The 57,179-nt window shown below is 64.7% G+C and carries 49 protein-coding genes, 4 tRNA genes and 1 pseudogene; 25 read left to right on the forward strand and 29 right to left on the reverse strand.

The features are described 5' to 3' along the window. Positions 1-1,615, reverse strand: a 1,615-nt coding sequence (locus MHY23_RS03540; RefSeq protein ID WP_239306452.1) for a collagen binding domain-containing protein, incomplete at its 3' end; no start/stop codon positions are given. 371 nt (positions 1,616-1,986) lie between these two features. Between MHY23_RS03540 and MHY23_RS03545 the strand changes: the two are divergent. Further along, positions 1,987-2,166, forward strand: a pseudogene (locus MHY23_RS03545) (helix-turn-helix domain-containing protein); the annotation flags it as partial. Positions 2,167-2,313: 147 nt separating this feature from the next. Here MHY23_RS03545 and MHY23_RS03550 read toward each other — a convergent pair. Continuing rightward, positions 2,314-2,389 (reverse strand) — tRNA-Arg (locus MHY23_RS03550). Positions 2,390-2,487: 98 nt separating this feature from the next. Beyond that, positions 2,488-3,849, reverse strand: a complete 1,362-nt coding sequence (gene mgtE, locus MHY23_RS03555; RefSeq protein ID WP_370645803.1) for a magnesium transporter — start codon at positions 3,847-3,849, stop codon at positions 2,488-2,490. A gap of 136 nt (positions 3,850-3,985) precedes the next feature. Here mgtE and MHY23_RS03560 point away from each other — a divergent pair, with 136 nt between their 5' ends. Further along, on the forward strand, positions 3,986-6,460 hold the full coding sequence (locus MHY23_RS03560) for a hypothetical protein (RefSeq protein WP_239306453.1): 2,475 nt from the start codon (positions 3,986-3,988) through the stop codon (positions 6,458-6,460). Positions 6,461-6,660: 200 nt separating this feature from the next. On the opposite strand, the gene MHY23_RS03565 is transcribed toward MHY23_RS03560, so the two are convergent. Beyond that, positions 6,661-6,733 (reverse strand) — tRNA-Arg (locus MHY23_RS03565). Between the two features lie 2 nt (positions 6,734-6,735). Next, positions 6,736-6,826, reverse strand: a tRNA-Ser gene (locus MHY23_RS03570). Between the two features lie 85 nt (positions 6,827-6,911). Here MHY23_RS03570 and MHY23_RS03575 point away from each other — a divergent pair. After that, positions 6,912-7,406 carry a hypothetical protein gene (locus MHY23_RS03575; RefSeq protein WP_239306454.1) on the forward strand — a complete coding sequence of 165 codons (495 nt, stop codon included), beginning with the start codon at positions 6,912-6,914 and terminating at the stop codon, positions 7,404-7,406. Here the strand turns inward: MHY23_RS03575 and MHY23_RS03580 are convergent. The 6 genes from MHY23_RS03580 to MHY23_RS03605 all read right to left on the reverse strand — a co-directional run bounded on the left by MHY23_RS03580 (position 7,403) and on the right by MHY23_RS03605 (position 15,675). Next, entirely contained in the window at positions 7,403-8,041 is a 639-nt protein-coding gene (locus tag MHY23_RS03580; RefSeq protein WP_239306455.1) for a hypothetical protein, read from the reverse strand. The two genes, MHY23_RS03575 and MHY23_RS03580, sit on opposite strands and share 4 nt — an antisense overlap. A gap of 74 nt (positions 8,042-8,115) precedes the next feature. Then, positions 8,116-12,114: an SdrD B-like domain-containing protein gene (locus MHY23_RS03585; RefSeq protein ID WP_239306456.1), complete on the reverse strand. Its 3,999-nt coding sequence runs from the start codon at positions 12,112-12,114 to the stop codon at positions 8,116-8,118. A gap of 1,496 nt (positions 12,115-13,610) precedes the next feature. Further along, positions 13,611-14,603 carry an SdrD B-like domain-containing protein gene (locus MHY23_RS03590; RefSeq protein ID WP_239306457.1) on the reverse strand — a complete coding sequence of 331 codons (993 nt, stop codon included), beginning with the start codon at positions 14,601-14,603 and terminating at the stop codon, positions 13,611-13,613. 36 nt (positions 14,604-14,639) lie between these two features. Further along, on the reverse strand, positions 14,640-15,002 hold the full coding sequence (locus MHY23_RS03595; protein WP_239306458.1) for a CshA/CshB family fibrillar adhesin-related protein: 363 nt from the start codon (positions 15,000-15,002) through the stop codon (positions 14,640-14,642). Between the two features lie 9 nt (positions 15,003-15,011). Beyond that, complete coding sequence (locus MHY23_RS03600; RefSeq protein WP_239306459.1) at positions 15,012-15,413, reverse strand: hypothetical protein; 402 nt, start codon at positions 15,411-15,413, stop codon at positions 15,012-15,014. 177 nt (positions 15,414-15,590) lie between these two features. Further along, a tRNA-Ser gene (locus tag MHY23_RS03605) sits at positions 15,591-15,675 on the reverse strand. A gap of 60 nt (positions 15,676-15,735) precedes the next feature. On the opposite strand from MHY23_RS03605, the gene MHY23_RS03610 reads away from it, so the two are divergent. Beyond that, positions 15,736-16,686: an NAD(P)H-quinone oxidoreductase gene (locus MHY23_RS03610; protein ID WP_239306460.1), complete on the forward strand. Its 951-nt coding sequence runs from the start codon at positions 15,736-15,738 to the stop codon at positions 16,684-16,686. A 15-nt stretch (positions 16,687-16,701) separates the two neighbouring features. Here MHY23_RS03610 and MHY23_RS03615 read toward each other — a convergent pair whose 3' ends face one another. After that, positions 16,702-17,913, reverse strand: a complete 1,212-nt coding sequence (locus MHY23_RS03615) for an aminotransferase class V-fold PLP-dependent enzyme (protein ID WP_239306461.1) — start codon at positions 17,911-17,913, stop codon at positions 16,702-16,704. A 144-nt stretch (positions 17,914-18,057) separates the two neighbouring features. Between MHY23_RS03615 and MHY23_RS03620 the strand changes: the two genes are divergently transcribed. Further along, complete coding sequence (locus MHY23_RS03620) at positions 18,058-18,906, forward strand: ABC transporter permease (RefSeq protein WP_255713846.1); 849 nt, start codon at positions 18,058-18,060, stop codon at positions 18,904-18,906. 17 nt (positions 18,907-18,923) lie between these two features. Then, entirely contained in the window at positions 18,924-19,730 is an 807-nt protein-coding gene (locus MHY23_RS03625) for an ABC transporter ATP-binding protein (protein WP_194560009.1), read from the forward strand. Positions 19,731-19,836: 106 nt separating this feature from the next. Here MHY23_RS03625 and MHY23_RS03630 read toward each other — a convergent pair whose 3' ends face one another. Next, entirely contained in the window at positions 19,837-20,823 is a 987-nt protein-coding gene (locus MHY23_RS03630; protein ID WP_239306462.1) for an endonuclease domain-containing protein, read from the reverse strand. Between the two features lie 54 nt (positions 20,824-20,877). On the opposite strand from MHY23_RS03630, the gene MHY23_RS03635 reads away from it, so the two are divergent. After that, positions 20,878-21,780, forward strand: a complete 903-nt coding sequence (locus tag MHY23_RS03635; RefSeq protein WP_239306463.1) for a glycosyltransferase family 2 protein — start codon at positions 20,878-20,880, stop codon at positions 21,778-21,780. On the opposite strand, the gene MHY23_RS03640 is transcribed toward MHY23_RS03635, so the two are convergent. Both MHY23_RS03640 and MHY23_RS03645 read right to left on the reverse strand, forming a co-directional pair. Continuing rightward, the gene (locus tag MHY23_RS03640; RefSeq protein WP_239306464.1) at positions 21,767-22,195 is read right to left on the reverse strand and encodes a GtrA family protein; all 429 of its coding nucleotides are present in this window, start codon (positions 22,193-22,195) and stop codon (positions 21,767-21,769) included. The two genes, MHY23_RS03635 and MHY23_RS03640, sit on opposite strands and share 14 nt — an antisense overlap. An 11-nt stretch (positions 22,196-22,206) precedes the next feature. Then, positions 22,207-22,989: a hypothetical protein gene (locus MHY23_RS03645; RefSeq protein ID WP_239306465.1), complete on the reverse strand. Its 783-nt coding sequence runs from the start codon at positions 22,987-22,989 to the stop codon at positions 22,207-22,209. A 25-nt stretch (positions 22,990-23,014) separates the two neighbouring features. On the opposite strand from MHY23_RS03645, the gene MHY23_RS03650 reads away from it, so the two are divergent. From MHY23_RS03650 to MHY23_RS03660, 3 genes are read left to right on the forward strand one after another with little or no spacing between them, the layout of a single operon-like run. Beyond that, a complete protein-coding gene (locus MHY23_RS03650) occupies positions 23,015-23,251 on the forward strand; it encodes a hypothetical protein (protein WP_194560004.1) in 237 nt (78 codons plus the stop codon). 21 nt (positions 23,252-23,272) lie between these two features. Then, entirely contained in the window at positions 23,273-24,670 is a 1,398-nt protein-coding gene (locus tag MHY23_RS03655) for an FAD-binding protein (protein WP_370645805.1), read from the forward strand. Between the two features lie 12 nt (positions 24,671-24,682). Further along, complete coding sequence (locus tag MHY23_RS03660) at positions 24,683-25,447, forward strand: decaprenylphospho-beta-D-erythro-pentofuranosid-2-ulose 2-reductase (protein ID WP_239306467.1); 765 nt, start codon at positions 24,683-24,685, stop codon at positions 25,445-25,447. 117 nt (positions 25,448-25,564) lie between these two features. On the opposite strand, the gene MHY23_RS03665 is transcribed toward MHY23_RS03660, so the two are convergent. Next, positions 25,565-26,956 carry an FtsX-like permease family protein gene (locus tag MHY23_RS03665; protein ID WP_239306468.1) on the reverse strand — a complete coding sequence of 464 codons (1,392 nt, stop codon included), beginning with the start codon at positions 26,954-26,956 and terminating at the stop codon, positions 25,565-25,567. After that, positions 26,953-27,627 carry an ABC transporter ATP-binding protein gene (locus tag MHY23_RS03670; protein ID WP_181889501.1) on the reverse strand — a complete coding sequence of 225 codons (675 nt, stop codon included), beginning with the start codon at positions 27,625-27,627 and terminating at the stop codon, positions 26,953-26,955. Before MHY23_RS03670 ends, MHY23_RS03665 begins: the two co-directional genes overlap by 4 nt. Before the next feature lie 83 nt (positions 27,628-27,710). Between MHY23_RS03670 and MHY23_RS03675 the strand changes: the two genes are divergently transcribed. The 7 genes from MHY23_RS03675 to MHY23_RS03705 are packed head-to-tail and all read left to right on the forward strand — an operon-like array spanning position 27,711 to position 37,466. Beyond that, complete coding sequence (locus tag MHY23_RS03675; protein WP_239306469.1) at positions 27,711-28,388, forward strand: sensor histidine kinase; 678 nt, start codon at positions 27,711-27,713, stop codon at positions 28,386-28,388. Continuing rightward, the gene (locus tag MHY23_RS03680; protein WP_181889499.1) at positions 28,385-29,029 is read left to right on the forward strand and encodes a response regulator transcription factor; all 645 of its coding nucleotides are present in this window, start codon (positions 28,385-28,387) and stop codon (positions 29,027-29,029) included. The genes MHY23_RS03675 and MHY23_RS03680 overlap by 4 nt, the downstream gene beginning before the upstream one ends. 20 nt (positions 29,030-29,049) lie before the next feature. Continuing rightward, on the forward strand, positions 29,050-30,879 hold the full coding sequence (locus MHY23_RS03685) for an arabinofuranosyltransferase (RefSeq protein WP_239306470.1): 1,830 nt from the start codon (positions 29,050-29,052) through the stop codon (positions 30,877-30,879). A 10-nt stretch (positions 30,880-30,889) separates the two neighbouring features. Beyond that, positions 30,890-34,087, forward strand: coding sequence for an arabinosyltransferase domain-containing protein (locus MHY23_RS03690; protein ID WP_239306471.1), 3,198 nt, complete (start codon positions 30,890-30,892; stop codon positions 34,085-34,087). A gap of 4 nt (positions 34,088-34,091) precedes the next feature. Beyond that, positions 34,092-34,952, forward strand: a complete 861-nt coding sequence (locus MHY23_RS03695) for a cutinase family protein (RefSeq protein WP_181889496.1) — start codon at positions 34,092-34,094, stop codon at positions 34,950-34,952. After that, positions 34,945-36,825, forward strand: a complete 1,881-nt coding sequence (locus MHY23_RS03700) for a M13 family metallopeptidase (RefSeq protein ID WP_239306472.1) — start codon at positions 34,945-34,947, stop codon at positions 36,823-36,825. The genes MHY23_RS03695 and MHY23_RS03700 overlap by 8 nt, the downstream gene beginning before the upstream one ends. Then, the gene (locus tag MHY23_RS03705) at positions 36,819-37,466 is read left to right on the forward strand and encodes a hypothetical protein (RefSeq protein WP_239306473.1); all 648 of its coding nucleotides are present in this window, start codon (positions 36,819-36,821) and stop codon (positions 37,464-37,466) included. The genes MHY23_RS03700 and MHY23_RS03705 overlap by 7 nt, the downstream gene beginning before the upstream one ends. On the opposite strand, the gene MHY23_RS03710 is transcribed toward MHY23_RS03705, so the two are convergent. After that, positions 37,463-38,146 carry a VOC family protein gene (locus MHY23_RS03710; protein WP_239306474.1) on the reverse strand — a complete coding sequence of 228 codons (684 nt, stop codon included), beginning with the start codon at positions 38,144-38,146 and terminating at the stop codon, positions 37,463-37,465. The genes MHY23_RS03705 and MHY23_RS03710 overlap by 4 nt on opposite strands. Further along, positions 38,146-38,433, reverse strand: a complete 288-nt coding sequence (locus tag MHY23_RS03715) for an RNA-binding S4 domain-containing protein (RefSeq protein WP_070472457.1) — start codon at positions 38,431-38,433, stop codon at positions 38,146-38,148. Before MHY23_RS03715 ends, MHY23_RS03710 begins: the two co-directional genes overlap by 1 nt. 17 nt (positions 38,434-38,450) lie before the next feature. Between MHY23_RS03715 and MHY23_RS03720 the strand changes: the two genes are divergently transcribed. After that, on the forward strand, positions 38,451-39,443 hold the full coding sequence (locus MHY23_RS03720; RefSeq protein ID WP_239306475.1) for a CapA family protein: 993 nt from the start codon (positions 38,451-38,453) through the stop codon (positions 39,441-39,443). On the opposite strand, the gene MHY23_RS03725 is transcribed toward MHY23_RS03720, so the two are convergent. Genes MHY23_RS03725 through MHY23_RS03735 form a run of 3 tightly spaced genes read right to left on the reverse strand, consistent with a single transcriptional unit; the run spans position 39,440 to position 41,342 of the window. Continuing rightward, positions 39,440-40,150, reverse strand: a complete 711-nt coding sequence (locus MHY23_RS03725; RefSeq protein WP_239306476.1) for an SDR family oxidoreductase — start codon at positions 40,148-40,150, stop codon at positions 39,440-39,442. The two genes, MHY23_RS03720 and MHY23_RS03725, sit on opposite strands and share 4 nt — an antisense overlap. Then, positions 40,147-40,719 (reverse strand): LysE family translocator, encoded by a 573-nt coding sequence (locus MHY23_RS03730; RefSeq protein ID WP_239306477.1) that lies wholly within the window; start codon positions 40,717-40,719, stop codon positions 40,147-40,149. Before MHY23_RS03730 ends, MHY23_RS03725 begins: the two co-directional genes overlap by 4 nt. Next, entirely contained in the window at positions 40,716-41,342 is a 627-nt protein-coding gene (locus MHY23_RS03735; RefSeq protein WP_239306478.1) for an alpha-ketoglutarate-dependent dioxygenase AlkB, read from the reverse strand. The genes MHY23_RS03730 and MHY23_RS03735 overlap by 4 nt, the downstream gene beginning before the upstream one ends. Positions 41,343-41,574: 232 nt before the next feature. Here MHY23_RS03735 and MHY23_RS03740 point away from each other — a divergent pair, with 232 nt between their 5' ends. After that, positions 41,575-42,897: an HNH endonuclease signature motif containing protein gene (locus MHY23_RS03740; RefSeq protein ID WP_239306479.1), complete on the forward strand. Its 1,323-nt coding sequence runs from the start codon at positions 41,575-41,577 to the stop codon at positions 42,895-42,897. Here MHY23_RS03740 and thpR read toward each other — a convergent pair. Next, positions 42,894-43,436 carry an RNA 2',3'-cyclic phosphodiesterase gene (gene thpR / locus MHY23_RS03745; protein WP_239306480.1) on the reverse strand — a complete coding sequence of 181 codons (543 nt, stop codon included), beginning with the start codon at positions 43,434-43,436 and terminating at the stop codon, positions 42,894-42,896. The two genes, MHY23_RS03740 and thpR, sit on opposite strands and share 4 nt — an antisense overlap. Positions 43,437-43,461: 25 nt before the next feature. Here thpR and MHY23_RS03750 point away from each other — a divergent pair, with 25 nt between their 5' ends. Further along, complete coding sequence (locus MHY23_RS03750) at positions 43,462-45,564, forward strand: ATP-dependent RNA helicase (RefSeq protein ID WP_239306481.1); 2,103 nt, start codon at positions 43,462-43,464, stop codon at positions 45,562-45,564. On the opposite strand, the gene MHY23_RS03755 is transcribed toward MHY23_RS03750, so the two are convergent. Further along, positions 45,545-46,189 carry a Rib/alpha-like domain-containing protein gene (locus MHY23_RS03755; protein ID WP_239306482.1) on the reverse strand — a complete coding sequence of 215 codons (645 nt, stop codon included), beginning with the start codon at positions 46,187-46,189 and terminating at the stop codon, positions 45,545-45,547. The two genes, MHY23_RS03750 and MHY23_RS03755, sit on opposite strands and share 20 nt — an antisense overlap. 88 nt (positions 46,190-46,277) lie before the next feature. On the opposite strand from MHY23_RS03755, the gene MHY23_RS03760 reads away from it, so the two are divergent. After that, positions 46,278-47,729, forward strand: a complete 1,452-nt coding sequence (locus tag MHY23_RS03760; RefSeq protein WP_239306483.1) for an amino acid permease — start codon at positions 46,278-46,280, stop codon at positions 47,727-47,729. Here MHY23_RS03760 and MHY23_RS03765 read toward each other — a convergent pair. Further along, positions 47,715-48,461, reverse strand: coding sequence for a TSUP family transporter (locus MHY23_RS03765; RefSeq protein ID WP_239306484.1), 747 nt, complete (start codon positions 48,459-48,461; stop codon positions 47,715-47,717). The two genes, MHY23_RS03760 and MHY23_RS03765, sit on opposite strands and share 15 nt — an antisense overlap. Before the next feature lie 18 nt (positions 48,462-48,479). Here MHY23_RS03765 and MHY23_RS03770 point away from each other — a divergent pair, with 18 nt between their 5' ends. Continuing rightward, the gene (locus tag MHY23_RS03770) at positions 48,480-49,469 is read left to right on the forward strand and encodes an AbrB family transcriptional regulator (RefSeq protein ID WP_239306485.1); all 990 of its coding nucleotides are present in this window, start codon (positions 48,480-48,482) and stop codon (positions 49,467-49,469) included. On the opposite strand, the gene MHY23_RS03775 is transcribed toward MHY23_RS03770, so the two are convergent. Beyond that, positions 49,444-51,087, reverse strand: coding sequence for a DUF885 domain-containing protein (locus MHY23_RS03775; RefSeq protein ID WP_239306486.1), 1,644 nt, complete (start codon positions 51,085-51,087; stop codon positions 49,444-49,446). The genes MHY23_RS03770 and MHY23_RS03775 overlap by 26 nt on opposite strands. A 150-nt stretch (positions 51,088-51,237) precedes the next feature. Between MHY23_RS03775 and MHY23_RS03780 the strand changes: the two genes are divergently transcribed. Together MHY23_RS03780 and MHY23_RS03785 are read left to right on the forward strand one after the other, a co-directional pair. Further along, positions 51,238-52,209 carry an ROK family protein gene (locus MHY23_RS03780; RefSeq protein ID WP_239306487.1) on the forward strand — a complete coding sequence of 324 codons (972 nt, stop codon included), beginning with the start codon at positions 51,238-51,240 and terminating at the stop codon, positions 52,207-52,209. Next, positions 52,210-52,998, forward strand: a complete 789-nt coding sequence (locus MHY23_RS03785; RefSeq protein WP_239306488.1) for a hypothetical protein — start codon at positions 52,210-52,212, stop codon at positions 52,996-52,998. Here MHY23_RS03785 and MHY23_RS03790 read toward each other — a convergent pair. The 3 genes from MHY23_RS03790 to MHY23_RS03800 are packed head-to-tail and all read right to left on the reverse strand — an operon-like array spanning position 52,933 to position 55,764. Further along, on the reverse strand, positions 52,933-53,823 hold the full coding sequence (locus tag MHY23_RS03790; RefSeq protein ID WP_239306489.1) for a hypothetical protein: 891 nt from the start codon (positions 53,821-53,823) through the stop codon (positions 52,933-52,935). The two genes, MHY23_RS03785 and MHY23_RS03790, sit on opposite strands and share 66 nt — an antisense overlap. Beyond that, a complete protein-coding gene (locus MHY23_RS03795; RefSeq protein ID WP_239306490.1) occupies positions 53,750-54,835 on the reverse strand; it encodes a glycosyltransferase 87 family protein in 1,086 nt (361 codons plus the stop codon). Before MHY23_RS03795 ends, MHY23_RS03790 begins: the two co-directional genes overlap by 74 nt. Beyond that, on the reverse strand, positions 54,832-55,764 hold the full coding sequence (locus MHY23_RS03800; protein WP_239306491.1) for a Sir2 family NAD-dependent protein deacetylase: 933 nt from the start codon (positions 55,762-55,764) through the stop codon (positions 54,832-54,834). The genes MHY23_RS03795 and MHY23_RS03800 overlap by 4 nt, the downstream gene beginning before the upstream one ends. A 136-nt stretch (positions 55,765-55,900) precedes the next feature. On the opposite strand from MHY23_RS03800, the gene MHY23_RS03805 reads away from it, so the two are divergent. After that, positions 55,901-57,130 (forward strand): dicarboxylate/amino acid:cation symporter, encoded by a 1,230-nt coding sequence (locus MHY23_RS03805; protein WP_239306492.1) that lies wholly within the window; start codon positions 55,901-55,903, stop codon positions 57,128-57,130. Positions 57,131-57,179 lie beyond the last annotated feature (49 nt).

The raw sequence follows: 57,179 nt of genomic DNA on the forward strand, positions 1-57,179 counted from the left end.
TCAGGTTGCCGTCACCATCAACAGGCACCTCACGACGCTCACCAGTGGTGGAGTCAACCAACTCAACCTTGTCAACAATCTTCGGATCAACCGTGCCAGACACCGAACCCGTATCACGCGTGACCGTCACGTTGGCAATAGCTTCACCATCTTCAGGCACGTTAACCGAGGTGTTGCCCTCAACCGTGTAGCCGTCTGGGGCATTGACTTCCACCGTGTATTCGCCGATCGGGGCAGCACCCCACGTAAACGAATTATTCTGCGAGCCAAAGGAGTATGTCACCCCGTCGTGAACCGCGGTTATCTCAACCGGGGTATCCGTGCTGAGGTTCACCGTCAATTTGCCGCGCCCAGAAGAAATCTTGAAGTTCTTCGTCTCCGTGCCGTTATGTGTGACGGTCGCCGACTGACCACCGCTAACCGAGAACCCTTCGGGAACGGTTGTTGCGACTACTTCTACGACATAATCGCCGGTCGGCAGGTCCGAAATCGAGTAGGTGCCATCGACGACATCGACCACCTCGGAAATGCCTCGGGTCGCGTCATCGTTGCCGGTCGCTCGAACCTGGAGATTCGCCCCACTAGGAACGTTCGACACCGAACCGTTAATGGCGCCGGTCTCGCGCTGCGGCGTAAGATCACCAAGCCGGGTGTCGTCACCAGCCTTCACCGTCACCGTACGATCCGCAGGCTTCACATACCCATCAGCCGGATCAATCACCAAGGTGTAATCCCCCTCCGGCAACTCACCAAACTTCACCACACCAGTGGTGGCATCGATCGACGCTGTGTAGCGCTTACCCTGCGCATCAACCAGTTCAACCTTGTCAACAGCCTCCGGATCAACCGAGCCAGACACCGAGCCCTTGGAGTAGGAGATAACTCCCGCCTGACCAGCCGCATTATCAAGATCAGTCCAGTCAGGGTTCCCGTCACCATCGACTTTGACGGTTCCGTCTGCATTGAGCCTCACCGCGGAAATCAGGTTCGGATCCGCAGCAAACCGCACCGAGCCTTTAGACTTCATGTCTTCGATTGGCTCATCCAGCTTAAAAACGAAGCCGCGACCGTCGGCATCAGGCACACCGATTCCGGAAATGGATTGTTCGTATGTGCGGGATTTGCCTTCCCGGTCCGTATACCCGTAGCGATAAACGGCCTCAACAGGGAATGACTCGGTTACGGTGAACTTCTTGTTTTTGTACTCCTGAGGATCCAGCCTCACATGGAAGGTATCGATTTTACCCGGCACTTCCCCAAGGTCCGAGAATACAGAGTAAAATTTGTCACCCTTGTCGTAATTTACTGAAGCTGTCACTGCCATTCCTGTGGCAGCATTAGCCGTTTGCACCCCGGCAAGCCCGGATCCTGCACCCCCAACAACACTCGGCACAGTCAAACCACTCAGCGCCAACGACACCGCGGTCATGCTGGCTATTGCGGTGCGCTTGCCGGAGAAGCCGCGGCGTGCGGAAGAGGATGCGTTGTAGCGCGCAGGGTTCGAAGGGCCCTGGGCGGCAGCGTCCGAGTTGAACTCGAACGGGGAGGAAGCGTTCTTCAAGATGGCTCCAATGGTTGTTTTTGTAAATGGGAGAAATTCGAGGAAGAAGTACATAGAACACACTTCTCCCACGGAACTTCCGTAGAACCTACCAACTTGGACAGGCGCTTTCAAGCAAGAGCCAACCCTGAAAGTGCAGTTAATCAGGGCTTTTTCAGTTTTAAAAGGTTTTCTAAAGTTCCTAACAAAGAACACTCAGGCCCCACCTAATCCTGAGAAAGACACAAAACGCCCCGAGCGGGGTGCTCGGGGCGTTCAAACAGATGGTGCGCCCGGAGGTGCCTGAGGTCACGACATATTTGACGGGGTGTGCCTGCGGACTGCGTCGTGATCCTTGACAGGTGAGTCGCGTCATTGTTGACACTTAGGGTTACCTCAGCCGTGTCGGTGACGCTTGACTGGTGAGTCGGGACATGTTTGACGCTATGAACAGTCCCAACCGTAATCTCGCCATCGTCAGAGCCGTCAGAGACCAAGGCGGCACACCCACCAGCGTCGCCAAGCGCTTTGGCATCTCACGGCAACGCGTCCATCAGATCCTCAACGCCTACGACGCAGGCGGCGCCGAGGCAATCGCACCGAAATCGCGTGCCCCTCACACCCACGACTACCAACAGGCCTACTGGAAACACGGTGACCCACCACTTCGCCCCAAATGAACAAAACCGGCACCCCAGAATAAAAACAACTGGGATGCCGGTCCGTCCAGCATGTCGCGACTCATGCGTCAAGCATGACGCGACTCATGACAATGGTGCGCCCGGAGGGATTCGAACCCCCAACCTTCTGATCCGTAGTCAGATGCTCTATCCGTTGAGCTACGGGCGCGTATTCAGTTCGTTGCCGTGTGGACAACGAAGAAGAACATTACACCCAGGTGAACTCACCACCAAAACAGCAGGCCAAACCTACAAACACACCCCCGACTACAACCCAAGCACCGCCTTGGCAATGGCGAAGTAGATCACCAGACCGGTCGCGTCGCAGAAGGTTGAGATGAACGGGTTGGAAAACACGGCGGGGTCCGCGCCGACGGTCTTCGCGACGATCGGCATCATGCCGCCAACGGTCGCGGACATGGCGCAGACACAAAATAGTGTGCTTCCTATCACTATTCCGATGTCTTGGCCAAAAACGGCCCACGCGATGGCCAATCCGAGCACCCCGAGCACTGCTCCGAGAGTCGCGCCGACGCGCAGTTCGCGCCACATGACTTTGAGGATGTCGCCTTTGGTGACGTCGTGAAGCGCGAGCGCCCTTGTCACCGTGGTTGCCGCCTGATTGCCGGTGTTGCCGCCGGTGCCGGTGAGCAGCGGGATGAACAGCGACAGCACCGTCACCTGCGCGAGCGTGTCCTCGAAAACGCCCAGGACCTGCACGGTCAGGATCGCGGAGAGCGCCAGCACGAGCAGCCACACGATGCGCGAGCGCACCAGCTTGAGCACCGGGGTGGCTAGGTACGGCTGCTTCAGGGACTCGGAGCCGCCCTGGCGCGCGGTGTCCTCGCTGTCGGCGTGCTCGACAATGTCGGCGGCCTCGTCGTGGGTGAAAATACCCACCAGCCGGTTGCCGGCATCCACCACCGGAAACGCCAGCAGTCCGGAGGAGAGCAGGCGTCGCGCGGCGTCCTCGGCATCGTCGCTGACTTGCACCGCCGGGCGCTCCCGCATCACATCGCCGACTCGGGCGTCCGGCGCCGCCCTGAACAGGTCGCGAAGCCACACCACGCCGCACAGCGTGCGCTCCGGGTCCACCACGGCGATGGTGTAGACCGTCTCAAAGCGGTCCGCATTCGCCCTCAGCTTCTCGACGACCTCCCGCACCCCCTCCCCTGGCCCAACCGCCGCCACTTTGGGGCTCATCGCGCGGCCGACCGAGCCCTTCTCGTAGCCCAGAATCAGGTCGGTGTCCGCGCGGGCATCCTCGTCCAGATCCCCCAGGAACCGCTCCGCGATCTCCGCGGGCAGGTTGTCCAGCATGCGCACGCGGTCCTCGGCACCCAGCGCGCTGAACAGCCCGGCGACGTCCTCGCGCCCGAGCGCCTCCACAATTTCCGCCTGGTGGGCGGGATCCAGCGCATCAAACGCCGCGGCCGCGCGCTCCGGCGGCAGCAGGCGGATAAGCACAGCACCGCGTTTCGACGGCTGCCGCTCCACCACGTGCACCACATCGTGCAACGGGATTTCCGCCAGCTCCTCGTGGAGCCCATCCAAGTCGTCGGAGTCCAACCGGTGCCGGTTCAGTTGCTTTTCCAGGTGCGCGATCGCCGCCGCGTTGGCCGTAGTCACACGGCGAGGGTACCCACCCGGAAAATATTTGTCTCAGGCGCGTTGATTCTTGCCGGATGTATGCAAAAATCTACGCGTGATCTGCGATACGTGTCATACATCGCTGACAATCCGCTGAACCCTTAAAGGAGCCACCATGGCAAAGTCCGTTCGTTCCCGCCGCACCGTCATCGCGGCGGGCGCTCTGTCCCTAGCCCTCGTGGCACCGTTTGTCTCCCCTGTCCAGGCCCAGGAGACAACCACGCCGACGAGTGATGCTGAACCGGCGCCGGCGGAGCAGCCGTCGACAAGCGAAGGCACCTCTGCCGCCACCTTCGAGCCGCGCTTCGACACCGCAAACTTCTGGAACACCGATGAAGCTGTAGTCGAAGGGCTGCAGCTTCAGCCCGGCGACACCGTCGCACCGCGCACGAACACCATCTTCAACTGGGGCTTCAACAACAACGACGGCACGCTGACCCTGATCCGCCCGAAGTCCACCGCCGCCTTTGGCGCAGGTAAGAAGGACATCCCGGTGCGCGTGACCACCGCCGCCGGCGAGACCTTTGACACGACGCTGCGCGTCAACATCATCAACGAGCGCCCCGGCGCCGAATGGGAAAACCAGCTGACCTCCCGCTACCCGATGGACTTTGGAAAGTCCACGTCAGCGCAATCCGTCGAGGGAATCACCCTGCCGGAGGGCGTCAGCGTGTCTAAGAGCGGAGCCGCTCTGCCGACTGGCTGGTCCGTCTCCAACGACGGCACCACCATCCGCGTCACCCCACCAACCACGTTCAAGGAGGGCGACTTCGACCTTCCAGTTGAGGTGAACGACGGAACTGACAAGTTCGAGGCCACCCTGAGGATTGCAGCCAAGAACCCGTCAAAGACACCCGCAGAAACGGCAGGCACCGTCGCTAGCATCCTCGGGCCAATCCTGGGCAGCCTGATCGGTGCCGGTACCGGTGGCTCCCTGCTCGGCGGCCTGGGCGACATCATCGGTGGCCTCACTGGCGGCGGAAACGGCGGTAGCGAGGGCGGAACCGGCGGTAACGGGGGTGGAACCACCGGCGGTGAGGGCGGAACCAGCGGCGGCGAGGGCGGAACCAGCGGCGGCGGTGCCGGACGCTTGATCAACGTTGTGATCACCAACAACGCGAACCCGTCCAACATCGGCAACAACAACGGCAGCCCGAACGTGGTCATCACCGACAACGTCAACCCGCGGGACAACCTGTCCAACAACGGCAACCCGTCCGTGGTGATCACAAACAACGCCAACCCGACGGTTGAGATCAAGGACAACCTGTCCAACAACGCCAACCCGACGGTGGTCATCACCGGCAATGCCAACCCGGTGATCACTGGCAATGCCAACCCGTCCGTAGTCATCACGGGCAACGTGAACGACAACCTGCGCGAGAACGGTTCCAACAACTCCGTTGTGGTGACTGACAACGCGAACCCTGTTGTCACGGGTAACGCCAATCCGGTCATCACGGGCAACGCGAACCCGGTCATTACCGGCAACGCGAACCCTGTCGTCACCGGTAACGCGAACGACAACGGGTCTAACAACTCCGCCGTGGTGACCGGCAATGCGAACCCGGTCATCACTGGCAACGCGAACGACAACGGGTCCAACAACAGCGCCGTCGTCACCGGCAATGCGAACCCGGTCATCACTGGCAACGCGAACGACAACGGGTCCAACAACAGCGCCGTCGTCACCGACAACGCCAACCCGACTGTGGTCATCACTGGCAACGCGAACGACAACGGCTCCAACAACAGCGCCGTCGTCACCAACAACGCCAACCCGACCGTGGTCATCACTGACAATGCGAACCCGTCGAACATCGGCAACAACAACGGGTCGAACAACAGCGCCGTGGTGACCAACAACGCCAACCCGACGGTGGTTGTCACCGGCAACGCCAACGACAACGGCTCGAACAACAGCGCCGTCGTCACCAACAACGCCAACCCGACTGTGGTCGTCACCGGCAACGCCAACGACAACGGCTCCAACAACAGCGCCGTCGTCACCAACAACGCCAACCCGACTGTGGTCATCACTGACAATGCGAACCCGTCGAACATCGGCAACAACAACGGGTCGAACAACAGCGTGGTCGCAACCGGCAACGCAAATCCGGAGGTGCTCGTCACTGGCAACGCCAACGGCGGCTTGGTGGGCTTCGGCTCCTCTCGCAAGGGCCAGGACGAAAACGGCGATCACCTCATCGACGCGAACGTCGGCGTTGACGGCGGTTCCTCCGACCCGCGCTGCATCGCTTCCCTGGTGGGCCTTGGTCTCCCGCTGATCGCGATGATCCCGCTTGCGCTGGCAGGCCAGGTTAACGTCCCGGTCCTCAACGACACTGCCAAGCGGGCTGAGCGCGCATTCAACGACGCTGCCCGTCAGTTCAACGTCGAGCCCGCACAGCTCACCGCCGCTGGTGGCGCGGCCGTAGGCGTCGTCGCTGCCCTGCTTGTCACCGCAGCCGTCCGCACCTGCATCCCGCGCGTCAACGGCGTCGATGTCAGCGTCGGCGGCAGCAGCAACGGCAACGACAAGCCGGCCGAGACCGTCGCGGCCCCGGTGGTGGAAACCCGCCAGAGCTAGCACGGTCGCACCCCAACCCCGCCCTCGCCGGCGGGGCTTTCTGTTTACATTCCCCGACACATCGCGGCGGAATCTGTCAGAGCGCCCCCATCGTCCCAGGTCGACGCAAACGCCCGCCGTGATCTGTCAGGAACCGCCCCCCAAACCCCACCAACGCCGAAAACCCCCGCCAAGCAGGGTTTCCGCACGAAAAACACGCGTGCGCCCGGAGGGATTCGAACCCCCAACCTTCTGATCCGTAGTCAGATGCTCTATCCGTTGAGCTACGGGCGCGGTGGCGGAGATGACAGGATTTGAACCTGCGGCCCCCGTCAAGGGGGCAACTCCTTAGCAGGGAGCCCCATTCGGCCACTCTGGCACATCTCCAGACCTTGCTCCACATTACTCTGTCGGCCCCGCGCGTCCAAATACACCCCGGATCGCCCTGCGTGAAATCCGTATACTCGGCCGTATGAAAATCCACACTTGGCTCACCTCCGGCCTCGCCGCCCGCGACACTTCAAATGACCCGTCTGATTACTTAGTTTGGTTCCCTGCCAAGCTGGATTCGCTCACTGTTGGCCCGTTGGCCGGCGAGAGCGCGTCCGTGCCGTTCTATTTCACCCCGAAGACCTCCGCGCTGGCTAAGACCGCGGACGGCATTGTCCTTCTCGGCGTCCCCCTCGGCGATCTCGAGGGCTCGTGGCGCGCGGACAATCTGGGCAGCTCCACCGAGTCCGTCTCGGAGGTCGCCGGCCTGCTCGGCGAGAACTTCGCGTACCGCAACGACGGCGCCGCGGTTGTGCAGCTGCGCGGCGAGTTCCCTATCGAGAAGGTGCAGGTCGTCGCCGGCCAGAATCGCCCGGATACGAAACGAGCAAAGGATTTGCTTATCGACGTCCCTTCGGACTTCCCCGGCACCCGCCAATTCCACACCATGCCGGAGCTTTTCCCGGACGAGGCCTAGCGCCACTCCGTGTCAATGCGGGCGAGGAGTTGTTCCTCGTCCGCTTCTTTTTGGTGGATGGCCGTCAGGACTTCGTCGATACGCAGCTGCGGCACGACCGCCACACCGTCTCTGTCCGCGACGATGATGTCGCCGGGGTGCACGACCGCGGAGTCGCACGCGACGGGGAAGCCGACCTCCGCAGGCCCGAATTTGGACGGTCCCATCGCGGTCTTGCCGGTGGCGTAGATGTGCAGGCCGTATCCGTCGAGGTCGTCGAGGTCGCGCACCGGCCCGTCCACAATGGCGCCGAGCACGCCGACCTTCGCCATCATCTTGCCCAGCTGCCCGCCCAGGATGGCCGCGCCGTTGGCTCCGCGGGCGTTAATGACCAGGACGTCGCCCGCTTGAGCGTCGTCAAGCGCGCGCCACACGCCCAAGTTATCGCCGGGCTGCACGGAGATCGGGAACGCGCTGCCCACGAGCGTGCCCTCGCCCACCAGGCGGCGGATGCGCCCGGACATTGTGGTCAGGTGGTTCAGGGTGTCCCCCACCACCGCGGTTTCCGCGTTCTTGAAGCGCTCGAGCTCTTCTGCCTGACGACGTTGCCAAGGGCCATTCACCCGCACATTGGACAAGTCTGCATCGATGATCATGCGCGCCATCGTAGACGCGGAAAGGGCCAGCAGGCGGTGATTGCCTGCTGGCCCTCAAGCGGTTTCGCGCGGGGTTAGTTGCGCGTCTCCGTGGTGGTCACGGTCGGGGCGACCGTGGTCACCTTCTCCTGGCGGGAGGAACCGTCACCCTTGATGGAGGTCACGGCCTGGCCCTCTTCGCTGGAGCACCAGTCGTAGATCACGGCACCGGCCGCGATCAGGCCGATGATGCCCGCTGCGACAGTGCCGAAGCGCTGCACGTCCGGGTCAGCCGCCATCTGCTGCAACTGACGGTTCGCAGCATCGATCTGTCCACGCAGCTGCGCAAACGGATCCTCGCGGCGAGCACCCTGGCCGCCCTCGCCCCACTCCGGAGAGTTACGACGGATGGCTGCCTGGAACTCGGCGTTGATCTTGTTCACCTGCTCGTTGATCGCGCCCATGTACGGGCGGGCGAGCTCGCCGCCGAACGCGCCCAGCAGCGCCACCGGCACCAGGTACAGGAACGGGGAGCGCACAGCGTTAGCCACGCAGCGATCCAAGAACTCGCCGCCCTCACCCAGACCCGGGCTCCACGGCTTCGGAGTCGTCGACGGAGCAGGCTTCTCCACAGTCTGCGTCACCGTCACCGGCGGGGTCGACGGCGCAGGCTCACCCGGCTTCACACCAAGATCAAGATCCAGGTACTCCTTACCCGACTCGACAGTGACCTTGCGGATCACCTGCGACGGATCGGTCGGCTTCCAATCGCGCGGTCGGTACTCAACCTCGTAATCGCCCGGTGTGACGTCAACCTTCCAGTTGCCGTTCTCGTCGGTGACCGTGCGGGTGACCTCGTTGCCGTCCTTGTCGCGGACGATCACGGTCACGTCAGGCACACCGGTCTTCTCGCCCGGATCCTGCTTGCCGTCGCCGTTCTCGTCGACCCACACACGGTCACCAATGCGGCCCGGCTCCTCCGGCTCGCAATCACAATCCGGATCGATCTTCTTCAGGCCAAGGTCGTAGGTGTCGTTGTACTCGTTCGGCTTCACCGTCACCTTGGAGACGAGACCAGACTCGTCCGAACCCGGCACCTTACCGGTAACCTCCCAGCCCTCAGGCTTGATAAAGCGGATCTCGTACTCCGCGTTCGGGTTCAGACCTTCAATCTTCCAGTCACCGTTTTCATCGGTCACTGCGGAACGGGTCGGCTCACCCTCACGGGACACCAGGACCACTACGTTCTCGAGGCCCTTCTCGTTCTCGCCCTGCTCACCGTCGCCGTCCTCGTCGTTCCACACACGGTCACCAACAGTGCCCGTGCGCAGCACGCCGAGGTCGACGTCGTCCTTCTTCTCGCCCGGCTTGACAGTGGCGGTGCGCTCGAGCTGCTCCGGATCGCTTGGGACGCGGTCCGTCTCGTACTTGACGGTGTACTCACCCGGCTGGACAACGACGTGCCAGTTGCCGTCCTTGTCCGTGACGGTGCGCTGCTCCTCGCCGTCCTCACCCGTAACGATGACGGTGACGTTTGGAACGCCCTCGTTCTCGTTCGGGTCCTGCTTGCCGTCCGAATTGTCGTCGATGTAGACCTTGTCGCCGATGATGGCGGTGTTCTCATCGGTGACCACGACCTTGTTGGTTGTCGTCTGAACGACGGTGGTGGGGACCTCCTTGGTCACCTCAACTTCAGTGGTCCTGATCAGCGTCGTTGGCACCGTCGTCGGAACCTGCGTGGTCACAGTCGTCGGGGTGCAGGTCTTGCAGTTTCCTGCGGTGGTGACCGTGGTCGGGACCTGCGTGGTCACGGTGGTCGGAACCTGCTTCTCCGTGGTGACCTTGGTGGTCACGGTGGTCGGAACCTGCGTGGTCACGGTGGTCGTCGGGGTGGTGGTCGGCGCAGCGGTTGTGGTCGACACCGTCGTTGTCGGAGCCGGCTTGTACAGGCCGAGGTCGTAGGAGGTGTTGTTCTCACCCGACTCGAGCGCGGCGATGGTGTCGGAAAGGCCGTTGGAGTCCTTTTCGCCGTCTTTGCCCTGCTTCGACGGGGACACGGAGTAACCGGCCGGCGCGTCGAACTCAACGCGGTAATTCACACCAGGCGTGAGGCCATCGATCTTCCACTCGCCATTGTCGTTGGTCTTGGTCTCGCGCACAGCTTCGCCCTGGCGGGAGACTCGGACAACGACGCCCGCAACGCCGGTCGTTTCGTCCGCGTCCTGGATGCCGTTGGCCTTGTTGGCGTCCTTACCTTCATCGAGCCACACGCGGTCGCCGACGGAAGCGGAAACCACGCCGAGGTCGTAGGTGTCGTTGTACTCGCCCGGTTCCAGGGTGACGGTGCTTTCAAGGCCGTTGGAGTCCTTCTCCGGGTTGTTCTTGACCGTCTTGGTCACGGTCGTGCCGTCGGGAAGCTTGAAGGTCACGGTGTATTCGAGACCCGGGGTGAGACCGTCGATGCGCCAGTTGCCGTTGTCATCGGTCGTAGTCGTACGCGGCTCCTCGGAGTTGCCTTCAGGGGGCGTGACAGTGACCGTGACGCCAGAAACACCGTTCTTTTCGTCATCGTCCTGGATGCCGTTGGCATTCTCGTCGACCCACACGCGGTCGCCGACGGAGGCGGTCGCAGGATCCAGCTTTTTGACAAGACCGAGGTCGTAGGTTTTGTTGTACTCGCCCGGCTTGAGGGTGACGGTGCTTGTGGCCTCGTTCGAGTCGGTGCCGCGATCGTCACCCTGGTTAGTCTTCGTGACCTCGTAACCGGCTGGCGGAGTGAAGGTGACGGTGTACTTAACACCTGGGGTGAGACCGTCGATGCGCCAATTGCCGTTGGGGTCGGTGACCGTGGAGCGGTCATCCTCTCCTTCTGCGGAAACCGTCACCTTCACACCCGGGACGTTGGGTTCGCCATCGTCCTGGATGCCGTTGCCCCGGTTGGAGCCCTCGCCCTCATCAAGCCAAACACGGTCGCCCACAGACGCTGTCTTGACCAAGCCGAGGTCAAGCGTCAGATCGCCCTCCGCGGGAACCTCGCCAGTCTTGAACGTCAGGCCGTTGGAATCGACCGCGCGATCCTCACCCTGCGCTGTCTTTGTCGGTGCATAACCGGTCGGCGGAGTGAAAGTGACGGTGTAGTCGGTGCCGGGCACGAGGTCGTCGACAAGCCACTTGCCCTCGTTGTTCGTCGAGGTGTAGAAGGTTTCACCGTTCGGGCCCTCGACCTTGACTACGACGCCTGTGATAGGTGGTTCGTTTCCTTGCTGGATGCCGTCGTTGTTCAAGTCCTCCCAGACGTAATCACCGATAAAGGCGGTCTGGTACACGCCGAGGTCGTAGGTCTGGTTGAACTCACCGGGGTTCAGGGTGACCGTGGACTTGAGACCGTTGGAGTCCTTGCCTTGGTCATCGCCAACGCGCGCTTGCGTAGCCTTGTACCCGTCAGGCAGGGTGAACTCTACGGTGTACTCCACACCCGGAGTCAGACCCTCGACCTTCCACTTACCGTTGGTGTCGGTGGTAACGGTGCGGGTCTGCTCGGTCGAGCCCTGCGGCGGGGTGACGGTGACGGTGACACCCGTGAGACCATTCTCACCCTGATTTTGCAATCCATTGCGATTCGCATCGACCCAGACCCGGTCACCGACAGAGGCCTTGCCGGGTTCCTTGATACCGAGGTCATAGGTCAAGTCACCCGCCGCGGGAATGTTCCCCGTAGTGAACTCGAGACCGTTGGAGTCATTCGCAGGCGTGCTGTTTTCCGCCCCCGTAGTGGTGGCAACGTAATCCTTGTAGTCACCATCGGTAGGCAGGATGAAGCGGACGTTGTACTGAGCATCCGCGGTGAGCCCCTCGACCAACCACTTACCATCCGAGTCCGTGGTTACGGCTCGATCAGGTTCGCCGTCGCGTGACACAATCACACGAACTCCTGGCACGCCAGTGGTTTCCCCATCATCCTGAATGCCGTTGCCGTTCGTATCCACCCAGACGCGGTCGCCGATGAAAGGCGAGCCGAAGGTGATTTCATCCTCGTCTCTGGCCGACTGCCCTGGCCGTCCGTCAACAATGTGGGATGCAACGTCACCCGGCACATCAGGAATTCGAGTCCCATCGGGCCCGTCAATCAGCTTGCCGAAACGTGCGTCAGGGTCGTATACAAGTTGGTGGATTTCGATGGTTGTACCGGAGGGGAGCCACAATTCGTCGTCGGTGATTTCACCGTCGGGCTTCGGTTGCCCCTCGAACCAGTTCCACCCAGAGATAAATTTGGGGGGATTACTTGGATCCTTTGGCGTGTGCGGTTCGAGCATCTGAAACGGTGGCTGTGCTGGCCTCATGCGCTTCATGACCTCATCCGAGATGAATTTCCCGTCTGGGTCGGTCACACGGACCGCGAGCCCATCACCTACCCAAAAGCCCAAACCCTGAATTCTCTGCGTGTCGTCTCCGCCAGTTTCCGGATTTCTGGGTGTACCACCAACGAACTTCAAATCAGCGCCACCAGGTTTGCTTTGGAGACCAAGGAAAAACTGGAAAAGTTGGCTCCCGTACCCTCCTCCCTGAAGTTGGTAGGTATTCCAAAGTTCGGCGTAGTGCGGATCGCGTCGACGATACCCAGGACTACTCGGATCCTTGGATGAGTTATAGAAGATCAGCCCCTCGTCGGTAGGCTCCCATTGCAAATTCTCGCGCAGACCAACCCACCCGATGGGAGGTCTAATTTCCGACTCAGCAACTGCTTTCGCGTGGAACGGTCGTTGCGCACCCTCCTTCACCCTTGCCGGAATCCGAGCTTCGACCAGGTAGTCGCCTCCTGCGACTTCCTTGTAAGACTCGTTTGTCTTCGGATCGACTTTTTCGTCCCCGAATTCGAATCTCCACTCACCGTTGTCAAGCTTCTGGGCGGTGTAAGGACGTGAATTGCCGCTTGCCCACACGAATTCAGGTTGAGCGCTCTCATCAATCTCTGTCTTAGCGTCGTCTGGGTGCAACCAGAGAACGAAATTGCGAAGATTCGATTCCCCTGGAGTATCGGGGCGCGGGGTTGGACGGGGTGGACGGGATTCAGCTTTAACTATGTACTTGAAATCGCCGGTTGGGTTAGCGTTGTCGACCGTGAGCTGAACATCCATTTTCAGCACTTTGCCGTCAGCTTCACGGGCATCGATATCGATGATCGGGCCACTCTCAAGAGCCCGTGCGGTCGGAGCCACTTGCGGCACCGCCACGGTACCGCACGCCAGCGCCACCGCACTCACCAGGGCTGTGACGTTTCGGCGGACCCGGTTCTGCCGGGATTTCATGTTTTCGCTCATGAAGAACCTCCAGATAAGTGCAGAGCGATGGACAGAAAGGTCCCGTGGCCAAACCGCAACCGCGGGGATGTACGCCGAGGGTAGTCCGATTTCACAGGTAACCGGGCCGCGATCCGGATCGGCGGCTCAGCGGCTAAGCAGGGCTTTCACAGGTGGATCGCAACACCCAAGGTCACGACCGTAAAAACCGAACAACTGACAAAAAGGTCATATCAGCTGCGCAAATCCTAGTTCACCCCCGCTGGATACCCCCGCGGGTTGGGTGCCGTCGATTAGCGGTTGCTCGAGCCGAGGGACGTTTTGGCCTGGCCGTAGTCGTTGGCGCACCAGTCGTAGGTGATGGCGATGGCGGCGGCGAGGTACAGCACGCCGAAGGCGGCGCCGCCGATGCGCTGGACGTCGGGGTCGCTGAGCGTGCGCTCGAGATCCGCAAGCTGGGCGCGCAAGGCGTCGTTGCCGCCGGTCTCCGCCAGCTGCCGATTGATCTCGGGCAGAAGGATGGGCAACCCGAAGATCGCCCCAACGACCACGGGGAACAGGTACAACAGCGGCGACTCCACGGCGTTCGCGGCGCAGCGGTTAATTACATCACCAACGCTGCGGGAGGGCTCCGCCGGCTTCGCCGTCGCAGTATGCGTGACGACGGTCGGTGCCACCCGCGTCACCGTCACCTTTTCCGTCACTCGTTCGGTGACGACCTGGTAGCGGGGCTCCTCCGCGAGCGCGACGCCGCGGTTCAGGTCGACGGGTTGGTCGGGGTTGATGTGGACGATGATCTGCACGCGGCCGTCCTTGTCCACCGTGAAGTCGTCGGGCAGGTCGGCCGGATCGACGCCGGGAACGACGTACTCGATGGTGTAGTCCTGGTTCGGTGTCAGCCCCTTGACCTCCCAGAACCCGTCCGCGTCGGTGGAGGTGGCGCGCACTTGCTCATCAACCCCCGCCGGCGGCATTACGCGCACGACGATGTCCTTGAACCCGCGCTCGCCCTGGTCCTTCACCCCGTTGTTGTTGGCGTCCTTCCAGATGTAGCCGCCGACGGTGCCCGGGTGCTGCACGGGGGTCGGGGTGACGGTTTCTGTCGCCGTTTCGGTCACGGTTGTTGTCGCGGTTTCGGTCAGGGTTGTTGTCGCGGTGGGCGTCGGCGCGGGGGTCGGCGCCGTGACCTGCACGTCCTCCCCAGCGCGATCGGCGGGCAGGTACAACCCGGCGACCACGGCCTGGCGCTCGGCGGTGGCGGCCCACGGGCGGTCGTCCAGAGTCACGTTCACCTTCGACGCGCCACGCGGGACGACGACCGGCTACCCACCCCCAGACGTATCCACGTAATTGACTACCTTGCCCTTCACCCCGGCCTCCTCAGACCGGTACGAGCGCTCAATCTTCTCTTCCTGCACACGGAACGGGTTCGCAACTGCGCGCCACCGTTGCTGGTTGTCGGTGGACAGGTCTTGGACAACCTCCCAGTCCCCGCCGTTGGTCTGCAGGCGCAGCGCCTCGGACACGCCCGGCGCGCCCAGCCGCGACTGCTCGCCTTCCACGTCCACCCTGGTTGTTTCGCCGTCGGTGGCGAAGATGTTTGCGGGGGTCGCTTCGCCGTTGAGGGTGAGCGCGACTTCGAGGTCGAAGTTGATCGGGACGTTCCCCCAGCCGTCGGTACGCAAAAGCGCGGACTAGGGGAGGTACTGGGTCAGCGCGGGCGCGCCGCGGAAGAACGGGTTGGTTGAGGGGGCCGCGAGGAGGCGGGTTTTGGTGAGGATTTCGTTGCCGTCGACATCCATGCTCGCGTAGTCACTGAGCCTGGCGAGTGCCGCGGCCTCGCGGATGCTCACCGTCGCCTCCATGCCATTGGGAAGGCCGTCTGCCTGCGTGAACGTGTAGGTGCGGGCGCCGTTGAGGATGCGCCCGCCCTGTGTCTGCGCGCCGTTAGCAAGCTTGGCGAAGTCGAAGAAGAACAACTCCGCCTCCTGCGCCTCCTGCGTGGCTCCCGTGGCCCGCGTGGCGAGGGTTCCGCCCGCGATAAGCATGACGACGGTCGTGAACGCCAACAGGCGACGGCTCGCGGAGGAAGTCATGGTTGCAGTGTAGGGGTTTGGGGATTGGGGTGGTGGCTTCTCGGTGGTGGGGTGGACTATGTATGGAAAAGACACTTACGACAGATTTGTCGTAGAAGTTCCGTCGCATGATATGACCCCGCCTGCGCGTGGGGGCCGGAGGTCGTCGATAAGCAATGTGCCCTGAAATGAAAAGAGCGGAGACGGCGGGATTTGAACCCGCGGAGGGATAAACCTCGCCGGTTTTCAAGACCGGTGCAATCGGCCGCTCTGCCACGTCTCCTTACCGCTAAAAAGCGACATGGCCACTTTACAAGGACGAACGCCACTACCCTAAACAGGCATGAAAGCAATCACGGTGACGGATGGCGCGATGGAGTTGGTGGAGGTCGAGAGGCCGGAGCTTCGGGAAGGCGAGGTGCTGGTCAAGGTCAAGGCCGCTGGCGTGAACCGCGGCGACATCATGCAGGCCGCGGGGAAGTACCCGCCGCCGAAGGGCGAGTCCGAGATTATGGGGTTGGAATGCGCGGGAATCATTACAGACCCGGGCACGACTGACCGCAAGGAAGGCGAGGAGGTCGGCTGCCTGCTCGCCGGCGGCGGCTACGCCGAGTACGTCGCTGTCCCGGAGGGGCAGCTCACACCGATTCCAAAGGGCCTGACGGTTGAGGAGACCGCCGGCGTGGTCGAGGTGGCGTGCACGGTGTGGTCCAACCTGGGCATGATCGCCGGGGTATCTGCGGGCGATAAGGTGCTCATCCACGGCGGCGCGGGCGGCATCGGCTCGTTTGCCATCCAGATGTGCAAGGCGCTCGGCTGCGAGGTCGCGGTGACTGCCGGAAGCCAAGAGAAGCTCGAGTACTGCCGCGAGCTCGGTGCGGACATCCTGATCAACTACAAGGAGCAGGACTTCGCCGAGGAGCTGCCCGGCTGGGCCGACGCCATCCTCGACGTGGTCGGCGGGCCGTACCTGGAGCAGAACATCAAGACGCTGAACACGGACGGGCACCTCATCGTCATCGCGGTGCAGGGCGGGCCGAAGGGCACGCTGTCGCTGGGGCGGATGATGCCGCGCCGCCTCTCCGTCACCGCCACCACCCTTCGCGCACGGCCACGCCCGATGAAGGCGGAGATTGTCGCCTCCACCGTGGAAAACGTGTGGCCGCTGATCGAGTCCGGCAAGATCGCCCCGAACATCTCCGCACGCTTCCCGCTCGAAGACGCCAAGCTGGCCCACGAGCACCTGGATTCCGGCGACAACACCGGCAAGGTCCTCCTTCAGGTGAATCCGTAGCCGAGCGGAGCGAGGCTAAGCCAGAGACGCCACCGTCCGCACCAGCTGCTCAATGTCGTTCTGGGTGTTGAACGGCGACATGGCAATCGTCACGGCGCCGCCCATGTCGGCGACGCCCATGTCGTCGAGAAGCGGGGTGGCGCACGTTTGCGTGGCCACGATGCCGTTGGCAAGCAGCCGCTGCAGCACAGTTTCGCTGGGCACGCCTGTCACGCCGAACGCCAGGCGCGGGATGCGCTCCACGCGCGCGTCCGCGGCCGCCTCGCCGCTCACACCAACGATGTGCACGGCGGGCAGGGTACCCAAGAACGTGTGCAGGTCGTCCCGCAGGCCATTGAGGTAGGCGGTGGTCGCGTCCAGGGAGTGCTTCAGGCGGTTGCGGCGGGTCGCACGGCCAGAGAACCCCTCCACCAGGGAGGCGTAATGGTCCACCACCGCCGGCACCGCGCCCGCCAAGCCCTGAGAAACCTCCAGGTCCAGCGCTTCCATGTCCAGGCGCTTGAACATGGCGGTGTCGCGGAAGATCAGCGCGGCAATGTCCGGCCCACCCAGCTGGGCAATGTCCACCGCGGCCACGTCCGCGCCCCAAGCCTCGAGGTCAACGGGCCGGTAAGGGGCGTACGCGGTGGCGTCCACAAGCACCCACGCCCTCGACTTTTCGCGCACCGCCTCCACAATGTCGGCGACGCGCACCACGTTGCCCAGCTCCGCGTGCGCCGCCGGCACGGACACCAGGCGGGTGGAGCCGTCCGCGATCTCGCTGTACTGCCACGCCGGCAGATCGCCGGTGGCCAGGTCCGCCTGCGCCCACGCCTCATCCAGCCCGGCGCGCCGCAACCGCTTGGTCAAATGCGGCCGGTCCAGCGGGTTGAGCACCATAGAAGAATTGCGGCGCAGCATCGGCTTCATCGCGTTGACCAGCGCCGAGTACAGCGCAGGCACGCTCGGGCCCAGCACCACCTGGTCCGCCGCCACACCGGTCAGGTCTGCGATGGCCACCCGCGCCATCTCCGGGTACTGCACGCCCTCCGGCTGGCCCAGCGCCTCCTTCGAGTGCGATCCCAGCACCGGCTCCGGCGGCGGCACCAGCGCCGCGTTGCGGAAGCTTCGCGAGACCGCCGTCGCCACCTTCTCCGGCACCTGCGGCTGTGTGTGGGCGTTCAGGTACGTCCAGCCGCTACCGAGCGATGTGTAGAGTCCACGCACTCCCCACACGTCATACGCCACGGCCGACCTCCCTTCAGGCAAGAATGCCCCAATTATGCACGCCCGTCCGACACGGCGCACACCGCCAGCTCGGGTGCGCAAATACAGTGCACTAGGGTGATCTGCGTGCACAACGAAGATCAGCTGCGCCAAGACGTCGCCCGCATGACCAGCCCTCCGGGCGAAGACACGCCGCCGTCGAAGTCCAAGACTTTCCGGCGCGCGTTCGACGACCTCATCCGCGGTTGGGGCCAGCACGAACTCTGGCTGCAACTGGGATGGCAAGACATCAAGCAGCGGTATAAGAGGTCCACCCTCGGCCCGCTCTGGATCACCATCGCCACCGGCGTGATGTCACTGGCGCTGGGCCTTTTGTACTCCATGCTGTTCCAGATCGACGTCGCGGAGTTCCTCCCCCACGTCACCGTCGGCTTCATCGTCTGGGGCTTCCTCTCCGGCTGCATCAAAGACGGCGCGAACGTCTTCATCGAAAACGAGGGCCTGATCAAACAGCTCCCGTCCGCCCTGTCGGTGCACGTCTACCGCCTGGTGTGGCGCCAACTTTTGTTTTTGGCGCACAACATGGTGATCTGGCTGCTGCTGGTGCTGATCTTCCGTATCCCGCTGACCCTGCACACGCTGCTGTTCATCCCCGGTCTGGCGCTGCTTGTGGTCAACGGCGTGTGGGTGGCCATGTTCTTCGGCATGGTGGCCACCCGCTTCCGCGACGTCGCCCCGCTGCTCGAGGCCCTGGTGCAGCTGCTGTTCTACGTCACGCCGATCGTCTGGACCACCCGCACCCTCAAGGACCAAGGCGGCGAGGTCGCCCAGCGCGCCATGCTCGCCGAGGTCAACCCCCTCTACCACTACCTCGAGATCGTGCGCGCCCCGCTTATCGACGAACCGCTGGCCGCCTACCACTGGGGCATCGTCCTCGCCTGCACCGTTGTCGGCGTCCTGATCACCCTGCTGGCCATGAAGCGCTGGCGCTTCCGCGTGCCGTACTGGGTTTAGGAGGTTAGGAGTTTCACATGGTTTCCATTGACACCTACAACGCCTGCGTCGACTTCCCCATCTTCGACGCCAAGTCCCGCTCCCTGAAGAAGGCCATGATGTCCTCCGCGGGCGGCAAGATCGGCCAGAACGCCTCCAACACCGTGGTCGTGGAGGCGCTGCGCGACATCAACCTTCATTTGAGGGAAGGCGACCGCGTCGGCCTGGTCGGCCACAACGGCGCCGGCAAGTCCACCCTGCTGCGCCTGCTGTCCGGTATCTACGAGCCCACCCGCGGCGTCGCCGACGTGCGCGGCCGCGTCGCCCCCGTCTTCGACCTGGGCGTGGGCATGGACCCGGAGATCTCCGGCTACGAAAACATCATCATCCGCGGGTTGTTCCTGGGCCAGACGCGCAAGCAGATGAAGGCGAAGATGGACGAAATCGCCGAGTTTTCCGAGCTCGGCGACTACCTCAACATGCCCCTTCGCACCTACTCCACCGGCATGCGAGTCCGCCTGGCGCTGGGCGTGGTCACTTCCATCGAGCCGGAGATCTTGCTGTTGGACGAGGGCATCGGCGCCGTCGACGCCGCCTTCATGGCCAAAGCCCGCGTCCGGCTCGCCGAAATGGTGAAAAAGTCCGGCATCTTGGTCTTCGCCTCCCACTCCAACGACTTTTTGGCCCAGCTGTGCAACACCGCCCTGTGGGTGGACAAGGGCGAGATCCGCGAAGCCGGCCTGGTCGCCGACGTCGTGGGCGCGTACGAGGGCCCCGAGACCGGCGAGTACGTCGCGGAGCTGGTCGAGCGCTTCCACGGTGACGGTGACGTCGAGAAGCCCTAGCCCCCTGCCTGCGGAAAAGTTCACTCGCCGATGAATCGGATCACATCCGCGTGCAAGATAGTTCATTTTCCCCAGGTCAGGAAAAACGGCATGCAGAGAAGTTCACTCAAGCGGGCTGGCGGCCTGAACTTTTCTGCATGATGTCTTCGATTAGCTTGAGACACTCAAACATGGTCTCTGAGGCGCACCGCGCAGGCGTCCACCCGGCAGCTGTCATCTTGATGGTGATGGAGGAATCTTTCTTGCGCTGCTTCCACTCCAAGTGGTGGGCACCGTCGTACATGATGGCGATCCTCAGCTCCGGGATGGCTAGATCGAAGACGGTGACAATCTCCCCGTCCACGATCAAGGGCACTTGCTCCTCCACGGTGTAGCCGTAGCGGTCCGCCAACGCCGTGACCAAAAGCCGCATCTCGGTCTCTTTTGGTGAATCAGCGCGACTACTGCTGTGCGCGAGCAACTTTTTCAGCCACCGAGCGTCTACCTTGCCGCGCGCAGCAGCCTGGATGTCCGGCGGCGTGAGCCCCAAAAACCGCCGAGCGCAGTCAATCAGTTGCAGCGCCATGATGTCTCGGGGTGACCAGCCGGCGATTTGCACAACACGCCAGCTGTGGTCCCCCTTTTTCACTTGCTGCAAAGCCTGCACAACAGCGTCGGCGGGCGCGGCCGCCCGAAATGACACACCGCGGTGGACCACCGTCCAGGTCTCAAAGGGCGCGCGGGAGGGCCGCCGTACCGTCGGTGTGCGCGCCCCACCCACCTGGTTTTTCGCCGTGGCGGAGAACAACAGCGTGTCCGCTCCCTCCACCAGAAACGGCATTCCGTACAGCGCCAGCGCCGAAAACCCGCCGACCACCGACCCCGGCCGCTCCACAGCGTGGGCCGCAGCACGCGCCGCCGCAGGGGCCCAGTACGGCACCCGGCGCGGATGACTGCGAGCGCACAGCTCCACCTGCCAGTCCTGGTGGCAGTGGTCGGCCGACAAGAACCACTGCTTCGTCACCTGCCTGTACTGCGTGCCTGCTACCCGGTCGGTCGCGGCAAGGAGGCGCGCTTCGAAGTTCACATTCATCCCGTCATACAAATTCGCCATGCCTACTTAGACGTGAAGAATGCGCGTTTGGATCCCTCGGGCACAATAAAAGGCATGACTGCGTTGAATCCGAACGGCACGACCGCCGCCGTGATTGTCACCCACCGCCGCGTTGACCTGCTGAAACATTCGCTGGAGCAGGTGGTCAACCAGACGCATCCGGTGGATTGGGTGATTGTGGTGGACAACGGGGCGCAAGAAGAGGTGCAGGAGCTTCTCGACGACCTCGCGGCCGACCGCGCCGTCTACCTCCCATCCAAAACGAACCTGGGTGGCGCGGGCGGGTTCGCCTACGGATTCCTGCACGCCCTGGCCCTGGGCGCGGACGCGATCTGGTGCGCGGACGACGACGGCCGGCCGAAGGACGAGCACGTGCTCAAAGAGCTGTACCGGGTCGCAGTAAAGCACCAGCTGGCGGAGGTTTCCCCGGTGGTGGCCAACATCGACGACCCGGAAAAGCTGGCCTTCCCGCTACGTCAAGGCACCACCTGGCACCGCCGCGTAGATGAGCTCGAAGGCGACTTCCTGCCCCAGTACGCGAGCCTGTTCAACGGCGCGCTGATCTCGGCAGAGGCCATGGAGCGCATCGGCGTGCCGGATTACCGCCTGTTCATCCGGGGCGACGAGGTGGAGTACCACCGTCGCCTGGCACAGAGCGGCCTGAAATACGGCACGGCGCTGACCACGTTCTACCTGCACCCGGACGGCTCGGGCGAGTTCCACCCGATCATGGGCGGGCGCGCCCATGCCCAATTCCCCGACAACCCCACCAAGCGGTATTTCACGTACCGCAACCGCGGCTACATCATTAACCAGCGCGGCATGAAGAAGATGCAGCTGCAGGAGGTGGTCCGCTTCGGTTGGTTCTTCCTGCTGGAGAAGAAGGACCCGAAGGGCTTCTACCAGTGGCTGAAGCTACTGCGCCGCGGGGCTAAAGAGGACTTTAGGCGGCCATAGTTTTCTTGGCTTCGCGGAAGATCAGGTGCCGCTGCAGCTCAAAGTTGACCACGGTGGCCACGCCCTGGGCGATGACAAACGATACGACGTTCTTCCACGGGTTGACCAGGCCCAGCGACGTCAGCGGCGAGTCCGTCACGCGCCACAGCACCATCTGCACCGCGAACGTCACGGCGTAGAGCACGAACACCGCGCCGGCCTTTTTAGCGTTGATCTTGGCGTCGAAGGAGAACTTGGAGTTGAGCACGTACGCGGCGAGCGTGCCGAACACCCAGCCCACGGCCTTGGCAAAGTCGCGCTGCCACCCCAACGGCACGTCCAGGGTGTAGGTGATGCCGAAGTCGAGGACGGCGCAGCCCACGCCGACCAAGAGGAAGGGCACGAGCTGCTGTTTCAGGGTAGAACTTGAAGCCACGGGCGAATACCCTACCCGCGCATGAGCTGGCGGTAGATATCCAGCATCTCCGCTGGGGTCCTTTCCCCGCCGATTGCATCCAGCTCAGCGAGCGATTCCGCGCACAGCGCCCGGATCTCCCCAATCCCCAACTCCTCATGCCCCAGCGAGGCGAAGATGCTCTCGGCGATGTGCGCCGTCTCGCCGCCGGCGCAGCAGGTCAACGCAAACACTAGGGACCAGAAGGCATCCCTTTCCACGCGCCCGGCCTCCACCGGAAGCGCCGCAATCCGCTGCCCCGTCCTCACATCCAGCGCGTGCAGCAGCGGCACGAAGTCGTGCCCGCGGGCACGCGCCATGAACTCGCGCACCTCCGCGCGCAGCCCCGGCACCTCGACTTCGCCCATCAGCCGGGCGTTGACTGTCCGAATGTCGAAGGGCGCCGCGCCGAACGACCCGGAGCCCGCCACGCACACGGACGGCGGCGTGGACTCGTCGCGCGGGTACACGTTGGCCAACTGCATCTCGAAGGACCACAAGCCGTGGGAAAAGTGGGTGGAATCGCCGGGGGACTTTAGGACGTCGCAAAGCAAACGCCCCTGTGGCGCATCCGCACCCACATCCTCGACGCCGAAGACCTCCCCCACGATCTCGCAGCAGTCCGCGATGGTCGCGTCCTCGTCGATGCCCACCCACCGGTACACAACCTCATCGGAGACCAGGCCGACGCGCACAAGCAGCGTCGCACCAGCCCGGCGCTCGGTGAGGCGGATCACCGGCGCGAGGTGGTCTGAGCGGTAGAGGGTGCTGGACATGGCGCCCAATATAGGCTTTCTTTCCATGAGGAAGCATTACAAAGGCGACGACCCGCACGCGATCCACGAGGCAGCACAGCGTATCGACGCTCCGTTGTCCGACTTCATGGTCCGCCTCATGGCAGAAGAACTGCCCTTCGTGGACTCCAAGGGGCGCACCCGCATCTACGAGATCCTCCGCGAGCACAAGGCCGCCGGCAAACCTGTGATTTCCAGCCAAGAAGAGCTCCCCGCGGAGATTCGTAGCATCATGGATCTGTGATTCCGGCGTAGGGTGATGGGCATGGAACTGACAACCCAATCCCTCTACGGCTGGGGCCGCACCGCCCCCTCTACTGCACAGGTGTTGTCCACCGCCGACGTTGACACGATCGCCCAGGCGGTCAAGCAGGTGGCCGACGAAAACTCCGAGCTCCCAAAACATAAGCGCCGCGGCGTCATCGCCCGCGGCATGGGCCGCTCCTACGGCGACCCCGCCCAAAACGGCGGCGGCCTCGTCGTGGACATGACGCCGCTGAACCGCATCCACTCCATCGACCCGGACACCGGCATCGTCGACGTGGACGGCGGCGTGACCCTGGACCAGCTGATGAAGGCCGCGCTGCCCTACGGCCTGTGGGTTCCGGTGCTGCCCGGCACCCGCCAGGTCACCATCGGCGGCGCCATCGGCCCGGACATCCACGGCAAGAACCACCACTCCGCAGGCTCCTTCGGCGACCACGTGCTCTCCATGGAGCTGTTGGTCGCGGACGGCCGAGTGCTGCACCTCGAGCCGACGGGCGAAACTGCCGAGCTGTTCTGGGCCACCGTCGGCGGCATGGGCCTGACCGGCATCATCCTGCGCGCCCGCATCCAGATGACGTTCACGGAGACCGCCTACTTCATCGCGGACACCGACCGCACCGACACCCTGGATGAGACAATCGCGCTGCATTCCGACGGCTCCGAGGTGAACTACACCTACTCCTCGGCCTGGTTCGACGCCATCTCCGCGCCGCCGAAGACCGGCCGCTCCACCATCTCCCGCGGCTCCCTGGCCACCCTGGACCAGCTCAAGGAGCTCGCCCCGAAGCTGGCGAAGGACCCGCTGAAGTTCAACGCCCCGCAGCTGATGACGGTGCCGGACATCTTCCCGTCCTGGACCATGAACAAGCTGTCGCTGATGGCCATCGGCGAGGCGTATTACCTGATGGGCAAACCTGCCCGTAACCAGGTGCTAAACCTCACGCAGTTCTACCAGCCGCTGGACCTGATCGGCGAGTGGAACCGCGGCTACGGCAAGGCCGGCTTCCTGCAGTACCAGTTCGTCGTGCCCACCGACGCCGTGGAGCCGTTCAAGGACATCATCTACGACATCCAGGCTTCCGGCCACTACACCGCGCTGAACGTGTTCAAGCTGTTCGGCGAGGGCAACCAGGCGCCGCTGTCCTACCCCATGAAGGGCTGGAACGTGTGCGTGGACTTCCCGATTCGCCCGGGCCTCAACGAATTCCTGGACCGCCTGGACGACCAGGTCATGCAGTTCGGCGGCCGCCTCTACCTGGCTAAGGAGTCCCGCACCTCCGCCGAGAAGTTCCACAAGATGTACCCGGAGCTGCCCGGCTGGCTGAAGACCCGCCGCGAAATCGACCCGACCGGCGTGTTCGCGTCCGACATGTCCCGCCGACTCGAGCTGAACTAAGGAGAACCGACCATGTTGAATGCAGTAGGCCAAGCCCAGCACATCCTGCTCCTCGGCGGCACCAGCGAGATCGGCCTGGCCATCGTCGCCGAGCTAGCCTCCCGCGGCGGCAACCCCACCGTCACCCTGTGTGCGCGCAAGGACTCCCCGCGTATCGACGGAGCTATCGCCGAAGTCCAGCGCGCCGGCGCGGGCCACGTGCGCCTCGTGGACTTCGACGCGCTCGATTTCGCCTCCCACCCGGCCGTGATCGACGCTGCGTTCGAGGACGGCGAGGTCGACGTTGCCGTGGTCGCCTTTGGCACCCTCGGTGACCAGGAGCAGCTCTGGCAGGACCAGGCGGCGGCAGTCACGTCCGCGCAGACCAACTTCACCGCCCCGATGTCCGTCGGCGTGCTTTTGGGCCAGCACATGAAGCGCCAGGGCAACGGCAAGATCATCGCCCTGTCGTCTGTTGCGGGCCAGCGCGTTCGCCGCTCCAACTTCGTCTACGGCGCCTCCAAGGCCGGCATCGACGGGTTCTACCTGCAGCTCGGCGAGGCCCTGAAGGACGACGGCGTCACCGTCACCGTCGTGCGCCCGGGCCAGGTGCGCACCAAGATGACCGACGGCTTGGATGAAGCCCCGCTCACCGTGAACAAGGAAGATGTCGCCGAGGCCGCCGTCGAGGCCGCCCTGGCCGGCAAGTCCTCCGTGTTCGTGCACAAGCTCTTCGGCCCCATCTCCCTGGTGCTGAAGGCCATCCCGGCGCCGATCATGAGCAAGCTGAACTTCTAGTACTGCCCGCATAATTCAGCCGCGATCCGTCCCCGCTGACGGATCGCGGCTGAATTTGTCAGACGGGCCCTATATCCCCAGGACCCTGACTTTTCTGTCTGAAAGTGTCAGAACCACCTAGTCGCTCGCCCGGCCCATCCCGAGCAGCACCTGCTCGCGAAGCCGACCGGTCCCCACCACCGCCAGGACACAGCCAACCAGCGCGACCGCAACAAGCCCGCCGAACAGCACCAACTTGTCCATCACATTGACGTGGACCACGACCATGGCGGTGCCCATCAGGCTGCCCATGCCGAATCCCAGCAGGGCCACCACCAGCATTGGAACCCCAACCTCGCGCACGGCCACCTTGGTGTGGAACGCGGCCGGCGCGCCAATGAAGTAGAGCGATTTGGTCAGCTGCTTCTGCTCCACCACGGCCAGTGCCTGAGTGAGCAGGGTGGATGACACCAGCAAGACCGCCGCGAAGACGGCGGTGATAGCCACACCGGGGGGAGTATCACCCGTGATCATCTTCAGGACGGGCTCTTCCTCGACTTCCGGTACTGCGGAGATCCAGGCGCCAATACCGCCAATGAACGCCACGAAGTAGAGCGCGGTCACGCGTTTCCATGTGGTCTTCGCACCCCGGCCCACCCGGCGCGTTGCCACGTAGTTGGCAGCCCCGGGGACCCCGTAGCTCAGCCGCGCGAGCAACTGGATGATGCCGACGGCGATCAGTGCGTTGACGTTGAGAATGCCGCCGGCTACGACCAGCACCACCACGAACTCCAACGCGTCTGCCTGCGGAGCGATGCTCAGCGAGCTTAGGTAGCGGTACAGCACCACCGCACCAACCAGTGAGAGCACCAGCGTGATCATGTTCTGTCCCTTTGGTGGGATTTTCTTGGTGACGCCGAGTGGGGTGACGGAGACTCGTCGCAAAGCAAGCCACACTGAGCACGCAGCCAACACCAGCACGACGATCCAGGCGATGGGGATGACCCACCAGGTGAGCATTTCCCAGGTGTCGACGCGCTTTTCCTGGAACGTCAGCAACGACCACGCCGGGCACGTGAGCACGTACAGCACCGACCCCAGCACCAACCCGACAAGCGCCTGGCGCAGCGATTCCAGGATCATCATCCCGCGTACCTCGCCGGCGGTCGCGCCGATGAGGCGAAGCACCGCCAGGTGCTCCTCGCGCCCGCCCAGGTTCGCGCGCGCGGCCTGGGTGAGCAGACCCAACAGGCTCGGCACGAGCAGCACGCACGCGAATAGCGCGAGGAAGATATACGTGATGGAGATCGGCCCGCCCAGGTCTTTCGAGACTTCCACGAGCGCCTCGTGCGGGTGTCTGTCGCGCGCCACGAACATCCAGGTGCCGCCCATAAGGGTGCACAGCATCCAGGTCGCCACCGTCACCGCAACCAGCGACAGCGCACGCACCCAACGCTCGCCGATCTGCCGCTGCGAGCGCCCTTCGCTTGTCTGCGACACCGCCGACCGCATCAACGTCACCGCACTCATAGCGCCACCTCCGAGTGGATCAGGCCGTCGCGGATCTCAACGCGGCGGCTACACCAATCGGCGATCTTCGGGTCGTGCGTGACCACCACGAGTGCTACACCGAACTTCTGGCACACGGCCACGATTTGCTGCATAACTTCGTGGCCGGTGGCCTGGTCCAACGCCGCGGTCGGTTCGTCGGCAAACACGACGGATGGTGGCCCGGCCAAAGCACGCGCGATGGCTACGCGCTGCCCCTGACCGCCGGAGAGTTGCCCCGGGTACCGGTCCACATAGGCACCCAGACCCAGACGTGTGAGCATGTCCACCGCATCCTTGTGCGCTTGAGATCGCGACACCCCGCGCATGATCTGCGGCAGCGCGACGTTTTCGGTGGCGGTCAGCTCCGGCAGCAACTGGCCGTCTTGGAAGATGAAGCCGAAGTGCTCCAGGCGCAGGCGCGAGCGTTCGGCGTCGCTTATTGCGGCTACATCGCGGCCGTCGAACAGCACCTCGCCCTGGTCGGGAACGAGCACGCCGGACATGCAGTGCAGCAGCGTCGATTTACCAGAGCCCGAAGGCCCCATGATGGCCACGGATTCGCCGTCGCCCACCGTCAGACTGATGCCTTCGAGGACCCGCTGCTGGGGGAATGACTTAGTGATGTCTCTGAGTTCAAGCATGGTTTCCATTTCACAGGTGGTCGTCGCTAAGCACTATGGCCCTGACTCCCGAATATGGGTAGTGCTAGCTCTACCCCGCTACGCTTTCGGACATGCGGCGAAGAATAAACCACGAACAGCGGGCAGCGGCAAAAATTCACCAGCTCACCGCATCGCGGCGCAAGATTGCGGAGGCCTACGAGGTGGAACGCCTGCGCATCGAGCGCGACCTGCACGACGGCGCGCAGCAGCATTTCGTGGCCGCGGCGATGAAGCTGGGCGAGGCCAGGCTGGATGTCGATTCGCCGCTTCTCGACGACGCCGCCCGCGACCTCCACAACGGCCTCGACGCACTCAGGAGAACCGTGCGCGGCATCCACCCTCGCGAGCTATCGGACCACGGGCTCATCGCCGCGATCGAGACGGCCGCCGCGCAGTACGGCCCGCACGTCACGGTCCGCGCGCCGCACGAGCTGCCGCGTATCGACGGCTCCGTCACCGCCGCCGCCTACTTCTTCACCGCCGAAGCACTCACCAACGCCGCGAAGCATGCACCCCAAAAACCTGTCAGCGTGCTCGTGACTTGTGACCACACTCTGAACATCTCGGTGACCGACCAGGGCGGCGGCAACGCCCGCATCACCCCCGGCGGCGGGCTCGACGGCATGCAGGAACGGATCGCGGCGTTCGGCGGGACGATGGAGGTGACCTCGCCCGACGGTGGGCCGACCACCGTCACCGCCCGTATTCCGTTGCTGTTGTTCCGGGGAGAAAGTGGGATTGCGCCATGAGGATTGTCATCGCGGACGACTCCGCACTGCTGCGGGAAGGCGTCGCCGGCCTACTCACCCGGCGCGGCCACGAGGTTGTGGCGCAGGTGGACAGTGCGGATCGGGTACAGGGAGTCGTCGATACGCATGTGCCCGACCTGGTGATCACAGACGTGCGGATGCCACCGAACATGCGTGACGACGGCCTCCAAGCCGCGCTGGCGCTACGCAAGCAGGGCCCGGTTAACGTGCTGGTGCTCTCGCAGTACGTTGCGCCCGCCTACGCGCGGGAACTGTTCTCCGGTGGCGACGGCGGCACCGGTTACCTGCTCAAGGATCGTGTCGCCGAAGTGAAAGACTTCATCCAGGCGTGCGAAACCGTGGCGTCCGGCGGGGTGGTCATCGACCCGGACGTGGCGAGCGCGCTCATGGCCGCGAGCTCGCGCTGGCTAACCACGCTCACGCCGCGCGAGACGGAAGTACTCGAACACATGGCGGAGGGCCTGTCCAACGCGCAGATCTCCGAGCAGCTCTACCTCTCCGGCGCTGCGGTGGCGAAGCACGTCTCCAGCATCTTCTCCAAACTGGGGCTCACCCCCGACGAGGACAACCGTCGAGTACGCGCGATCCTGATGTACCTGGCAGAACGTGGAGTTGGGTAGCGTATGCGAAACTGTTACGTATGACTACCGCTTACCACCCCGACGAGCAGTCGGTTGGGCAAACCGCTGCCCGGACTGTCGCGGCCGGGCTCGCCGGCGGCGTGATCGCCCTGGCCGCCTGGTTCGTGCTGCACAAGATCTCGCTGCCGGCGTTTAACACGTCGATGGTGACCAGGTCTTTGGCCACCGCCGCGTCCTTCGTCTGCATCGGCGTCGGCGTCGTTTTGGCCGTGCTGTGGACCAAAGGCAAGAAACCCTGGATTTCCTCGGCCGTGATGTCGTTGGTGCCGGCGGGGCTGGTGGTGTCGTCGATAGGCATTCCGCTCGGCGCGACCCGGCTGTACCTGGACGGCATCCAGGTGGACCAGGGCTTCCGCACCCAGTTCCTGTCACGCATGACGGAGAACCTCGGCCACGCGGACATGGCGTATAAGGATCTGCCCACCTTCTATCCCATGGGCTGGTTCTGGCTGGGCGGGCGCACCGCCAACGTGCTGGGCATGCAGGGCTGGGAGGTGTACCAGCCGTTCGCGATCGCGACGCTGGCGGCGGCCGCGGCGATGCTCACCCCAGTGTGGCGCCGGCTCACGGGCTCGCTGCCCACCGCGCTCGCGATTGCCACCGTGACCACGGCGGTTGTGCTCACGGAGGTGCCGGAGGAGCCGTATGCGGCGGTAGTGGCCATGTTCGTGCCGGCGGCGGCCGTGATGTCGTACCGCGCGGTCAACGGCTCGTGGGCGTCCACCATCGCGCTGGCTGTCTACCTGGGCATTTCCGCCAGCTTCTACACCCTGTTCACCGCCATTGCCGCGCTGACCATGGTGGTGCTGGCCATCATCCACACCTTCACCAAGCGCTCGGTCCAACCGCTGGTGCACCTGCTGGTCACGGGCCTGGGGTCGATGGCCATCGCCGCGATCTCCTGGGGCCCGTACATCTGGCGGGTCATCACCGGCGACGAACCGCTGGAGTCCACCGCGAACCACTTCCTCCCCATCGAGGGCACGTACTTCCCGCTACCGTTCCTGTCGTTCTCGCTGATCGGGCTGTTGTCCATGATCGGCTTGATCTACCTGATTTACAGGATCAAGGATCCGGAGTTGGCGGCCCTTGGGGCGTCGATAGGCGTGTGCTACCTGTGGGCCCTGGCCTCGATGGCGGTCACCCTGCTGGGCACCTCCCTTTTGGGCTTCCGCCTCGAGGTGCTGATTGTGGCGCTGTTTGCCACCCTCGGCGTGATCGCGATCGCCGAGTTCGGGCTGAACAAGTACACCACCGCCGTCGCCGCGGTCCTGGCGGTGGGCGCGCTGCAGATGGTGCAGAACATCCCGGTGGAAAACGAGGACTACATCGACCAGGCGTATGCCGACACCGACGGCAACGGCGAGCGCGCGGACCGCTTCCCGCCGGACGCGGGCCGCTACTACCAGGAGATGGCCGACTTCATCGAGGAGCACGGCCATATGAAGAACGACGCGGTGATCTACACCGACGAGATCAACTTCATGGCTTTCCAGCCCTTCTACGCCTTCAACGCCTACACCAGCCACTACGCCAACCCGCTGGGCGAGTTCGAGCACCGCAACGACGAGCTGAAGCAGTGGGCGGAGCTCTCCTACGAGGACCCGGAGAAGTTCACCGAGGCCGTGGACAACTCGCAGTGGGAGCCGCCGGTGGCGTTCGTGTTCCGCGACAACGGCAAGGACGGGCTGAAAACCCACATCGCGCACGACATTTACCCGAGCCAGCCGAACGTGCGCTACGAGGGCCTGTTCTTCAACCCGGACGCATTCGAGAAGGACTGGGACCTCGAACAGTTCGGCCCGTTCGCTGTGGCGGTGAGGAAGTAAAGTGTCCGCTGTGAAAAGAGTCCAGACCACCGCGACTGTCGCGGGTTTGATCGCGTTTGTCCTGCTGTTGCTCGTGCCGTTTTTGCCGGTCAAGCAGACGGAATCCTCGGTGTCGTGGCCGCAGAACGGCTCGGTGGCGTCCGTGAACGCGCCGCTGATTTCGCTCGCGCCGCAGCAGCTCGATGTCACCGTGCCGCTTTCGGCTATCGACGAGCTCCGCGACGGCCAGTCGCTGCTTCTGGGCACGCTGCCAGAGAGCTCCCCGAAGGCCAGCGACCGCGGCTTCTTTGTCACTTCCCCCGACGGCGGCCTGGTGGTCAGCTCCCTGAACGAGGTGCTGCTGCAGCTCACCCCGGCGCAGGTGAAGAAGCTGCCCGACGATGCGAAGCTCGAGGCCCACCTCGCGCACGACTTAACCACCGTGGAGATCCCTGGCACTGATTACGCCGAGGAGGACGACGAGGAGGATTACCGCCCGCAGCTCACCGGCATCTACACCGAGCTCAAGGATGAGCAAAAGCTTATCGACGCAGGCCTGTCCGCCCACGTCGACATCAACTCGCGATTCACCTCGAAGCCGACGCTGATCAAGACGCTGGCGATGGTGCTCGGCCTGATCAGCGCCCTGATCTCCCTGGCCGCGCTGCGCAAGCTAGATAAGCCCGCCCCGCGCCTGCGCCGCCAGGGGCTGAAGCCTCTCGACGGCCTGGTGGCCGCCGTCCTCGGCTTCTGGCACATCTTCGGCGCTAACACCTCCGACGACGGCTTCCTGCTCACCATGGCGCGCGTGGCCGCCAACACGGACTACATGGCCAACTACTACCGCTGGTACGGCGTGCCGGAGGCCCCGTTCGGCTCCCCGTTCTACGACCTGCTGGCGTTGATGTCGCAGGTCACCACGGCGTCGACGTGGATGCGCCTGCCGGCGCTGTTTGCGGGGCTGGGCACGTGGTGGCTGCTCTCCCGCGAGATCCTGCCGAAGCTCGGCCCCGAGATTGCAAACAGGCGCGTCGCCCACTGGACCGCGGCGCTGGTGTTTTTGACGTTCTGGCTGCCGTACAACAACGGCACCCGCCCGGAGCCGATCATCGCGTTCGGCCTGATGGCCACCTGGGCGCTGTTCGAGCGCGCCATGGAGACCGACCGCTTGGTCCCCGCCGCGTGGGGCACCGTCGTGGCGGCGCTGACCCTGGCGTGCGGCCCGACCGGTTTGGCGGCAGTCGGCGTGTTCCTGATTTCTTTGCCCTGGGTGTTGGGGACCATTGGGCGTCGAGAGGCAAAGCTCGCTTCGATCGCGCCGTTCATGGGCGCCGGCATGGCTGTGATGGTGCCGGTGTTCAAGGACCAGACGCTGGCGACTGTGCTGGAGGCGACCGCGGTGCGCTCCGAGGTGGGCCCCGCGATGCACTGGTTCGAGGAGTGGAGCCGCTACTCCGTGCTGTTCGAGCAGACGGTGGACGGCTCGCTGGCGCGCCGCTTCCCCATGTTCGTGCTGCTGATGTGCATCGGCCTGACCCTGTGGTGGTTCGCCCGCGGCGGTGAAAGGACCAAGACCGCGCAGCGCATGATGCTGATCATCGGCTTGTCCACCTTCTTCCTCATGTTCACGCCGACGAAGTGGACGCACCACTTCGGCATCTACGCGGGCCTCGGCGCGGCGATCGCGGCGTACGGCTCGGTGGTGCTCTCGCGGATCGCGCTGCAGTCCAAGCGCAACCGCTCGTTTGCCACGGCCGCGGTGCTGTTCCTGCTGGCCCTGACGCTGGCCGGCTGGAACGGCTGGTGGTACGTGTCCTCCTACGCGGTGCCGTGGTGGGACCGCACCCCGCAGCTGAAGGCCGTGGAGTTCAACACCGTCGTCCTGGCCATCGCGCTCTTGGTCTTCGTGGTGGGCGTGGTGCAGTCCATGCGCCCGCCGAAGCCTGTCGACGCCTCACGCTGGGCCGGCGTCATGTCCGCCCCTATCGCCGTGGCGGCGGCGCTGATTGTGGCGCTGTCCTGCCTGACGTTTGTGAAGTCCTTCATCTCCCAGGCGCCGGACTACTCCGTGGGCATGGGCAACGTGCGCACCTTCGCGGGCGAGCGCTGCGCCCAGGGCGCGGACGTGCTGCTGGAGGAGGACACCAACGACGCATTCCTTTCGCCTATCGACGGCGTCCCGCTCGGCCGCTCCCTAGATTCGGGCGACAACCACGGGTTCCACCCCGACGGAGTGCCCGCCTTCATCGCCAGCGAAAACGCCGACACGTCGGACTCGAGCAACCAGCAGGTGCAGTCCGACGACACCGCCGACGTAGACCCGGGCTCCGACGAGGCGCAGTCCACCTCCCGCGTGAACACGCAGGGCAACCGCCCGCGCTCCATGCGCGGCGTGAACGGCTCGACGGTGCGCCTGCCGTTCGGCCTGGACTACACCCGCGTGCCGGTGCTGGGCACGTTCGAGGACGAGCCGACGCAGTCCGCCGAGCTGGAGACCTCCTGGTTCGACCTGCCTGAGGTTTCCGAGGAGCGTCCGCTGCTGGTGGCGTCCGTGGCCGGCCGCATCAAGCACCACGACATCAACGGCATCGAGCAGGAGGGCAGCGAGTTGGAGCTGCAGTACGGCCGCAAGACTTCCGGCGGCGTACAGAAGCTCGGCGCGGTGGAGATGCTGGACCAGGGCCCGACCCCGCAGTGGCGCAACCTGCGCTACCCCATCGCTGACCTGCCCGAGGACGCCGACGTCGTGCGCCTGGTGGCCAAGGACACCTCCCTGGCTGAGAAGGACTGGGTGGCGGTGACCCCGCTGCGCAACCCGAAGCTGGTGGAGCTGAACACCATGTTCGACTCCGAGACCCCGGGTCTTTTGGACTGGACCGTGGCGTTCCAGTACCCCTGCCAGCGCCCCTTCTACCACCACGCTGGCGTGGACGAGATCCCGGAGTACCGCATCATGCCGGACGCCCCGGGCAAGGCGAAGCTGTCCGGCTTCATGGACTTCCTCGGCGGCGGCTCGCTCGCCCCAGTGGAGGCCGTGAACACCTCCTACGAGGTGCCGGGCTACCTCAAGGGCGACTGGCAGCGCGACTGGGGCTCTGTAGCCAAGTACGAGCGCCGCACCAACTCCGAAGGCGAGGCACCGGCGCTGGCGCAGGTGGACATCGCTGAGAACACTAGGTGGGGCCTGTACACTCCTGGTCCGATGAAGGTGCGCGACCCGGAGGAATAACGCGATGAAACTGCCAAGAATTGCTGCTGCCGCTGCCCTGCTGTGTTCCCTGGTCGCCGCCCCTGTTCAGGCCCAGGCTCAGCAGAGCTGCGCCGCGCATTACCTGGTCGCGGTGCCGGGCGGCGCCAACACGGCAGAGGGCATCCCGGACTATGTGCCGCACGGCGGCAACGTGTTCATGACCGGCGTGCTCACCCGCCTGGGCACCGGCGGGGAGATCCACCCGCTGTGGGTGTCCTACCGGTCCACCCCGTTCGCCACCACGGAGTACGAGAAGTCCAAGGCGGGGGGGCTCAAGCGCGCACGATCCACTGTGTCCCGGCTGGCTAACGCGTGCCCGGACGCGAAGTTCAGCTTTACCGGCTACTCGCTGGGCGCGGACATCGCCGCCACCATCACCAGCGACATCGCCAACGGCCGCGGCCCGATCGAGCCGGAGCGCGTCTCCGGCGTGGCGCTGTTTGCCAACCCGCACCAGGGCGGCAACGGCGCGGTGCTCTCCGCCGGCACGTCCCCACACTCGCGCGGCTCGCTGGGCTCGCTACCGGGCGGCTACGGCGTGCTCGGCCCGCGCGTGCTGGAGATCTGCCGCGTCGACGACCTGGTGTGCTCCATGCAGGAATCGCACCGCGGCCTGGTCGCCCCCGCCATGCGCACCAACCTGGCGGCCGGCCGCGTGCCGCTCGCCGAGTTCAACGTGCTGTTCCGCGCGATGGGTTTGAAGTCGCTGGGCATTTTCTCCGACATCGGCTCCCACGGCGGCTACACCCTGGCGCAGCAGCGCGAGGCCTCCAACTGGATCATCGAGCAGTCCCAAGCCCCCATCCAAATTCCCGTTCCGGCGGTAGAGTTGGGGCATGAATGACCTCTTTGAGCTTGTAAACGGCACGTGGGCGAAGACCCACGAAATCCCCGCTGACCGCGGTATCGACGGCGCGTTCTACATGCTGCGCGACAAATCCGAAGAAGATGTCCGGGCGATCTTGGAAGACGGCGCCGGTTTGGGCGGCGCCCTGTTTAGGTCCTTCATGGACAACCCCGGCGACATCAGCTCCCTCGACCCGGACCTGGCCAAGATCGAGGTCGCGGACGTCGACGAGTTCGTGCGCGGCCTGGGCGAGCTGGAGCGCGTCGGCGTCGGCGGGCCGGTGAGCTACTGGGTGGAGAAGGACTCGCAGGGCGAGAACTCCGTCGCCTACATCTTCCAGTCCGGCCTGGGCCTTCCGGACGAGGCCTACTACCGCGACGAAGACCACGCGGAGACCCTCGCCGCCTACAAGACGCACGTGGCGAAGATGCTCGGCTTCCTCGAGCCGAAGTACCTGCAGGGCCTGACACCTGAGATCGCCGCCGAGCGCATCGTCAACCTGGAAACCCAGCTGGCCGCCAGCCACTGGGACGTGGTCAAGGCGCGCGACGCGGTGGCCACCTACAACCCCACCGACCTTGCAGAGATGCCGCCTTTGGTGCGCGCGCTTCTCGACGCCTCCGGTCTTTCCGGCAAAGTCGTCAACATGATGCCGTCGTTCACGGAAGACCTGGACGGCATGCTCCGCCGCGAAACACTCGCGGACTGGCAGCTGTGGGCCGCGTGGAACATCCTGCGCTCCCGCGCCGGCGTGCTCTCGGAGGAGATCGGCAAGGCCAACTTCGAGTTTTATGGAAAGCATCTCTCCGGCGCCACCGAGCAGCGCGACCGCTGGAAGCGTGGGGTGGGGCTCGCGGAGAGCCTGGTTGGCGAGGATATTGGGCGGAGCTACGTCGAGAAGCATTTCCCGCCCTCATCCAAGGAGAAGATGCTGGAGCTGGTGGAGTACCTGATCGCCGCCTACCGCTCCCGCATCCAGCAGCTGGAGTGGATGAGCGAGCCGACGAAGCAGCGCGCGCTGGAAAAGCTCGCGCAGTTCAACGCCAAGATCGGCTACCCGGAGAAGTGGCGCAGCTACGACGGTCTGGAGTTCGGCGAGGATCTGGTGGAGAATGTCCGCCGCGGCGCCGCGTTCGAGCACGACTACCAGCTGTCCAAGATTGGCAAGGCCTCTGACCGGCAGGAATGGGTGTCTTCCCCGCAGACGGTGAACGCGTTTTACAACCCGGTGGTCAACGACATCACCTTCCCCGCCGCGATCCTGCAGCCGCCGTTCTTCGATCCGGACGCTGACGCCGCCGAGAACTTCGGCGCAATCGGCGCGGTGATCGGGCACGAGATCGGCCACGGCTTCGACGACCAGGGCTCGCGTTACGACGGGCTGGGCAACCTGAACTCCTGGTGGACCGACGAGGACCGCGCCAACTTTGAGCAGCTGACCGCCAAGCTGGTCGGCCAGTTCAACGGCCTGGTGCCGTCGGTGCTGGAGGGCACGAAGACCAAGGGTGTCAACGGCGAGTTCACCCTCGGCGAGAACATCGGCGACCTGGGCGGCCTGGGCATCGCCGTGGTGGCATACAAGAAGTACCTGGAGGACAACGGCATCGACGACGAGCAGCCCCAGAAGTTCGGCGACCTGGATGGTGAGTACACCGGCTTCCAGCGCCTGTTCCTGGCGTGGGCGCGGGTGTGGCGCTCCAAGGCTCGCCCGGAGATGGCCTCGCAGCTGCTCGCCATCGACCCGCACGCGCCGAACGAGTTCCGCTGCAACGTCATCGCCGCGAACATCGCCGAGTTCTACGAGGCGTTCGAGGTGGAGCAGGGCTCCACGATGTGGATCGACCCCGAGGACAGGGTGACGATTTGGTAGAGCACATCAACGAGCAGGGCGACCCGAACTTCAACGTCGGCGGCATCAAACGCGATATGCCGCCGGAGCTGCAGCTGGAGCAGCTGGCGTCCTACATGCACGCCACGTACGAGGACGGGCCGAACTACCTGGCCCTGCTGCCGGACCGCATCACGCACGCCGCGATGCTCATGCTCGGATCCGCCGTCGACCACGCCCTGCCAGCCACAAAGTGGGCCGATGGAGTCACGGTGGAGTCCCACGAGCTGGGCGTCGTGTTCCGCCCGTCTGAGCCGAACGGCAGGTGGGCAGTCTCGCTTTGGGACGGCCCCGCAAACGCCAAGGAGATGCTCTGGCGCCCGGACGTCGCCGCCGCCGCGGAGCTGTCCGGCACCACGATCTTGGACGTGGACTCGGTGGCAGATGCTGCGAAGGCAGTTGAATTGGTCGGCGCCGAAGTGGTGTGGGCGCTTGGAGACGTAGCGTTGCCGCAGGCAGACCGCTACATCGTCACCTTCCCCACCACTCAGCCCTCAGTGGACGGGTTGATCCAGGTCAGGGCCAGCTCAAACCTCGAGGGCACCGAGTACCACGCCGACGGGTTCATCTCCACGCCGGCGGAGATCCGCCGCCGGGTCAAGGACGCCGCCGACGCCCTCTAGCCCAGCACGGAGTCGGCTTCGTCGACCTCGTCGAAGGTGGGGTCGTCAACCTCGGAGAGGAAGAACTGGGCGCCGTTGGCGTCATGCACGCCGGCAGTGCCATTTTCCGGCCCGAACTCGACCCCGCCGCCGAGGTTTTCCACCTGTGTGCAGGCCGCGTCCACGTCGCGCACGCCGAAGTAGCTGAACCACTGGGCGTGCTCGCCGACGTACATGCCCAAAAACGGCGCGCCGTCCTCCACCGCGATGAAGTAGCCGTCTTCCTCCCGGATCTCCCAGTCGAAGAGTTCGCCGTAGAAGTCGATGGCGTCCATGCTCGGGGCGGAGTACTCGTACCACACCGGCACACCCGGCTCACCTGCGGCGAGGAAGCGCTCCTCCGGATCTTTCAGCCCGAACAGGCCGCCGGCGGGGTCCTGGCACAGGGTCACGGTCTCGTCCGAGCTGAGCACCTTGCCGCCCAGCTTCTCCACGTTCTCCGGGCTGCCGATGAACGACGTCACCCACATGTCCATCTGCGCCGGCACGATGCCGGCCACCGGCAGGCCCTCCTTGCGGGCGGTGCCGTCCACGATCTCCCACCCCAGCAGCTGGGAGTAGAAGTGGGTGGACTTGAGCTGGTTCTGGGTGACCAAGTCCTGCCAGAACGGCATGCCTTCCCTGCCTTCGAATGCGGGCATTACAGGTTCCTCCACTTCTCGGGGTCGAAGTCGTCGTTGGCGGTGCGTTCGTCGAAGTAGTCGCCGTCGTCGCCGTCGACTACTACCGTGGCTGAATCTGCGCCAAGGCCGACGGTATCGCCGTCGATAAGCGAGTGCCCCCGCGAGGTGACCACCTCGTTGTTGACGGTGACCTCGCCGGAGCTGATGGCCTCCTTGGCGTGGCCGCCGGATTCGGCGAGGTTGGCCAGTTTGAGAAATTGTCCGAGTTTGATCGTGTCGCCGGAAATGGGCACGTCGATATGCATAGCGGTTAGTCTAAGGCATGCGAAGAATCTGGGCGTTTACCCTGCCCCTCCTGCTTGTTGGCTGTGTACAGGAAGTCGAGGTCGTTGAAGAAGAGTCCACCGTGACCATCCGCTCCATCGGCGACATCCTGGTCCACTCCGACGTGTACACCACCGCGCGCACGGACACCGGCTTCGACTTCTCGCGCATGTTCGAGCCGGTCAGCGAATACATGCAGGACGCGGACATCACCACCGCCAACATGGAGGTCCCGGTCGCCGGCGAGGAGTTCGGGCTGTCCGGGTATCCCCAATTCAACGCCCCGCCCGAGATCATCGATGCACTCGCCGGAGCAGGCGTGGACATCGTCAACAACGCTACGAACCACTCGATGGACAGGGGTGACGGGGGCGTGGTGGCGTCGACAGGCAACATGCGCGAGCGCGGCATGCTGTATACCGGCAGTTACGCCTCTGAGCAGGACAAATCCGTCCCCCGCATCATCGAGGCCAACGGCATCACCGTCGGCTTCCTCGGCTTCACTTACGGCACCAACGGCCTGCCGGTTGAGCAGGAGCATTTTGCATCGCTTATCGACGACACCCTGGCCGCCCAAGTCGCCGCCCTCGATTCACAGGTCGACGTCGCGGTGGTGATGCTGCACATGGGCGACGAATATGCGCCCCTGCCCAATGAGTTCCAGGAGGAGACTGCCGCGACTGCTTTGGACGCCGGCGCTGACCTGGTGCTCGGCGGGCACCCGCACGTGGTGGAGCCGTTTGCCGGGCCCGTCTGGTACTCCCACGGCAACTTCCTGCACGGCCAGTGGGAGGAGCCGACCAAGGTCGGCGGAATCGGCGAGTTCACGTTTAGCGGCGCCCGGTTCATGCCCACCTACACCGTCGGCCCGCCGATCAGCTACGACCACCACGTCATCCCGCTCGTGGAGGCCGCCGACTACCTGGATGTTCATAAATGGATGGCGGACCTGCGCGAACGCCTCAACGTCGAGGTCGTGGACTACCTCTAGCGTTCCGCCTGGTCCACCGGCATGATGCTCATCGTGTCGATGTTCACGTGCGCCGGCAGGCTTGCCACCCACCGCACCGCTTCGGCGATGTCGTCCGCGGTGAGGTTCTGTTTGCCCTCGTAGACCTTGCTCGCGCGCTCCTCGTCGCCTTTGAATCTGTTCAGTGAGAAGTCCGTCTTCACCCGGCCGGGGTCGATCTCGCACACGCGGATGTCGTTCTCCGCCTCCTCGCGCCGAAAAGCCCTGGTCACACCACGGAGTCCGTGCTTGGCCGCGTTGTAGCCGGAGCCGCCCTTGTACGCGTCCGTGCCAGCCACCGAACCGATGTTGACCACCAGGCCTTTCGACGCTTTGAGCTGCGGGTACAGCGCGCGGGTGACGCGCATCGTGCCCATCACGTTGGTCTGGAACATCCACTCCCAGTCCGCGTCGTCCGCGTCGCGCAGAAAGTCCAGCTCCTTCGCGCCGCCGGCGTTGTTGACCAGCAGGTCCACGCGTTCAAGAGCTGCAAGCTTCTCGACGCTCTCCCGGTCGACCACGTCCAACTCCATCGCCACCCCACCGATTTCGTCCGCGATTTGCTGGCACTTCTCCAGGCGCCGCGCCGCCACCACGACCTTCCAGCCGTCCTTGGCCAGCGCCCTGCAGGTCGCTTCCCCGATGCCTGCCGATCCGCCAGTGACTACTGCTACCTTCTGCTCGCTCATGAGCCGAAGTGTAGGCCCTCCCACAGCATCCAGATGGCTAATGCGATGAAGATGCTGCCCGTGATGACGTCGATAAGCTTGCTGTACTTGGTGATCAGCTGCGACATTGCTTGGACTGCCAGCGCAAAGCCCACGAACCAGATGGTGCCGGTGACGACCATGACCGGTGCTGCGACCCACCCGAGGTGCGCGAACTGGGCGAAGATGGCGCCGAAGAAGAGGATCGCCTTCGGGTTGGACAGGTTGGTGAGCAGGCCCGTGAGCAGCGGCCTTGGCACCTGTTGCGTGGCGGGGATTTCCGGGTCGGAGGCGCGGATGGCGCCGATGCCCATCCACAGCAGGTAGGCGCCGCCCACGATCTGCAGCAGCGACAAGACCTGCGGAAAGGCCTGGATCAGCGCGCTCAAACCGGCCAGCGAGGCGACAATCCAGATGGTGTTGCCGAGCATGATGCCCAGCGCACACATCACGCCAGCTCTCCGATCCTTCGCCCCCACGCGGATGATCTGCACGAGGTCCGGGCCGGGGCTCGCGATCGCCGCGAGCCACACGCCGAGTAGCGCAATCATGTCGCCTCCATTTGCCGCATGGTGATGTTCAGCCGGCCTTCGAGCAGGTCGGACGTGCCTCTTCTTGCGCCGAGCACGCCGTGTTTCGCCCTCCTGGCTGGACCGCCAAAGACTACCACGTCGCCGGACAGGAGCAGCGTATCGCGCCCTGCGATGCGGAAGATCGTGTCCTGGCCGAACGACAGGCTGACCACCGCGTTTTCAGACTCCTCCTCCGCGTCCACGTGCTGCCCCATGCCCTTGCCCGGCGGGTAGAAGTTCACCAGCGCTGTTTCGATTTTTGGGGTCGGGCCGACAAGCGGGTCTATTTCTCGCGCCCTGTCCATGACGTTGTCCGCGATGGTTTGGAAGTTCTCCGGGATCGGTGGCACCGGGTGGCCGTCGACCTCCCTGACCATGCGGTACGGGTTCGTCACCCAGAACCAGCCCAGCGAGAGCAGCCAGGCATCCATTTGGCCGTGGCCGACCTTTGGACGTCGCATAGCAACCGGCGTGCCCGCCGCCTTCCTGGCCAACTCGCGCGCCTGATTGACCAGTTCCTCCTGCTCGGCCGGCGTGAAAAAGGCAGGCAAATGGACCGCACCAGGGATGATGCGGGCGGGCGGCCGCGGAATGACGAGCACGGGATTAATGTAGCGCATTGGCCCGTCACTGTCGAATTTGTAAGTGGTTTTCTTTATCTTTTCCCTGGCATACCCCTTGACAGTCGTTCGTGTGTTCTATATTGTGGAGCGTACCACGACGAGAGGGGCGCCCGTGACCACCGCCACCACAGCACCGAAAAGATTCCGTAACCAGCGAGAACACGACCCGGATAGCGAATGTGCCCAGGCCATCCGGGACACGTATTGGACCATGTTTGGGCACTACGCGTACCCCGGTTTCGATGTCGAGGATTTCGACGCCACAGTGACCCAACTGCAGCTCGCCACCGGCTGGCACAAGGGGTTTGTCAAAAACGCTATCCTCGGCCACGCCGCACTGCAGGACCTCCCCCGCCTGCGCGAGCTGCAGCAGGAAACACGCCTGATGGACGTGGGGCACCTGACCGCGGTCTACACCGCGATTGAGGAGCTCGGGGAGGATGTGGACGAGGAAGCACTCATGCTTATCGACGGCATCCTGGTAAACACGTTCACCCCCACCCGCCACGACCAGGCTGTTCCCCAGCGTAAAACCGTCACAGACCGCATCCGTGCCGCGATCAAGCGCATGGACAAAGGCCGCGCCTACGACAAGCGCAAACGAGAAAAGCGCGAGCAGGACAACTCAGAGAAGTTCGGCGTCCACGAGTACCGCGATCGCGCCATCGTGCAGCTGGACACCAACTCACTGGACGGCCGGAGGATCCAAGCCAACGTCGCCGAAGTTGCGCGCGAACTCGGCATCAGCACCTCCGACGCTGCCATCAAGCTGCTCTCCGGAGAAGCCATCGGCATCGAGATCACGCCGGTGCTGAACATCTACGCCCCGAAGAACCGCGCGATCAGCGGCCCAGTCTACCTCCCCGGCAGCGGTTGGACGACGCCGGAGGCCACCTCCGCGTTCGAAGACTGGTTGGCAAAAACGTTCCCCGTCACGCGCGATCTGGAGAAAGAGGGCGAAAAGGTGCTGCAGGGCTACGGCCCCGGCGAGGGCATGCGCCACGCCGTGTACGCCCGCAATCGCACCTGCATCTACCCGGAGTGCAACCGTCCCGCCGAGCAGTGCCAGCTGGACCACCGCATCCCCTACGAGGAGGGCGGCCGCACCGAGGTGGACAACCTGTTCCCCCTGTGCCAGCACCACCACAACATGAAGACCGACCGCCGGATTTTCTACATCCCCGACCCCTACTCCGGCGACATCATCTGGCTATTCGCCGACGGCACCTATGTCGTCACCGCCGAAGAAGGCCTGTTGCGCGACCAGATCACACCGTTTAACCCGCGGTGGCAGTCCAGCATGTCCGCCGTTCGCAAGAACCGGGCCAAGGCAGCGGAGTTCTTCGCCAAAGGCCACAAAATCCTGGACACCTTCGACCAGGACTTGGACCTCGAACAGGCCACCGCCGCGATCGAGGACCTGGAGCAGGAATACGGCATGAAGTTCGGGTTCACCCCAGAGATGCCGTACGTGGAACCCTTGCCCGAAGAACCGGTTGACGCCCCATTCCCCGACCCGGAGGAGGACCACTAACGCAGGTAGAACTTGTCCACCACCTCGTACTTCGGGCCGCCACTTCGGCCCTTGCCCAGGTGCGACTCCAGCAGCAGCACTTCATCGGCGGCGAACTCGGGGCCGGTGTAGATGGCGAGGGCGTGGGCGTGGTCGTCGAGAAGCCATGGGTCCCTTGTGCGAGTGCCTGTCCGCGCGACGGTGAGGTGCGCGCGCTGGCGGCGGCGCATGTCCGGGTCAAGCTGGCAGTCCGCCATCAGGTCTTTCAGCGGTGCCTTGTCGCCGCCGACGCCGATCCACATGGTGCGCCGATCAAAACACCCGGCTCCTCGGAGGTGCAACCTCAGGGGCCGGGTGAAGGCGGTGGCTTGGGCCAGGTGGTCGGTGACCGCGGCGGCGTCGTTGGGCTGTGACCCGTAGAAGGCGACCGTGATGTGCCAGTTGTCGGGGTCGGCCCAGCGCACTTCTGTGCCCGAGAAGTCGCGGATGGGCCGCAGGGCGGTGATGAGGTGTTCGCGAACATCGGCCGGAGGGACGATCGCTGCGAAGAGGCGTCTCATGGCCCACACGCTACCCTTAATTGCCATGTTTGACCTCGCGAAAATCGGACGGGATTTGCCCGTGTCGCGCGTCATCGACCAGTTGCCGGACAAAGGCCCGCTGGTGGTGGAGGCGCCGCCCGGCACGGGCAAGACCACGCTGGTGCCGCCGGCGATCGCGAACAAGGTGGGGAAAACGCTGGTCACGGCCCCCAGGAGGGTGGCGGTGCGGGCGGCGGCACACAGGCTCGCGCAGCTGAGCGACAGCGCCAAGGTCGGCTACAGCATCCGCGGCGAGCACAAGGACGGCGAGCTGGTCGAATTTGTCACGCCGGGCGTGCTGCTGAACCGCCTGCTCAAGGACCCCGGCCTCGAGGGCGTCAACGCGGTGGTCATCGACGAGGTGCATGAGCGCCAGCTGGACACGGACCTGGTGCTGGCGATGTGCATGGAGGTCGCCCTGTTGCGCGATGACCTGTACCTCGCCGCCATGTCTGCCACCCTCGACGCCAAAAAGCTCGCCGACCACATGGGCGCGCAGATCCTCTCCACGGAGGCGGTGACGCACCCGCTGGACATCCAGTACGCCCCGCACGCGGAAAGGATTCAGGGGACGAGGGAGTTTTATCGTCACGTCGCGGCCCAGACCGACAGCGAGCACCGGACGCTCGTGTTCGTGCCCGGGGTGCGCGAGGTGGACCTGGTGTGCGGGTTCCTGGATGACGCGAAGCCGCTCCACGGCCGCCAGACCAGCAAGGAGCAGGACGAAGCCTTGAGGGGCGACAACCGGGTGGTGGTGGCGACGTCGGTGGCGGAGTCGTCGATAACTGTGCCGGGTGTGCGCAAGGTGGTGGACGCCGGGCTGTCCAGGGTGCCCAAGCGCGACAACAGGGGCATGACGGGCCTGGTCACGGTCTCGGAGGCGAAGACCAGCGCCGACCAGCGGGCGGGCCGCGCGGGCCGCGAGGGCCCCGGCGAGGTGGTGCGCGTCTTCTCCCGCGACGAATACGCGAAAATGCAGCCGGACATCACCCCGGAAATCCTCACCGCGGACCTCACCAGCGCGCTGCTGACCATGAAGGCGTGGGGGTCGCCGGACTTACCGCTTATCGACGAACCAAAGGACCTCACCGAAGCCGAAACCAACCTCGAGCAGCTCGGGGCGACACGAAACGGCACAATCACGGACTTCGGCAAGAAACTGGCGAGCCTGCCCCTGGACCCAAGACTCGGCGCGGCGCTTTTGGAGTGGGGAGCCCAAGCGGCGCCGACCGTGGCACGACTTGCGGGAGAGACGCACGCAAAAAGGCTGCGCAGACTGGTGCCGGACAAGGGACCGGTGGACCCGGGCGAGGTGATCGCGAGTGCTTTCCCGCAGTGGATAGCCAAGAAAGTGGGCGAGGAATACCAGCTGGCGTCCGGCACAAGGGCGAAGTTCAACTCGAACGCCGAGTGGATCGCCGCCGCGGAGGTGCAAAGGACGAACAGTGGCGCGATTATTCGGGAGGCGGAGCCGATCGCGTTCCCGGAGCACCGCGTGGTGGAGGAAACAAGAGCCTACCTGGAGGACGGCAAGGTCAGGGGCCGGAAGGTGGCCAGGATCGGCGCGATCGAGCTCAGCTCCACGCCGGTGAAGCTCACGCCGGACGAGGCGGCGGAGGCGCTGACGGACGTGGATTTCGCCAGCTTCCCGCTGACCAAGGAGGAGCAGCACCTAAAAGAGCGGCTGGACTTCCTGCACGAGACTCTGGGTTGGCCGGATGTCAGCCAGGGCGATTATTCGCCGGAGGTGCGTGGGGTGGCCGAAGGTGCGTCGATAGGCAGTTGCGACATGAGGCAGGCGATGCTGCGCCAACTGGATTGGCAGCAGGTGGCGGAGCTGGATGCGGCGGCGCCGAAGGAGTACCAGTACGACAGTGGCAGGCCGGTGAAGCGCGTGAAGCTGCAGCACATGTTCGGCCAAAGGGGGCAGACGGTCTCGGGCGTGAAGGTGTTGTACCACCTGCTCTCCCCCGCCGGGCGCCCGCTCGCGGTGACGGACGACCTGGATAGCTTCTGGGAAGGGCCGTACCAGCAGGTGCGCAAGGAGATGCGGGGCCGCTACCCCAAGCACGCGTGGCCGGAGGACCCTACTGGCACTGGGAAATGATGGCGCCGGCACCGGCGAGACCCGCGGCGGCGAGAATGGCGGCGATGCCCATGTCCACGTCCCTGGAGTTGAGGTCGCGGAGCTTCACGTCTAACTGGAACGGAATGCCGTCCACCTGCAGCTGCAGGTGGTTCTGGCGCGCCACGAACGGGATGCTCATCTGGGACGCGAACCCGAGCGGCAGCAGCACCAGCAGCGGCAGGCCGACGCCGAGGGCGGTGGCGGAGCAGCGGTGGGAGACCTCCGGGGCGTACTGGACAAACGCGTCGATGACGGCGCCTTCCTGGGATGCCTCATCCTCGGTCTCAGTTCCCACGGTGACGTGGACGGGGAAGACCTGGGTGGTCTCGTCCGAAAACGTCGCGGTCACCGGCCACTCGTACACACCGGGGGTGATGTTCTCCCCCGGTTCGAGGCGGATGGTGCCGTCTGGTGTGATCATCGCCCAGCTAGGCATGGAGTCCGCCTCGTACCACGCCGCGCCGCGCGGCAGCGGGGGTTCGACGGTGGCGGTCAGCCCCGGAACCACGGTGGTGGGCTCGTACCCATCCTCGGCCTGAGCTGGGGAAACGGACGCGCAGGCGAGCGCGATGGCGCTCGTGAGTGCAATAAGTTTGGTGCGCATTTCTACGGTTCCCTCAGTTGTAGATGTTTATATGGCTTTGAATAATGGATGATTGTAGTAGACAACTCCTGATGTAGTGTTACTCGCCATGTCAAAGCGCACTGTCTCCGTGTGGACCTTGGTCTCACTCATTATCGGATCCACCATCGGGTCCGGCATTTTCGCGCTGCCCCAAAACATCGGATCTGTGGCCAGCCCGGGCGCCATGCTCACCGGCTGGGCCATCGCGGGCGTGGGAATGCTCTCCGTCGCCTTCGTCTTCCAAATCCTGGCGGTGAGGAAACCGCATCTTGATTCCGGCGTCTACTCCTACGTCCGGGCGGGGCTGGGCGACTTCATCGGGTTTACCTCCGGCATGGGCTACTGGCTCGGCTCGGTGATGGCCCAGGTGGGGTACGCCACACTGTTCTTCAACACCCTCGGCTACTACTTCCCGGCCTTTTCCAACCGCTGGGTGCTGGCTATCTCAGTGAGTGCGCTGAGCTGGCTGATCTTCTTCGGCCTGACGCGGGGCCTGAGGCAGGCGGCGGTGATGAACGCGGTCACGACCGTGGCAAAACTGCTGCCCATCCTGGCGTTCATTGTGCTGGTGGCGTTCCTCGGCTTCTCCTGGGACCGCTTCACCATGGACTTCTGGGGCTCCAACCTGCCGTTTGCGGACCAGCTCAAAGGCATCATGCTCTACACCGTCTGGGTGTTCATCGGCATCGAGGGCGCCTCGGTGTACTCGAAGCAGGCGCGCGTGCGTAGCGACGTGGGCAAGGCCACGATCATCGGCTTCCTTTCTGTTTTGGGCCTGCTGGTGGCGGTGTCCACCCTGTCCTACGGCGTGCTCAGTCAGGAGGAGCTGGCGGCGCTGCCGGACAACTCCATGGGCGCGGTGCTGGAGCAGGTTGTGGGCCCGTGGGGCGGCGTGCTGATCTCCGTCGGCCTGTGCCTGTCTGTTTTGGGCGCGTACGTCTCGTGGCAGATGCTGTGCGCCGAGCCGATCGTGCTGATGGCGCAGGACGGGCTGCTGCCGCACTCCATGGGCAGCCACAACGAAAACGGTTCCCCAGTGCGCGCGCAGCTTCTATCGACGCTGGCGATCCAGTTCTTCGTGGTGGTGTTCTTCCTCTCCTCCGCGTCCTACAACGCCATGGTGCAGCTGGCCACCATCATGTACCTGCTGCCCTACATCTTCTCCTCCATCTACCTGGTGCTGCTGGCAATCAGGGGCAAGGGCCTGACCCACCCGCACGCCGGCACGCGTTTCGACGACTCCGGGCCCGAAGTTTCCCGCCGCGACAACCGCAAGCACCTCTTCGTGGGCCTGATCGGCTCCGTGTACTCGCTGTGGCTGATCTACGCCGCGGACCCGGTGTACGTGCTGCTCGGCGCCCTTGCCGTGGTGCCGGGCCTGGTGCCCTACATCTGGACGCGCCGCAAGCACGGCGACAAGCTCTTCAACGCCTTCGAGTGGGTCGTGGTGACGGTGGTGCTGGTCGCGGCGGTGATTGCCATCTACGGCCTGGTCAACGGGTCGCTAACTTTGGAGTAACTCCCAGCCCAACTTCGCACATAGCGTGACGACGAGCCCAAGGAGTGCCACGCGCACCAGCGTCGACCCACCCTTGAGCACCGTCCGCGCACCCAACTGCGCACCCACGACGTTGGCGACTGCGAGCGCGAGCGCGAGCTTCCAGTTGATGAAGCCGCCGAGCCCGAACACGAACAGTGCGCCTAAATTCGTGGCGGTGTTGACCACCTTCGCCATCGCCGCCGAACGCACGAACCCCTGGGTGAACACGGCGGTGAACGCCATGATGAGGAACATGCCGGTGCCGGGGCCGAACACGCCGTCATAGCCGCCGATGACGGCGACAACAAGCGCGGCGAGGGCGAGGCGCTTGCCGGAAAACACCCCGGCGCCTTCCTGCCCAAACTTCGGGTTCAGCGCCACGAAGATGCCCACCCCGACGAGCAGGATGAGGATGATGGGGGTGGCCACGGAGTCGTCGATAAGCGAGACCGCCCTGGCGCCTAGCGCTGCCGCGACCCCCGCGATGAACGCGTAGACCCACGTGATGCGCGGCACCCCGACGCGGCGCACGAGGGTGGCGGCGGCGGACGCGGTGCCCGAAATCGCCGCGACCTTGTTCGTCGCCAGCACGGACGCCGCTGGCATCGCCGTGGCCGACATCAGCACCGGGATGAGCACGAGCCCGCCGCCGCCGATCACCGCGTCGATCCAGCCGGCGAACGCGGACGCGGCGAGGAGGAAAACGATCACGGGACTACTATGCCCCACATGAACCGTTGGCTTGTCGCTGCACCTCTCTCGGTGGCGCTCGGGCTGCTGTTTTCTTTTCTGGGGGTTCCGGCGGCGTGGATCCTGGCCGGGATTCTGGGGGCCGGGTCGGTGGCGCTGGTGACGGAGGAAGACCTGCCCGTCAATGAGCACCTGTTCACCTTCGCCCGTGGCACCGTCGGCGTGTTTGCGGCGCTGCCGCTGGTGGGGATGAACCCGCTGCCCTACCTACTGCCGGGCGTGGTGGCGGGCGCGGTGGTGATCGGCATGGGGTTTGTTGGTGGCCTAATTCTGGCCAACCACGGCGTTTCACGGGAAACGGGCGTGCTGTCGCTGTTGCCCGGCGGGGCGTCGCTGATGCCTGCGATCGCGCGCGACGTGGGCGCGGACATCCGCTACGTCAGCCTCAGCCAGTACCTGCGGCTGCTCATCGTGTCGTTGACGTTGCCGCTGGTGGCGTCGCAGTTTACTTCAGTGACCCGCACTGAGTTGGATCCCTACTGGTGGATGTGGCTGCTGGTCCCGGCGCTGATTGTCGCCGGGGTGTTCGCGGGCAAGCTGTTGAAGTTCCCCAACCCCTCAGTGTTTGGCCCGATGGCGTTGACGGTGCTGGTGGGCGTGCTGGTTGACGTGACCATCGTGCCGCCGCGGCTGCTGTCCATCGTGGGCTTTTTGGCTATCGGGTGGATGTGCGGCGGCGGGCTGAACGTGCCCGCGCTGCGCCGGTTCTCCCGTCTGCTGCCCGCCACCCTGGCGTACATCGCCGGGCTGATGCTCGCGTGCGCCGGCATGGGGTGGCTCATGGCCAAATGGCTGGGCTTGAGCTTCTACGAGGGCTACCTCGCCACCAGCCCCGGCGCGCTGGAGACCGTGCTGGTGCTGGCGACCAGCCCGGCCGTGGTGGCGCTGCAGGTGATCCGGCTGATCATGGTGATCCTGTTCGCCGGGTGGCTGCCCAAGATCCTTAGTGGTGGAGCACCTCGTTCGTGAGCATGTCCATCGGCATGGAGCCGAGCTTGAGCGCCTTGACGTGGAACTCGTGCTCGCTCATTCCCTGGGCGAGCGCCTGGCGGCGCAGGTCCACCCAGTCCTTGTAGCCCAGGGCGTACGACGGCGCCTGGCCCGGCCAGCCCATGTAGCGGTCCAGCTCGAAGGCGAGGTTCGCCTCCGGCATGGCGGTGTTGTCGCGCAGGAAGGCCTTTGCGTACTGGGCGTCCCAGGTGCCGGTGCCCTCCGGGGTGGTCTTGCCTAGGTGGACGCCGATGTCCACCATCACGCGGGCGAGGCGGAGACGCCTGGAGTCGAGCAGGCCCATGCGGTAGCCGGGGTCCTCGAAGAAGCCGTGGTCCTCCATGAGGTGCTCGGCGTAGAGCGCCCAGCCCTCGCCGTGGGCGGAGTTCCAGCACACTGAGCGGCGCCACAGGTTCAGCTCGCTGCGGTTGAGCAGGGCATAGCCGTGCTGCAGGTGGTGGCCGGGGATGCCCTCGTGGAAGACGGTGGACAGCTCCTGCCAGGTGTGGAACGTCTCTTGGCCCTCCGGCACGGACCACCACATGGTGCCGGGGCGGATCATGTCGTCGCTGGGCGGGGTGTAGAAGATGCCGCCGGAGCCGGCGCGGTCGATGTCGCACTCCACTTTGTGCAGGCCGTCCGGCACGTGGAAGGCGTTGGCGGCCTTGTCGTTGATGCCGGACATCCACTCGATCAGCGCGTCGGTGCCGTGGAGGATGTAGCGCTCGTCCTGGTTCAGGTTGCGGTAGGCGCCTGCCACGGAGACGTCGCCGTAGAGCTCGTGCGCGATGGCGCGCTGCTCCTCAACGGTCGTGGCCAGTTCCTCCTGCGCCCACTCGTAGCTGGCGTCCAAGTCCACCTCGCGGCCGTGGAAGAACTCCGCGAACAGCTGGTAGCGCTCGCGGCCCACGCCGTCGTTGTGAGAGGCCTGCGGCGACAGCTCGGTGGACAGCCAGTCCGCCATCTGCAAAAACGCCTCCTTGGCGTGCCCCACCACGTGCGAATCGGGCGACAGCCCCAGGTGGTCCAGCTGGGATTCGGTGTCGCCCAACAGCTCGCACTGGTTGATCACCGCGTCGATCTGGCGGTGGGAGGCAACATCGCCTGTCGACGCCGCCTCGCTCAGCGACTCCCGGTAGCCCGCCAACGCACTCGGGATGCGGGACATGCGCGAGGCGATGTTGTCGAAGTCCTCTTCGGTCACCTTCGGCATCAGGGCGAAGGAATCGCGGATGGTCTGCACCGGCGAATCGATGTTGTTCAGCCGGCACAACAGCTCGCCGCGGTGGTGGAACTCCAACTCCGCGCTCATGCGGTCGCGCAGGATGGCGGCGGTGAGGTTGTCCACGTCGTCGAAGTCGTCCTCGTCGTCGGAGGCGTCGGTGGAGTCGTTGAGCGCGTCCACGTCAGCGACCAGGTCGCGCATCCTGTCCGCCAGGCGCCCCCAGTAGTCCGGGGAGAAATCCTGCAGCTCCCCGTCGTGGCCGTCAATGCCGATTTGGGTGGCCAGAGTGGGGCTGATCTCCGCGAGGTCGTAGACGAAATCCTCACAGGTGGCGTCCAGCAGGGACGGCTCGCGCCAGCGTTCGATGGTCATGCCGAGCGATTGTATCCGACCTGGCCAAATGGACAATTCTATCAAGGGCCAGGTAAATATATTCATATGATCTTCTCGCGTCCACGCACACCGGCAGCCAAGTGTCTGCACCTGATACGGCTGCAAGAAATGACGTCGAGAAGCGATCTTGTGAAGGCAACCGGGCTGTCCCAACCCACCGTCACCCGCGCCATTTCCGCGCTGGTGGACGCCGGCTACGTCACAGAGCGCAACGACCTGACGCAGTCCAAGGGGCGCGGGCGGCCCACCATCCCGCTGGAGCTGGCGGACATGCCCGGCGTGCACGCGGGCGTGGCGGTGGGCACCGAATCCACCTACGTGGCCCTGTTCGACCTGAAGGGCCGCACGCTACTGTGCCGCGACATGGACATCACCGTGAAAAAGGTCAGCGAGGACGACTTCATTCAGTCCATGATGGCGGAGCTGAACCAGATGACCACCAAGCTGGAGCGCCCCATCCGCACCGTGGGTGTGACCACCTCCGGCACGGTGCGCGACCGCGGCAAAGTCTTCGCGCCGAACCTGGGCTGGGACGGCGTGGACATCGGCGACCAGCTGCGCGAGCAGTTCTCGGTACCGGTGGAGGTCTCCTCCATCTCCAGCGCGATCGTGGGCTCGGAGATGCAGTCCACCGCCTCGCTGAACAACCCGTCGGTGATGGCGCTGTTTGCCGACGACTCCATCGCCTGCGCCATCTCCCACCCGGACGGGGTGGAGCCGATCGAGGTGGAGCAGGGCGAGCTGACCACCCAGGGCCTGATCAACGCCATCGGCGTGGAGAATATCCGCACGCTCAAGGACGCGGTGACCGATTCGCGTGAGGACACCCGCTACGCGCTGGACCGCCGCGCCCGCGGCTTGGGTTCGCTGGTGGCGGGGCTGTGCAGCAACTACTCCCCAGCCACGGTGGTGGTGGCGGGCAGCGCGTTCATCGACGATCCGCTGGCCTCCGCCCCGTTCGCCCGCACCGTGCGCTCGGAGGCGAACTGCAGCCCGGAGCTGCGCCTGATCCCCACCCACCGCGAGGTGGTGCGCGACATCGCCCGCGCCGTGGCCCTGGACCACGTGCTGCGCGAGCCTCTCCAGGTGGCGGGGTCGTAGATGAAGCGCGCCGCTTGGGCTTGTGTGCTGCTCCTGGCCGGTTGCGCCGCCCAGGAGGAGGCCGAGCCGTTGCACACCGAGGTGACCACCCAGCCCGCGCCCGACCCCTTCGAGGGTCTGGACGAGGCGGTGGCCGCCATCGAGGAGGAAACGGGCACTGAGGTGGGCGTCGCGCTTTTCGACGGCTCCGAGATGACGCAATCCGGCTCCCTCTACGCGCTGCCGGCCTGGTCCACCATCAAGATCCCCATCGCCCGCGCGGCGGTGGAGCACTGCGACTACGGCGCGGACTACGTCGACGAGCTGACCGAAGCCTCCATCGAGTGGTCCGACAACGACTCCGCCCGCGCCCTGTGGGACTGCATGGGCAGCGACGAAAAGGCCGGGGAAATGGTCCGCGAGGAGATTGCCAAGTCCGGCTCCCAGGTGAAGGTGGAAGGAGCCTTCGGCACCACGAGCTGGTCCTTCCCCGGGCAGGCGCGCTACGCCTACTACTTAAGCCAGCAGGACGAGGACGACCCGGTGATCATGGAGATGCACCACATCGCCGAAGACCAGTCCTACGGGCTAGGCACGCTGGAGACCGTGCCGTTCAAGGGCGGCTGGTCCGACGACGAAACCGACGGCTCATGGCACACCCGCCAGTTCGGCTGGTTCGACGGCTACGGGGTGGCCATCGGAGCGCGCAGCGAGGACGGCAGCTACGACGACACCATGGACGCCTTAGACAAGGTCGCGGAGCTGCTGAAGCTGCGGCTCGACGAACTTGTACAGGGTCTGCAGCACTGACAGCACCGTCAGCACGGTGGCGATGATGCCGAGGATCTCCTTGGGCGAGGAGGACGAGCCGGCACCGCCGAGGATGAGCTTCTTCGGGGTGGTGCTGGGCTTTTCCCTGCCGTTGGCCGGGCGGTGCAGGACGGTGTTCTGCTCGCCCTCGATAGCCTCGTTGCCGGCGCCGACGCCGCAGGTGGAGGTCACGCTGGCCTCACCCTCAGCGGTGACCACGCTGGCGAACCCGTAGTAGCGCATGCGCGGGTCCAGCAGGTTGTGCAGGTGACCGTTGCTGTTGTTGAAGTGGCCGTTCGCGCGGATGAGGGCGTTGACCTCGCCGTAGCCCCAGTCCTGCATCGCCTTGTCCATGCTGGCGACGGAGTGCAGGTTCTCCCCCGGCGCGGCCTTGCCCTTGTACGTGGCGGTGTCGTTGTCGCCGCAGTTGCCGTAGCAGGTGGAGTTGTACGGGCGCTCGTGGCGGAAGAACTTCGCAGCCTCGGCGCCGCGCTGCAGCGCGATGCGGGACAGGCCCGCGTCGTACTTGGCTGCGCCCACATAGGCATCGCGGGTAGTCAGGCCGTGCTTGGCGGCGGCCTGGCGCAAGGTGGTGCCGTTGAACGGCACGTTGCGGTCCCACATGTCCCCGCGCAGCTTGCGCAGCTCGCGCATCGCGATTTGTTGGTCGGAGGTGAGGTTGAACTTCGCCTCCACGGCGATGACCTGGTCGGCGGGCTGGTTCAGCTCTACCCCGGTGACGGGTGCCGGGTCAGCGGCGGCGAACGGGGCGAGGGTCAGAGCTGTGGCGGCCGCGGTCGTCGCGGCGAGTAAACGGGTACGCATAACCTGAGCGTAGCGTGTACCAGAGCATAAAGCCGACTGGGACCAGGGTGAACAGCAGCTCCGGGACGTGGAACAAACCGAACGAGATGTTCACCGACGCGAACGGCACCAGAAACAGCGCGAGCACGATCGCGCCCCAGCGGTTGTAGACGTATGCCAGCATCGGCAGGACCCACACCCAGTGGTGGTACCAGGAAAACGGGCTGACCAGGCAGGCCGTCATGCCGATGAAGGAGGCGGCGAGTGGGGCGGGAGCTCGTCGAGAAGCTAAAAGCGCAAGGGCGGTGACCAGGGCGCAGAGGATAAGCCAGAGCCACAGCTCGTCGTGGCCGGCGCGGGCGAGGACCTGGCGAATGGACTGCGCGCCCGGGTTGTCATCGGCGCCGATGCGGGTGGTGGTGAAAATGGCGTCGTTCCAGAAGCTTTTCGCGTCTGTGACCTCGGAAAATCCGGTGGCGACGGTGCACAGGAACGTGAACGCGGCGATGAACACCGCGCCCCAGCGGCGCTGCTGGATGAGCAGGAGGACGAAGAACGCCGGCGTGAGCTTGATGCCCGCGGCGAGCCCGATGCCGATCCCGGGGAGTTTGTGGCGCGGCAGGAAATCCAGGCACACCAGCCCCATGAGTAGCAGGTTGATCTGGCCGAAAAACAGCGTGCCCTGCACCGGCGAAAGCCACAGCACGAACACGGCGGTGAGCAGGAGGGCATCTTTGCTTGTGGACGCCCGCACCACGAGCAGGACCACCAGCACGGAGAGTAGCTTCCACACCACCCCGAGGGTTTCACTTTCCGTCAGCCACGAAAACACCACGCCGGCGAACGGCGGGTAGGTAAACGGCAGGCCGGGAAGCAGGTCGGCGTCGTAGAGCGGCTGGTGTGTGGCGACCTTCTCGCCGCCCAGGAGGTAGACCTTGAGGTCGCTGGGGAAGGCGGTGGTGAACGCGTTGGGCAGCCCGGTGTCGATGTAGCGCCAGATTGCAAACGCCAGCAGGAGAAGAAGGCCGATCACAGGTCGAGCCCGTCCAGGATCTCGTCGAGCGCATCGGCGACTTGTGCGCGCCAGAGCGTGTCCACTTTGGCGTCGGCGCGGCCCGGCCCGCCGTTGATCACGGCGGTGGGTTTGCCCTGCTTGCGCGCGTCGAGGATGAACTTGTAGCCGCTCATCACCGCCAGCGAGGTGCCGATCGCGATCACGCTCTCCGATTCCTTCAGCCAGGCATCTGCAGTTTGTCTGCGTTTTTTCGGCACCCCCTCGCCGAAGTACACCACATGCGGTTTGAGCCGGTGGCCGCCGCATGTTGGGCAGGCGATCATGCGGAAACGGGCGACGTCGTCGGGTTTGAGCTCCACGTCGCCGTCCGGGTTCAACATTGAGCCCTGCACTTCCACGGAGTCGAAGTAGGTGGGGTTGGCGGCGGTGAGGAGCGCGTCGATAAGCGAACGCTCATGCAGCGTTTTGCAGTCGAGGCAGACGACGTGCTCCATGTCGCCGTGCAGCGCGATGACGTTGTCGGAGCCGGCCTGGGTGTGCAGCCCGTCGACGTTTTGCGTGATGATGCCGCGGATCAGGCCCGCCCGTTCCAGCTCGACCAGCGCGAAGTGCGCGCGGTTGGGCTGCGCCTGGCGCATGTAGCGCATGCCCACGAACGCGCGGGCCCAGTAGCGGTGCACCTGTCTCGGCGAGTGCGCGAACTCCTGGAACGTCATCGGGCGGCCCTTGGTCGGGCGGCCGTTCTTGCTGCGGTAGTCCGGGATGCCGGAGTCCGTGGAGATGCCCGCGCCGGTAATGATGAGCGTTTTCGGGTTTCCTAGTTGCTCGAGGATTTTCTCTTTTGCGTTTTGCGTGGGCGGGGCGGTTTCGGTGACGACCCGCTCGATGGAGCGCACGGCGGAGCGGTGCGCCATGGCGATTGCGGGGTCGTCGAAGTGGGGTTCCATTAAACCGGAAGTGTATCCCCTAGCGCCACAACAGACCGTGTTGTCTATATATCCGGTTTGCGTTTTCGGGCCGAAGGAGTAGTTTATCCACGTCTTTACTACACAAGTGAACAATTCTGTCTAGAAGGAGCCGCTCATGCCTAAGTGGGCAACAAGCTTCGGCGCACAGGTCATCTACGGCCTGATCATCGGCCTCATCCTCGGCTTCATCGCCGTGGACGTTCAACCCCTGGCCGACACCCTGGACTGGGTGGGATCCACCTACGTCAAACTGCTCAAACTGCTGATCCCGCCGCTGGTGTTCACCGCGGTGGTCACCTCGATTGCCAACCTGCGCCAGGTCACCAACGCCGCGCGCCTGGCCGTGCAGACCCTAGTGTGGTTCGCCATCACCGCGTTCTTCTCCGTGGTCATCGGCATCCTCGTCGGCCTGGTGATCAAACCCGGCGCGAACACCTCGGTGGATGCGGCGACGGCGGCGGAGCCTTCGTCGACAGGCTCGTGGATGGGCTTTTTGAACTCCGTGGTGCCCGCCAACATCCTCGGCCTGGGGGTATCCGGCGAGTCAGTGAAGTTCAACGTCCTGCAGATCCTGGTGATCTCCATGCTGCTCGGCATCGCCGCGGTGCGCGTGGGCAAGGCCGCCGAGCCGTTCATCGAGTTCTCCGGCTCCCTGCTCAAGGTGGTCCAGGAGGTGCTGTGGTGGATCATCCGCCTCGCCCCGATCGGCACCGCCGCGCTGATCGGCAACGCGGTGGCGTCGTACGGCTGGGACGCCCTCGGCTCACTGGGCAAGTTCGTGCTGGCCATCTACATCGGACTCGCCTTGGTCATCTTCGTCCTCTACCCGATTGTGCTGGCCGCGCACCGCATCCCGGTGCTGGAGTTCTTCCGCCGCGTGTGGCCCGTGACCACGCTGGGCTTCGCCACCCGCTCGTCCATGGGCGTGATGCCGGTGACCCAGCGCACCACCGAGGAGGCCATGGGCGTGCCCAGCGAGTACGCGTCCTTCGCCATCCCGCTCGGCGCCACCACCAAGATGGACGGCTGCGCCTCCATCTACCCCGCCATCGCCGCCCTGTTCGTGGCGCAGTTCTACGGCATCAACCTGTCCATCTCGGACTACGTGCTCATCGTCATCGTGTCCGTGCTGGGCTCCGCCGCCACCGCTGGCACCACCGGCGCGACCGTCATGCTCACCCTGACCCTGTCCACCCTGGGCCTGCCGCTCGCCGGCGTGGGCCTGCTGCTGGCGGTGGACCCGATCGTGGACATGGGCCGCACCGCCGTCAACGTCACCGGCCAGTCCGTGGTGGCCACGGTGGTGGCCAAGCGCGAGAAGATCCTCGACGAGTCCCGCTGGTAGGGGGTTGACACACCCCCGCCGGTTTGCGAGTATTGCGCTCATGGGGGAT

The sequence above is a fragment of the Corynebacterium sp. ACRQP genome (assembly GCF_022345915.1).
In the GTDB taxonomy this organism is placed as follows: Bacteria; Actinomycetota; Actinomycetes; order Mycobacteriales; family Mycobacteriaceae; genus Corynebacterium; species Corynebacterium lehmanniae.

Bases quoted from the DNA above. Each gene is read 5' to 3' on its own strand.
- MHY23_RS03755 (WP_239306482.1), bottom strand. From the start codon at position 46,189: ATGCGCACCAAACTTATTGCACTCACGAGCGCCATCGCGCTCGCCTGC.
- MHY23_RS03710 (WP_239306474.1), bottom strand. From the start codon at position 38,146: ATGCCCGCATTCGAAGGCAGGGAAGGCATGCCGTTCTGGCAGGACTTG.
- MHY23_RS03665 (WP_239306468.1), bottom strand. From the start codon at position 26,956: ATGAGTGCGGTGACGTTGATGCGGTCGGCGGTGTCGCAGACAAGCGAA.
- MHY23_RS03670 (WP_181889501.1), bottom strand. From the start codon at position 27,627: ATGGAAACCATGCTTGAACTCAGAGACATCACTAAGTCATTCCCCCAG.
- MHY23_RS03785 (WP_239306488.1), top strand. From the start codon at position 52,210: ATGAAGCGCGCCGCTTGGGCTTGTGTGCTGCTCCTGGCCGGTTGCGCC.
- MHY23_RS03790 (WP_239306489.1), bottom strand. From the start codon at position 53,823: ATGCGTACCCGTTTACTCGCCGCGACGACCGCGGCCGCCACAGCTCTG.
- MHY23_RS03650 (WP_194560004.1), top strand. From the start codon at position 23,015: ATGAGGAAGCATTACAAAGGCGACGACCCGCACGCGATCCACGAGGCA.
- MHY23_RS03635 (WP_239306463.1), top strand. From the start codon at position 20,878: ATGACTGCGTTGAATCCGAACGGCACGACCGCCGCCGTGATTGTCACC.
- MHY23_RS03620 (WP_255713846.1), top strand. From the start codon at position 18,058: ATGACCAGCCCTCCGGGCGAAGACACGCCGCCGTCGAAGTCCAAGACT.
- MHY23_RS03805 (WP_239306492.1), top strand. From the start codon at position 55,901: ATGCCTAAGTGGGCAACAAGCTTCGGCGCACAGGTCATCTACGGCCTG.
- MHY23_RS03560 (WP_239306453.1), top strand. From the start codon at position 3,986: ATGGCAAAGTCCGTTCGTTCCCGCCGCACCGTCATCGCGGCGGGCGCT.
- MHY23_RS03575 (WP_239306454.1), top strand. From the start codon at position 6,912: ATGAAAATCCACACTTGGCTCACCTCCGGCCTCGCCGCCCGCGACACT.
- MHY23_RS03740 (WP_239306479.1), top strand. From the start codon at position 41,575: ATGTTTGGGCACTACGCGTACCCCGGTTTCGATGTCGAGGATTTCGAC.
- MHY23_RS03675 (WP_239306469.1), top strand. From the start codon at position 27,711: ATGCGGCGAAGAATAAACCACGAACAGCGGGCAGCGGCAAAAATTCAC.
- MHY23_RS03645 (WP_239306465.1), bottom strand. From the start codon at position 22,989: ATGTCCAGCACCCTCTACCGCTCAGACCACCTCGCGCCGGTGATCCGC.
- MHY23_RS03750 (WP_239306481.1), top strand. From the start codon at position 43,462: ATGTTTGACCTCGCGAAAATCGGACGGGATTTGCCCGTGTCGCGCGTC.
- MHY23_RS03715 (WP_070472457.1), bottom strand. From the start codon at position 38,433: ATGCATATCGACGTGCCCATTTCCGGCGACACGATCAAACTCGGACAA.
- MHY23_RS03725 (WP_239306476.1), bottom strand. From the start codon at position 40,150: ATGAGCGAGCAGAAGGTAGCAGTAGTCACTGGCGGATCGGCAGGCATC.
- MHY23_RS03630 (WP_239306462.1), bottom strand. From the start codon at position 20,823: ATGGCGAATTTGTATGACGGGATGAATGTGAACTTCGAAGCGCGCCTC.
- MHY23_RS03800 (WP_239306491.1), bottom strand. From the start codon at position 55,764: ATGGAACCCCACTTCGACGACCCCGCAATCGCCATGGCGCACCGCTCC.
- MHY23_RS03775 (WP_239306486.1), bottom strand. From the start codon at position 51,087: ATGACCATCGAACGCTGGCGCGAGCCGTCCCTGCTGGACGCCACCTGT.
- MHY23_RS03720 (WP_239306475.1), top strand. From the start codon at position 38,451: ATGCGAAGAATCTGGGCGTTTACCCTGCCCCTCCTGCTTGTTGGCTGT.
- MHY23_RS03730 (WP_239306477.1), bottom strand. From the start codon at position 40,719: ATGATTGCGCTACTCGGCGTGTGGCTCGCGGCGATCGCGAGCCCCGGC.
- MHY23_RS03760 (WP_239306483.1), top strand. From the start codon at position 46,278: ATGTCAAAGCGCACTGTCTCCGTGTGGACCTTGGTCTCACTCATTATC.
- MHY23_RS03610 (WP_239306460.1), top strand. From the start codon at position 15,736: ATGAAAGCAATCACGGTGACGGATGGCGCGATGGAGTTGGTGGAGGTC.
- MHY23_RS03695 (WP_181889496.1), top strand. From the start codon at position 34,092: ATGAAACTGCCAAGAATTGCTGCTGCCGCTGCCCTGCTGTGTTCCCTG.
- MHY23_RS03580 (WP_239306455.1), bottom strand. From the start codon at position 8,041: ATGATCATCGATGCAGACTTGTCCAATGTGCGGGTGAATGGCCCTTGG.
- MHY23_RS03680 (WP_181889499.1), top strand. From the start codon at position 28,385: ATGAGGATTGTCATCGCGGACGACTCCGCACTGCTGCGGGAAGGCGTC.
- MHY23_RS03700 (WP_239306472.1), top strand. From the start codon at position 34,945: ATGAATGACCTCTTTGAGCTTGTAAACGGCACGTGGGCGAAGACCCAC.
- MHY23_RS03600 (WP_239306459.1), bottom strand. From the start codon at position 15,413: ATGACTTCCTCCGCGAGCCGTCGCCTGTTGGCGTTCACGACCGTCGTC.
- thpR (WP_239306480.1), bottom strand. From the start codon at position 43,436: ATGAGACGCCTCTTCGCAGCGATCGTCCCTCCGGCCGATGTTCGCGAA.
- MHY23_RS03770 (WP_239306485.1), top strand. From the start codon at position 48,480: ATGAACCGTTGGCTTGTCGCTGCACCTCTCTCGGTGGCGCTCGGGCTG.
- MHY23_RS03625 (WP_194560009.1), top strand. From the start codon at position 18,924: ATGGTTTCCATTGACACCTACAACGCCTGCGTCGACTTCCCCATCTTC.
- MHY23_RS03660 (WP_239306467.1), top strand. From the start codon at position 24,683: ATGTTGAATGCAGTAGGCCAAGCCCAGCACATCCTGCTCCTCGGCGGC.
- MHY23_RS03685 (WP_239306470.1), top strand. From the start codon at position 29,050: ATGACTACCGCTTACCACCCCGACGAGCAGTCGGTTGGGCAAACCGCT.
- MHY23_RS03655 (WP_370645805.1), top strand. From the start codon at position 23,273: ATGGAACTGACAACCCAATCCCTCTACGGCTGGGGCCGCACCGCCCCC.